Origin of the sequence: Gillisella terrae, from assembly GCF_004801395.1 — a bacterium.
Taxonomy (GTDB): Bacteria; Pseudomonadota; Alphaproteobacteria; order Rhizobiales; family Rhizobiaceae; genus Allorhizobium; species Allorhizobium terrae.
In genome coordinates, this window is sequence record NZ_SSOA01000007.1 from 113,417 (window position 1) to 171,087 (window position 57,671).

Annotated in this window: 53 protein-coding genes and 1 tRNA gene (2 of these 54 running past the window's edge); 42 read left to right on the forward strand and 12 right to left on the reverse strand. The window is 55.4% G+C overall.

The window, feature by feature from the left end; translation table 11 throughout:
- From E6C51_RS13960 to pncB, 4 genes are all read left to right on the forward strand, one after another.
- A protein-coding gene (locus tag E6C51_RS13960) for an ABC transporter permease (protein WP_407920814.1) crosses the window boundary here: on the forward strand, positions 1 to 892 show its 3' portion. 239 nt of this gene lie to the left of the window's left edge; the window shows 892 of its 1,131 coding nt (coding positions 240-1,131); its start codon lies off the left edge, out of view; it ends in the stop codon at positions 890 to 892.
- Positions 889 to 2,517 (forward strand): ABC transporter ATP-binding protein, encoded by a 1,629-nt coding sequence (locus E6C51_RS13965; protein ID WP_190236410.1) that lies wholly within the window; start codon positions 889 to 891, stop codon positions 2,515 to 2,517. Before E6C51_RS13960 ends, E6C51_RS13965 begins: the two co-directional genes overlap by 4 nt.
- Positions 2,518 to 2,542: 25 nt before the next feature.
- Positions 2,543 to 3,505, forward strand: coding sequence for a 2-hydroxyacid dehydrogenase (locus E6C51_RS13970; RefSeq protein ID WP_190236411.1), 963 nt, complete (start codon positions 2,543 to 2,545; stop codon positions 3,503 to 3,505).
- Between the two features lie 326 nt (positions 3,506 to 3,831).
- A complete protein-coding gene (pncB, locus tag E6C51_RS13975) occupies positions 3,832 to 5,136 on the forward strand; it encodes a nicotinate phosphoribosyltransferase (RefSeq protein ID WP_190236412.1) in 1,305 nt (434 codons plus the stop codon).
- Here pncB and E6C51_RS13980 read toward each other — a convergent pair.
- From E6C51_RS13980 to E6C51_RS13990, 3 genes are all read right to left on the reverse strand, one after another.
- Positions 5,126 to 5,524 (reverse strand): hypothetical protein, encoded by a 399-nt coding sequence (locus E6C51_RS13980; RefSeq protein WP_330999771.1) that lies wholly within the window; start codon positions 5,522 to 5,524, stop codon positions 5,126 to 5,128. The two genes, pncB and E6C51_RS13980, sit on opposite strands and share 11 nt — an antisense overlap.
- A 226-nt stretch (positions 5,525 to 5,750) precedes the next feature.
- Positions 5,751 to 6,833: an SRPBCC family protein gene (locus E6C51_RS13985; RefSeq protein ID WP_230987309.1), complete on the reverse strand. Its 1,083-nt coding sequence runs from the start codon at positions 6,831 to 6,833 to the stop codon at positions 5,751 to 5,753.
- Between the two features lie 374 nt (positions 6,834 to 7,207).
- Positions 7,208 to 7,297 (reverse strand) — tRNA-Ser (locus E6C51_RS13990).
- 198 nt (positions 7,298 to 7,495) lie between these two features.
- Here E6C51_RS13990 and E6C51_RS13995 point away from each other — a divergent pair.
- The 10 genes from E6C51_RS13995 to deoA all read left to right on the forward strand — a co-directional run bounded on the left by E6C51_RS13995 (position 7,496) and on the right by deoA (position 16,905).
- Positions 7,496 to 7,816, forward strand: coding sequence for a hypothetical protein (locus tag E6C51_RS13995; RefSeq protein WP_146932424.1), 321 nt, complete (start codon positions 7,496 to 7,498; stop codon positions 7,814 to 7,816).
- Positions 7,817 to 7,836: 20 nt separating this feature from the next.
- Positions 7,837 to 8,487, forward strand: a complete 651-nt coding sequence (gene msrA / locus E6C51_RS14000) for a peptide-methionine (S)-S-oxide reductase MsrA (protein WP_190236413.1) — start codon at positions 7,837 to 7,839, stop codon at positions 8,485 to 8,487.
- Positions 8,488 to 8,810: 323 nt separating this feature from the next.
- Positions 8,811 to 9,803, forward strand: a complete 993-nt coding sequence (locus tag E6C51_RS14005; protein ID WP_146932420.1) for a BMP family lipoprotein — start codon at positions 8,811 to 8,813, stop codon at positions 9,801 to 9,803.
- 167 nt (positions 9,804 to 9,970) lie between these two features.
- Positions 9,971 to 11,482 (forward strand): ABC transporter ATP-binding protein, encoded by a 1,512-nt coding sequence (locus tag E6C51_RS14010; protein WP_146932418.1) that lies wholly within the window; start codon positions 9,971 to 9,973, stop codon positions 11,480 to 11,482.
- Positions 11,483 to 11,489: 7 nt separating this feature from the next.
- Positions 11,490 to 12,587, forward strand: a complete 1,098-nt coding sequence (locus E6C51_RS14015; protein WP_146932416.1) for an ABC transporter permease — start codon at positions 11,490 to 11,492, stop codon at positions 12,585 to 12,587.
- Positions 12,588 to 12,600: 13 nt separating this feature from the next.
- Positions 12,601 to 13,572 carry an ABC transporter permease gene (locus tag E6C51_RS14020; RefSeq protein ID WP_190236414.1) on the forward strand — a complete coding sequence of 324 codons (972 nt, stop codon included), beginning with the start codon at positions 12,601 to 12,603 and terminating at the stop codon, positions 13,570 to 13,572.
- Between the two features lie 10 nt (positions 13,573 to 13,582).
- A complete protein-coding gene (locus E6C51_RS14025) occupies positions 13,583 to 13,975 on the forward strand; it encodes a cytidine deaminase (protein ID WP_190236459.1) in 393 nt (130 codons plus the stop codon).
- The gene (locus E6C51_RS14030; protein ID WP_190236415.1) at positions 13,972 to 14,766 is read left to right on the forward strand and encodes a purine-nucleoside phosphorylase; all 795 of its coding nucleotides are present in this window, start codon (positions 13,972 to 13,974) and stop codon (positions 14,764 to 14,766) included. The genes E6C51_RS14025 and E6C51_RS14030 overlap by 4 nt, the downstream gene beginning before the upstream one ends.
- Positions 14,767 to 14,822: 56 nt before the next feature.
- Positions 14,823 to 15,596, forward strand: coding sequence for a deoxyribose-phosphate aldolase (gene deoC, locus E6C51_RS14035; protein ID WP_190236416.1), 774 nt, complete (start codon positions 14,823 to 14,825; stop codon positions 15,594 to 15,596).
- Between the two features lies 1 nt (position 15,597).
- Positions 15,598 to 16,905 (forward strand): thymidine phosphorylase, encoded by a 1,308-nt coding sequence (deoA, locus tag E6C51_RS14040; RefSeq protein WP_190236417.1) that lies wholly within the window; start codon positions 15,598 to 15,600, stop codon positions 16,903 to 16,905.
- A gap of 24 nt (positions 16,906 to 16,929) precedes the next feature.
- Here deoA and phnF read toward each other — a convergent pair whose 3' ends face one another.
- The gene (gene phnF, locus E6C51_RS14045) at positions 16,930 to 17,697 is read right to left on the reverse strand and encodes a phosphonate metabolism transcriptional regulator PhnF (protein WP_146932406.1); all 768 of its coding nucleotides are present in this window, start codon (positions 17,695 to 17,697) and stop codon (positions 16,930 to 16,932) included.
- A 93-nt stretch (positions 17,698 to 17,790) separates the two neighbouring features.
- On the opposite strand from phnF, the gene phnG reads away from it, so the two are divergent.
- The 14 genes from phnG (at position 17,791) to phnN (ending at position 30,317) form a co-directional block, all read left to right on the forward strand.
- On the forward strand, positions 17,791 to 18,249 hold the full coding sequence (phnG, locus tag E6C51_RS14050) for a phosphonate C-P lyase system protein PhnG (RefSeq protein WP_190236460.1): 459 nt from the start codon (positions 17,791 to 17,793) through the stop codon (positions 18,247 to 18,249).
- Positions 18,249 to 18,857: a phosphonate C-P lyase system protein PhnH gene (gene phnH / locus E6C51_RS14055; protein ID WP_190236418.1), complete on the forward strand. Its 609-nt coding sequence runs from the start codon at positions 18,249 to 18,251 to the stop codon at positions 18,855 to 18,857. The genes phnG and phnH overlap by 1 nt, the downstream gene beginning before the upstream one ends.
- 3 nt (positions 18,858 to 18,860) lie before the next feature.
- A complete protein-coding gene (locus E6C51_RS14060) occupies positions 18,861 to 19,958 on the forward strand; it encodes a carbon-phosphorus lyase complex subunit PhnI (protein WP_190236419.1) in 1,098 nt (365 codons plus the stop codon).
- 175 nt (positions 19,959 to 20,133) lie between these two features.
- Positions 20,134 to 21,024, forward strand: a complete 891-nt coding sequence (locus tag E6C51_RS14065; protein WP_190236420.1) for an alpha-D-ribose 1-methylphosphonate 5-phosphate C-P-lyase PhnJ — start codon at positions 20,134 to 20,136, stop codon at positions 21,022 to 21,024.
- A 1-nt stretch (position 21,025) separates the two neighbouring features.
- Positions 21,026 to 21,802 (forward strand): phosphonate C-P lyase system protein PhnK, encoded by a 777-nt coding sequence (gene phnK, locus E6C51_RS14070; RefSeq protein ID WP_190236421.1) that lies wholly within the window; start codon positions 21,026 to 21,028, stop codon positions 21,800 to 21,802.
- 13 nt (positions 21,803 to 21,815) lie between these two features.
- On the forward strand, positions 21,816 to 22,523 hold the full coding sequence (gene phnL / locus E6C51_RS14075) for a phosphonate C-P lyase system protein PhnL (protein WP_190236422.1): 708 nt from the start codon (positions 21,816 to 21,818) through the stop codon (positions 22,521 to 22,523).
- Positions 22,520 to 23,137, forward strand: coding sequence for a DapH/DapD/GlmU-related protein (locus tag E6C51_RS14080; RefSeq protein ID WP_190236423.1), 618 nt, complete (start codon positions 22,520 to 22,522; stop codon positions 23,135 to 23,137). The genes phnL and E6C51_RS14080 overlap by 4 nt, the downstream gene beginning before the upstream one ends.
- Positions 23,138 to 23,239: 102 nt before the next feature.
- Positions 23,240 to 24,091, forward strand: coding sequence for a phosphonate ABC transporter ATP-binding protein (phnC, locus tag E6C51_RS14085; protein WP_190236424.1), 852 nt, complete (start codon positions 23,240 to 23,242; stop codon positions 24,089 to 24,091).
- 96 nt (positions 24,092 to 24,187) lie between these two features.
- Positions 24,188 to 25,096: a phosphonate ABC transporter substrate-binding protein gene (phnD, locus tag E6C51_RS14090; protein ID WP_146932390.1), complete on the forward strand. Its 909-nt coding sequence runs from the start codon at positions 24,188 to 24,190 to the stop codon at positions 25,094 to 25,096.
- Between the two features lie 82 nt (positions 25,097 to 25,178).
- Positions 25,179 to 26,141 (forward strand): phosphonate ABC transporter, permease protein PhnE, encoded by a 963-nt coding sequence (gene phnE / locus E6C51_RS14095; protein WP_190236425.1) that lies wholly within the window; start codon positions 25,179 to 25,181, stop codon positions 26,139 to 26,141.
- A gap of 3 nt (positions 26,142 to 26,144) precedes the next feature.
- A complete protein-coding gene (gene phnE / locus E6C51_RS14100; RefSeq protein WP_190236461.1) occupies positions 26,145 to 27,650 on the forward strand; it encodes a phosphonate ABC transporter, permease protein PhnE in 1,506 nt (501 codons plus the stop codon).
- A 231-nt stretch (positions 27,651 to 27,881) separates the two neighbouring features.
- A complete protein-coding gene (locus tag E6C51_RS14105; RefSeq protein WP_146932384.1) occupies positions 27,882 to 28,571 on the forward strand; it encodes a DUF1045 domain-containing protein in 690 nt (229 codons plus the stop codon).
- Between the two features lie 10 nt (positions 28,572 to 28,581).
- On the forward strand, positions 28,582 to 29,724 hold the full coding sequence (locus tag E6C51_RS14110; protein ID WP_190236426.1) for an alpha-D-ribose 1-methylphosphonate 5-triphosphate diphosphatase: 1,143 nt from the start codon (positions 28,582 to 28,584) through the stop codon (positions 29,722 to 29,724).
- A complete protein-coding gene (gene phnN / locus E6C51_RS14115) occupies positions 29,724 to 30,317 on the forward strand; it encodes a phosphonate metabolism protein/1,5-bisphosphokinase (PRPP-forming) PhnN (RefSeq protein ID WP_230987311.1) in 594 nt (197 codons plus the stop codon). Before E6C51_RS14110 ends, phnN begins: the two co-directional genes overlap by 1 nt.
- A 252-nt stretch (positions 30,318 to 30,569) precedes the next feature.
- Here the strand turns inward: phnN and E6C51_RS14120 are convergent, their stop codons facing one another.
- Positions 30,570 to 32,516 (reverse strand): methyl-accepting chemotaxis protein, encoded by a 1,947-nt coding sequence (locus E6C51_RS14120; protein ID WP_190236427.1) that lies wholly within the window; start codon positions 32,514 to 32,516, stop codon positions 30,570 to 30,572.
- A gap of 702 nt (positions 32,517 to 33,218) precedes the next feature.
- On the reverse strand, positions 33,219 to 34,055 hold the full coding sequence (locus tag E6C51_RS14125; RefSeq protein ID WP_190236428.1) for a tetratricopeptide repeat protein: 837 nt from the start codon (positions 34,053 to 34,055) through the stop codon (positions 33,219 to 33,221).
- 386 nt (positions 34,056 to 34,441) lie between these two features.
- On the opposite strand from E6C51_RS14125, the gene E6C51_RS14130 reads away from it, so the two are divergent.
- The 3 genes from E6C51_RS14130 (at position 34,442) to E6C51_RS14140 (ending at position 37,151) form a co-directional block, all read left to right on the forward strand.
- Positions 34,442 to 35,830 carry a leucyl aminopeptidase family protein gene (locus E6C51_RS14130; protein WP_190236429.1) on the forward strand — a complete coding sequence of 463 codons (1,389 nt, stop codon included), beginning with the start codon at positions 34,442 to 34,444 and terminating at the stop codon, positions 35,828 to 35,830.
- Between the two features lie 108 nt (positions 35,831 to 35,938).
- Positions 35,939 to 36,289 (forward strand): MarR family winged helix-turn-helix transcriptional regulator, encoded by a 351-nt coding sequence (locus tag E6C51_RS14135; protein ID WP_146932372.1) that lies wholly within the window; start codon positions 35,939 to 35,941, stop codon positions 36,287 to 36,289.
- Between the two features lies 1 nt (position 36,290).
- Positions 36,291 to 37,151, forward strand: coding sequence for a C40 family peptidase (locus E6C51_RS14140; RefSeq protein WP_190236430.1), 861 nt, complete (start codon positions 36,291 to 36,293; stop codon positions 37,149 to 37,151).
- An 18-nt stretch (positions 37,152 to 37,169) separates the two neighbouring features.
- Here E6C51_RS14140 and polA read toward each other — a convergent pair whose 3' ends face one another.
- Positions 37,170 to 40,151 (reverse strand): DNA polymerase I, encoded by a 2,982-nt coding sequence (gene polA, locus E6C51_RS14145; protein WP_190236463.1) that lies wholly within the window; start codon positions 40,149 to 40,151, stop codon positions 37,170 to 37,172.
- Positions 40,152 to 40,581: 430 nt separating this feature from the next.
- Between polA and E6C51_RS14150 the strand changes: the two genes are divergently transcribed.
- The 3 genes from E6C51_RS14150 to E6C51_RS14160 all read left to right on the forward strand — a co-directional run bounded on the left by E6C51_RS14150 (position 40,582) and on the right by E6C51_RS14160 (position 43,559).
- Entirely contained in the window at positions 40,582 to 41,034 is a 453-nt protein-coding gene (locus E6C51_RS14150) for a MarR family winged helix-turn-helix transcriptional regulator (RefSeq protein ID WP_146932366.1), read from the forward strand.
- Positions 41,035 to 41,111: 77 nt separating this feature from the next.
- Positions 41,112 to 42,500 (forward strand): M20/M25/M40 family metallo-hydrolase, encoded by a 1,389-nt coding sequence (locus E6C51_RS14155; RefSeq protein WP_190236431.1) that lies wholly within the window; start codon positions 41,112 to 41,114, stop codon positions 42,498 to 42,500.
- A 600-nt stretch (positions 42,501 to 43,100) separates the two neighbouring features.
- Positions 43,101 to 43,559, forward strand: coding sequence for a YbaK/EbsC family protein (locus tag E6C51_RS14160; RefSeq protein ID WP_190236432.1), 459 nt, complete (start codon positions 43,101 to 43,103; stop codon positions 43,557 to 43,559).
- Positions 43,560 to 43,614: 55 nt separating this feature from the next.
- On the opposite strand, the gene E6C51_RS14165 is transcribed toward E6C51_RS14160, so the two are convergent.
- Positions 43,615 to 43,938, reverse strand: a complete 324-nt coding sequence (locus tag E6C51_RS14165; RefSeq protein WP_146932358.1) for a hypothetical protein — start codon at positions 43,936 to 43,938, stop codon at positions 43,615 to 43,617.
- 217 nt (positions 43,939 to 44,155) lie between these two features.
- Between E6C51_RS14165 and E6C51_RS14170 the strand changes: the two genes are divergently transcribed.
- The 4 genes from E6C51_RS14170 (at position 44,156) to dnaJ (ending at position 50,570) form a co-directional block, all read left to right on the forward strand.
- A complete protein-coding gene (locus E6C51_RS14170; protein ID WP_190236433.1) occupies positions 44,156 to 46,744 on the forward strand; it encodes a transglycosylase domain-containing protein in 2,589 nt (862 codons plus the stop codon).
- Positions 46,745 to 47,054: 310 nt separating this feature from the next.
- Positions 47,055 to 48,965, forward strand: coding sequence for a molecular chaperone DnaK (dnaK, locus tag E6C51_RS14175; protein ID WP_190236434.1), 1,911 nt, complete (start codon positions 47,055 to 47,057; stop codon positions 48,963 to 48,965).
- On the forward strand, positions 48,965 to 49,426 hold the full coding sequence (locus E6C51_RS14180; protein ID WP_190236435.1) for a hypothetical protein: 462 nt from the start codon (positions 48,965 to 48,967) through the stop codon (positions 49,424 to 49,426). Before dnaK ends, E6C51_RS14180 begins: the two co-directional genes overlap by 1 nt.
- A 4-nt stretch (positions 49,427 to 49,430) precedes the next feature.
- Positions 49,431 to 50,570 (forward strand): molecular chaperone DnaJ, encoded by a 1,140-nt coding sequence (dnaJ, locus tag E6C51_RS14185; protein WP_146932350.1) that lies wholly within the window; start codon positions 49,431 to 49,433, stop codon positions 50,568 to 50,570.
- A gap of 43 nt (positions 50,571 to 50,613) precedes the next feature.
- On the opposite strand, the gene E6C51_RS14190 is transcribed toward dnaJ, so the two are convergent.
- Positions 50,614 to 50,823 carry a SlyX family protein gene (locus E6C51_RS14190; protein ID WP_186827686.1) on the reverse strand — a complete coding sequence of 70 codons (210 nt, stop codon included), beginning with the start codon at positions 50,821 to 50,823 and terminating at the stop codon, positions 50,614 to 50,616.
- Positions 50,824 to 51,089: 266 nt separating this feature from the next.
- Between E6C51_RS14190 and recF the strand changes: the two genes are divergently transcribed.
- Genes recF through E6C51_RS14205 form a run of 3 tightly spaced genes read left to right on the forward strand, consistent with a single transcriptional unit; the run spans position 51,090 to position 53,521 of the window.
- Complete coding sequence (gene recF / locus E6C51_RS14195; RefSeq protein WP_190236436.1) at positions 51,090 to 52,217, forward strand: DNA replication/repair protein RecF; 1,128 nt, start codon at positions 51,090 to 51,092, stop codon at positions 52,215 to 52,217.
- Positions 52,218 to 52,250: 33 nt separating this feature from the next.
- Positions 52,251 to 53,033, forward strand: a complete 783-nt coding sequence (locus tag E6C51_RS14200; protein ID WP_190236437.1) for a molybdopterin-synthase adenylyltransferase MoeB — start codon at positions 52,251 to 52,253, stop codon at positions 53,031 to 53,033.
- Positions 53,034 to 53,038: 5 nt separating this feature from the next.
- Positions 53,039 to 53,521: a GNAT family N-acetyltransferase gene (locus E6C51_RS14205; protein ID WP_190236438.1), complete on the forward strand. Its 483-nt coding sequence runs from the start codon at positions 53,039 to 53,041 to the stop codon at positions 53,519 to 53,521.
- Between the two features lie 29 nt (positions 53,522 to 53,550).
- On the opposite strand, the gene E6C51_RS14210 is transcribed toward E6C51_RS14205, so the two are convergent.
- A complete protein-coding gene (locus E6C51_RS14210) occupies positions 53,551 to 54,555 on the reverse strand; it encodes a 2-hydroxyacid dehydrogenase (RefSeq protein ID WP_146932339.1) in 1,005 nt (334 codons plus the stop codon).
- A 307-nt stretch (positions 54,556 to 54,862) separates the two neighbouring features.
- Between E6C51_RS14210 and E6C51_RS14215 the strand changes: the two genes are divergently transcribed.
- A complete protein-coding gene (locus E6C51_RS14215) occupies positions 54,863 to 55,402 on the forward strand; it encodes an SH3 domain-containing protein (protein ID WP_190236464.1) in 540 nt (179 codons plus the stop codon).
- Here the strand turns inward: E6C51_RS14215 and E6C51_RS14220 are convergent.
- Together E6C51_RS14220 and E6C51_RS14225 are read right to left on the reverse strand one after the other, a co-directional pair.
- The gene (locus E6C51_RS14220; RefSeq protein WP_146932337.1) at positions 55,395 to 56,387 is read right to left on the reverse strand and encodes an adenosine kinase; all 993 of its coding nucleotides are present in this window, start codon (positions 56,385 to 56,387) and stop codon (positions 55,395 to 55,397) included. The genes E6C51_RS14215 and E6C51_RS14220 overlap by 8 nt on opposite strands.
- A gap of 138 nt (positions 56,388 to 56,525) precedes the next feature.
- Positions 56,526 to 57,671, reverse strand: the 3' portion of a protein-coding gene (locus tag E6C51_RS14225) for a putative bifunctional diguanylate cyclase/phosphodiesterase (RefSeq protein ID WP_230987321.1). Its footprint extends 414 nt past the window's final position; 1,146 of the gene's 1,560 nt are visible here — the last part of the coding sequence; the start codon falls outside the window, past its right edge; it ends in the stop codon at positions 56,526 to 56,528.

Consider the following 57,671-nt stretch of genomic DNA (forward strand, 5'->3'; position numbering starts at 1 on the left):
CGGCTTTCTGGCGGTAACGGATTATCGCTCCAGCTTTGTCTCGGATGAGATCAACGCCCACGGCTGGATGATCTGGCCGCCTATTCGCTATTCCTACCGCACTGTCAATTCCGAAATCCCGCACTCCGCCCCCACCCGGCCATTTTGGCTGATGGACAAGCAAGAGCGCTGCTCGGCCTATCCCAAGGGCGTCGATGATCCCAATTGTATCATTGGCAATATGAACTGGCTGGGCACGGATGATCAGGCCCGCGATGTGGCCGCACGCATGATCTATGGTTTTCGCATTTCTGTGCTGTTTGGCCTGACACTGACGATTTTCTCCGCCATCATCGGTGTCTCTGCCGGTGCCGTACAGGGCTATTTCGGCGGCTGGACCGACCTTTTGATGCAGCGGTTCATCGAAATCTGGTCCTCGGTGCCGGTGCTCTACATTCTGCTGATCATTGCCTCCATTCTGCCACCCGGTTTCTTTGTCCTTCTGGGCATTATGCTGCTGTTTTCCTGGGTGCATTTTGTCGGCATTGTCCGGGCAGAATTCCTGCGGGCCAGAAACTTTGAATATGTCAACGCCGCCCGCGCTTTGGGCGTTGGCAACTGGACCATCATGTTCCGCCACCTTCTGCCCAATGCCATGGTGGCAACGCTGACGTTCTTGCCCTTCATTCTCTCCGGCTCGATCACCACGCTCACCTCGCTGGATTTTCTGGGCTTTGGTATGCCGCCGGGGTCTGCCTCGCTGGGCGAGTTGATTGCCCAAGGAAAGCGCAATTTGCAGGCCCCATGGCTGGGGTTAACCGCCTTCTTCACCATGGCGATCATGCTGTCCCTGCTGATTTTTGTCGGCGAAGCGGTGCGTGATGCCTTTGATCCGAGGAAGACATTTAAATGAGTACGCCGCTTCTCTCCGTCAAAGATCTCTCCGTCGTCTTCCACCAAGGGGGCAAGGAAAGCCTTGCCGTCAACCACGTCAGCTTTGACATCATGCCCGGAGAAATCGTGGCGCTGGTGGGTGAATCCGGCTCTGGCAAATCGGTGTCGGCATCGTCTATTTTGAGGCTGTTACCCTATCCGGCGGCCAGCCATCCGTCCGGCCAGATCCTGTTTGAAGGCCGCGATTTGATGGCTTTGAACGAGCGCGACCTCCGCGCAGTTCGCGGCAATGACATCACCATGATCTTTCAGGAGCCGATGACCTCGCTCAATCCGCTGCACAGCATTGAGCAGCAGATTGGCGAGATTCTGGCGCTACACCAAACCATCACCGGCGATGTTGCCCGGCAAAAAACGCTGGAGCTGCTGCGCCAAGTCGGCATCCGCGATCCAGAAAAGCGCCTTGCTGCCTATCCGCACGAACTCTCCGGCGGTCAGCGCCAGCGGGTGATGATTGCCATGGCCTTGGCCAATCGCCCGAAATTGCTGATTGCAGATGAGCCAACCACGGCGCTGGATGTGACCGTGCAGGCGCAAATTCTGGAGCTGCTGGCTGGATTGAAAAGCCAGCATGGCATGTCCATGCTGTTCATCACCCACGATCTGGGCATCGTGCGCAAATTTGCCGACCGCGTCTGCGTGATGACCAAAGGCGAGATTGTCGAGACTGGCCCGGTGTCCGAGATTTTCGAGCATCCGCAACACGCCTATACCAAAAAACTGCTGGCAGCCGAACCCAAGGGCGAACCGCCGAAAGCCGACACCTCCAAACCCGTGGTGATGCAGGGTCAGGATATTCGCGTGTGGTTTCCCATCAAGGCCGGATTTTTGCGCCGGGTGGTGGATCATGTCAAAGCGGTGGATGGCGTTGATCTCACGTTGCGGGCAGGCCAGACTCTGGGTGTGGTTGGCGAATCCGGCTCCGGCAAGACCACGCTTGGCTTGGCGCTGGCGCGGTTGATCTCCTCACAAGGCCGCATCAGCTTTATCGGCAACAACATAGACGGCTATTCCTTCAAGGCCATGCGCCCCTTGCGCGATCGTTTGCAGGTGGTGTTTCAAGACCCGTTCGGCTCGCTCAGCCCGCGCATGTCGATCAGCGATATTATCGCCGAGGGGCTGAAGGTGCATGAGCGCGGCCTCTCGGTAAAGCAGCGCGACGAGCGCGTTTGCTGGGCGCTGGAAGAGGTGGGGCTGGATGTGGCGACCCGCTGGCGTTACGCCCATGAATTTTCCGGCGGTCAGCGTCAGCGCATCGCCATTGCCCGTGCCATGGTGCTGAAACCGCGTTTTGTGATGCTGGACGAGCCAACGTCGGCGCTGGATATGAGCGTGCAGGCGCAGGTGGTGGACCTCTTGCGCGATCTCCAGACACGCCACGATCTGGCGTATCTGTTCATCAGCCACGACCTGAAGGTGGTAAAAGCGCTGGCCAACGACATCATTGTCATGCGCTCCGGAAAAGTTGTTGAGCAAGGCACTGCGGAAGAGGTTTTCCGCGCGCCAAAACAAGACTATACCAAAGCTCTCCTCGCCGCCGCCTTTGACCTGAAGGCCATGAATATCGGTGGCATCCGCCAGTAAAACCTTTTGTCTTCAAGGAATATCCATGTCTGCAAAGCCGTCCGTGGTAATTGACCTCAAGTTTTCGCGTGAAGCCATGGATCGGGCGCTGGCAAGCGCCTTTCAGGATCGAGAGGTGATCGATCTGGGCAATCCAGACCATGCCGACAAGGACATTTCTGAAGCGACTTACGCGATTTTGTGGAAGCCCGGCCCAACGCTGTTTCAAAAGGCAACCAGTCTGCAAGTGCTGTTTTCCGGCGGTGCAGGCGTGGATCATGTGCTGACCTTGCCCGGCCTGCCGAACCTTCCCATTGTGCGCTTTGTCGATCGCAGCCTCACCGACCGGATGAGCGAATGGGTGGTTCTGAACTGTCTCTATCACCTGCGGCGGATGCCGCAGTATCTCAAGCAGCAGCGCGAAAAGCTCTGGCATGAGATTGCCATGCAGCCCGAAGCGCGCGAGGTCACCGTGGGTGTCATGGGCCTCGGCGTGCTGGGGCTGGATGCGGTGCGCAAATTGAAGGTCATGGGCTTCAACGTTATCGGCTGGTCACGCCGCAAGAAGGAGATCGAGGGTATCGAGACCTTCGATGAGGACCATATCGATGATTTTCTGGCCCGCACCGATATGCTGGTTGGCCTTCTGCCGCTGACCAACGAAACCCGTGGCCTTTACGACAGCAGCCTGTTTGCCAAGCTGAAACAAGGCGGAGCACTGGGCAAGCCGGTGTTTCTCAATGCCGGGCGCGGCGGCAGTCAGGTCGAGACGGATGTGATTGCTGCCCTCGAAAAAGGCGTGCTGGGCGCGGCCTCGCTGGACGTGTTCGAGAAAGAGCCGCTGCTGATTGATAGCCCACTATGGACTATGGAAAATGTGGTCGTGACCCCACATGCCGCAGCAGAATCCGATGTTCGGGCGCTGTTTGCCCATGTGGAAGCGCAAATTGCCCGTTTTGAGGCCGGTAAGCCTTTAGAGCATGTGGTGGATCGCGCATCGGGCTATTAGAGTTTGTCAGGGAAAAGTGGAATCTGGTTTTCCCGAATAGGCAAACGAAAACAAGGGAATCGAGAGTCTGTCTGGTTCAATTTGAACCTGACAGAGTCTCGCGGATCAGGAATTTTGCAAACTTACTGGACAATCGCTGTCATTTTTTTGATAAGTTTGCTCAGAAAGTGGTCATTGGATTCGGTGGCGCTAGAGCATGTCGCCTGAAAGTGTGGGCGGCTCCAGGAAGAAGACATGCGAAAACAAAACTATAACCTGTCCGTGTTTCACGCAAAAGGTTATCGGTAGGACGGCTCTTTCGGGGTCGGGAAAGTGCGGCGGGACAGATGGCCAAGTCAGATATTGCAAGGCGCGTATATAATCACGCTTGGAAACTGGATCCTATTGTCCGCAGCCTGCTGGATACAGATTTTTACAAGCTCCTCATGCTGCAAATGATCTGGAAACTCTATCCAGATGTGAACGTGTCTTTCACCCTGATCAATCGTACCACCACCGTGCGGCTGGCTGATGAGATTGACGAGCAGGAATTGCGCACCCAGCTTGATCACGTGCGCACGCTCAGCCTCAGCAAAAAAGAATTGATCTGGCTGGCAGGTAATTCTTTCTATGGCCGCACGCAGATTTTCGAGCCGGAATTTCTGGCCTGGTTTTCCACCGTACGCCTGCCGCCCTACGAGCTGTCGAAGCGCGATGGCCAATATGAACTGACCTTCCATGGCCGCTGGCTGGAAACCACATTGTGGGAAATCCCGGCTCTGGCCATCATCAACGAGTTGCGCTCGCGCGCGGCCCTGAAATCCTTGGGTTATTTCTCACTGGATGTGGTCTATGCCCGCGCCAAAGCCAAGATGTGGGAAAAGGTCGAACGGCTGAAAGAACTCCCCGGCTTGCGCATTTCCGATTTCGGCACCCGCCGTCGCCACAGTTTTTTGTGGCAGCGCTGGTGCGTTGAAGCCTTGAAAGAAGGCATTGGCCCGGCTTTCACCGGCACCAGCAATGTGTTGCTGGCGATGGATTCCGATCTGGAAGCGGTGGGAACCAATGCCCATGAATTGCCGATGGTGGCAGCGGCGCTGGCCAAAAACGATGAGGAACTTGCGGCAGCACCCTATAAGGTCTTGCAGGATTGGAACAAGCTCTACAACGGCAACCTGTTGATTGTGTTGCCTGATGCCTTTGGCACGGCCGCTTTCCTGCGCAACGCGCCAGACTGGGTGGCCGATTGGACCGGTTTTCGCCCTGATAGCGCGCCGCCAATTGAAGGTGGCGAAAAAATCATTGCATGGTGGGAAAAAATGGGTCGCGATCCGCGCCAGAAACTGTTGATTTTCTCAGATGGTCTGGATGTTGAGGCGATCATTCAAACCTATCGCCATTTTGAAGGCCGCGTGCGGATGGGCTTTGGCTGGGGCACCAACCTGACCAATGATTTCATTGATTGCGCCCCCCATGAGATTGCAGGCCTAAAGCCGATTTCCATTGTCTGCAAAGTCATGGAAGCCAATGGCAGGCCCGCAGTCAAGCTCTCGGATAACCCGCTGAAGGCAACGGGCGAGCCATCAGAAGTGGAGCGCTATCTGAGATTCTTTGGCTCTGAAGATCGGGTGAATCAGGTGGTCAAGGTTTAGGGACAGTATCTTTGTGGCTCTCTATCCATTGCCCTAGCGCCTCAATGACCTTGAGCCGCAAGCTTGTTTTGCGCGCCATTGCCTTTAGCAACGTGCGATCATTGCGTCCAAATCCCATCTCTTGCATGACGTCGGATGGCGTCATGCCACGCGCTTTCATGATAGTTTCAATATCAAAAATCGTCTCGGGCAGCAGGTAGCGGCCATTGGCGATCAAAGCTCTGGCCGCAGGTTCGGCTGGAGGGGCGGAAACAGGCGATTCTTGTGTCAAAAGCCACTCGCCAAACGCGCGGCGCTCATTGTCTTGCGCCTTTTTCCATGCGTTTTTCATCTTTTGTAGCTGGCTTCGTTCTGGCCGTAGGCCAGCAATTTTCAGCGCAGGGCGCAACGAAGCAATCCTGCCAGCCACAAAATCACTATAGGTGCCAGGAAATTGGAGGCGAAGGCGCTCAAGATCTGCGGCCTTTTTCGCTTTATCTTTTTTGGACATCATCACCCGGTCAGTTTGCCGATCAGCATATTTTAAGATGCTTTATCCGCAATGGTCACCTTTCTCCATGCAAAAGCGCTCTTGCTGAGAACGAATACGGCATGCGGCATTTTCGCACGCCACTTTAACCGGCGACAAGGTGCGATGAGGCGCGTTGGGCTGTCTCTGATCTGTTCTTGATCACATTGAGCACGACACTATGGAAGTCTTTGAAAAAGATGCTGCCCCACCAGTCACAATAGACATTGATTGGGGTTCTAATTCGATAGCGGCTTGTGAGCGTAAGCTGGGTATTGCCATTGGCGAGCGGCTTGAGATGGTAGTCGCCGTTCGTGAGCTTGAGATATTGACTATCGACGTTGATATGACCTTCAATGGCAGCAGGAATTGAATCCGGTGAAAACCGAAAATCCCAAGAAAGAAAGCGATTGGTTTCCCAGCCAGTGATCACTTCTTCAAAGCGGATGTTTTTGCTCCATTTCAGGTGGCGCACAGCGTCAATGCCCGCGCCAGTCAACACGGCGTCTTGTGGCTGCGGTACGCCGAGCACACCATGGCTGAAGGTGAATTGCAGCTCGCTCGGATCGATATTGCGAATCTCGACTGTATTTCGCCAGACGATATCAACAGGTGCCGCGATCTCGATAACGGTGGTCACCTCAGCATTGTGATCGGGATAGATCAGGTGAGGCTCAATCGGCAGTCCGATGAAGGGGAGAAGAATGACCAAGGTGGCGCGTCTGGGAGAGCGGAATTTCCGAATGATGGCCAGCGTGAGCAATGATCCCAAACTCGATCCCGAGATAAAGAGTGGCAGGCCCATAACGACACAAATGATACTCTCTTTGAAAAAGATCACGGTCAAGACGAGACCAATGCCCACAACAAGCCAACCGAGCTTAACCTGCCGCCACCGAGTGCTTTCACCTCTTGGATCATGAATACTCGTGGCAAGGCTTGCGATCGCCATCGGCATCAAGACGAGCCCACCGATGAAGCGCATCGCCTTATTGTCCTCGGCACCGGAGCTCGACCAAAACAGACCATAAAGCAAAAGCGCATAAATCAACGCAACAATGACGGCAATGGAAAGACGTTCACCAAAAGATGGACGGACGGGCCTCTGTTTCATTGCATTCACGGCGCTGTACTCCAGGGTATACGTGTCACTGTCGTGGTCAGGAGAACGATTACCATGGACGACCAAGCGGTCGTCAATCTTTTACAGCGTCCTTTGCGCGCCAAATACGGCGCACAAAGGACGCTGTAACACATTTAAACTGCTGCATAATTTTCACCTTAAATCGATTCCGATTTAAGGAATTATGCAGTAAGATCGAATATTGTGCCACTCAATCGGCAAAGCCTACCCTTGCGGCGCGGAAATTTCTGTGATTACGGCCTTTACGTCCCAAAGCAAAAGATGCCTGGAAAACGCTAAGCGGCACACCAAACTCATACTTGATATCGGCAAGGCAAAGAGAGTGACATCGTGAATATCACGTTTAAAGCTCTGCGATCGAACTCACACGTTGTGTAAAGCACACGTCTCTTTAGATCGTAAGATGTTGTTGAAAAGAATGGCGGACAGGGAGGGATTCGAACCCTCGGTACGCTTTCACGCACACACGCGTTCCAGGCGTGCGCCTTAAACCACTCGGCCACCTGTCCGTCTTTTGAAGAGCGATGTTGCAAAGCAACTCGTCTGTTCGGGGCGGACATATATCAAGGATTTTCCTTTGATCAACCCATATCTGACAGTTTTTCGACATTCATACCGAAAACTTTTATCAAACTGTCATTTGTGCAGTTGGGCTGGCGGGTTTGATCCTGTAAAACAAGGGTGGAATGGCGCGTGAGGAAATTGCTATGATACGGTTTTTATGTCGTTTTTTCAGTTTTATTGCGCTGGTCATGGCAATTGGTGCCGCTGTCATGGATTCAATCGAATCGGTTGCCTCGTCCACTGTGATCACAACATCCTTTGAATCCTTGTGGGGCGATGTCGATGCTTCAGGTCTTGCTCTGGCGAAACAGTGGGTGGCGACCCATATAGGGGGGTGGGCGCTGCAATCGATGCAAAGCGCTGTTTTACGCCAGCCTGCATTTGCAATTTTTCTGGGGCTTGCCCTTGTGTTGTGGATGGCCGGATACAAGCGGCGCTCCTCTGCCGGACGATTTGCAGCCTGAGCGACGATAGGAGATCGATCATGTTTCTGAATGCGATGTTGAATAAGAAAACGGTCATGCCAACCGCTGAAACTGCTTTGCCCGGTCGGCAGACGCCTATTGTCGGGCCTTTGGCGCATTTTGTCTCGGGAAAGCCCCTGCAAGGGCCCTATCCAGATGGCTTCAAGACCGTTTACTTTGGTATGGGCTGCTTTTGGGGTGCTGAGCGACTGCTGTGGAACACGCCCGGTGTTTGGGTGACAGCTGCGGGCTACCAAGGTGGTTTTACGCCCAATCCAACCTATGAAGAAACCTGCACCGGCCAAACCGGCCATACGGAAGTGGTCAAGGTTGTGTATGATCCAATGAAAATCTCGCTTGAAGCCCTGCTCAAGATTTTCTTTGAGGCCCATGATCCCACGCAGGGCATGCGTCAGGGCAATGATATTGGCAGCACCTATCGCTCTGCAATTTATGTGGAAAGCGATGAGGATCTGGCCATCGCGCTTCAGGCCAAAGATGCCTTTCAATCCGCCTTGAACGCTGCGGGTCATCACGACGCTATCACCACGGAAATCGCCCCGGCGGGTGCGTTTTACTACGCTGAGGATTATCATCAGCAGTATTTGGCCAAAAATCCGCGGGGTTATTGTGGCTTGCGCGGCACAGGGGTGTCGTGCCCGATCGGATAGAGTCTCGGACCGAAAATCGGATTCGGCGCGATACTCTCGATTCTCGCTTTCGCAACGGCCCAAAACCGGTTCCCACTTTTCGGCCGATGCTTTAAAAAGCAGCAGGAAAGTTGATCTTTGTCGGGGATCTGTATGTTTTCCCGGCAAAATCAACTTTCATCCACTGATATTTACCAGTTGAAAAAAATCTGGTGAATTTTTTCAAAAGGCGTGCAAGGATAAAACCCAGCCAAACCTTAGAGGGGGCGGGCGCGCTTATCCTATGCCATAACAAGGGTGTGGAGCGGGCCTATAAGATCAATAGTAACCATCAGGGCTGCACAATGAAGAAATCCTTAATCACGTTGTTTGCCATGGCCGCCATGTCGGCATCGGCTCTTGCTGCCGATATCAAGCCTGCGCTTGTTTATGGCACGGGCGGCAAATTCGACAAATCCTTCAACGAAGCAGCTTTTCATGGCGCGGAAAAGTTTTCGAAGGAAACCGGCATCAAGTTCCGTGATTTCGAACCCACCAGCGACACCCAGGGCGAACAGGCCATTCGTAATTTTGCCTCCAAGGGCTTTAGCCCGGTTGTGGCCGTTTCCTTCGCCTGGAGCTCGGCGATGGAAAAGGTTGCGGGCGAATTTCCGGATACAAAATTCGTGATTGTTGACTCGGTTGTGGATAAGCCAAACGTTCGCTCTGTCGTTTTCAAGGAAGAAGAAGGTTCTTACCTCGTTGGTCTCTTGGCTGGCATGGCCTCCAAGACCGGCAAGGTCAGCTTCGTTGGCGGTATGGATATCCCGCTGATCCGCAAGTTTGAGTGCGGCTACGAGCAGGGTGCGCGCGCTGCCAACCCCAAGATCGAAGTGTTGCAGAACATGGTTGGCACCACTGGTGCTGCCTGGAACGACCCGGTTCGCGGTGGCGAATTGGCGAAAAACCAGATCGATCAGGGTTCTGACGTGATTTACGCAGCGGCTGGCGCATCTGGCATGGGCGTGTTGCAGACAGCCGCCGACAACAAGAAGTTCTCGATCGGCGTTGACTCCAACCAGAACCACCTGCACCCCGGCTCCGTTTTGACCTCCATGGTCAAGCGGGTTGATCTTGCTGTTTACAATGCCTATTCGGATGCCGAAAAGGGCAAGTTCACCCCTGGTCTTCAGACTTTGGGTGTGAAGGACGACGGTGTTGCAGCCGCAATCGATGACAACAACAAGGCTCTGATTACGCCTGAGATGAAAGCGGCTATTGATAAGGCCAAGGCTGAAATGATCGCTGGAACACTCAAAGTTCACGATTATATGTCTGACAATTCCTGCCCAAAGTGATTTAACATCCGGGCGCAAGCTGTTTTTGCAGCTTGCGCCCTTTTTATATCCAGAGCACCTCGGCCTGTTGAAGGGCAGATGCTTTTGATGTGTTTCTATTTCGCGGCTTTCAGATCAAGCGGGGGTGACGCTTGTTTGAGCCGCCGTAGCATTCGGAGCCTTAGGACGTGGGTCAAGCGCCAGCGATCGAACTGATCGGGATCGATAAGAAATTCGGTCCTGTTCATGCCAATAAGAATATCAACCTGACGGTTGCCAAGGGCTCTATCCACGGCATTATCGGTGAAAATGGTGCGGGAAAATCGACGCTGATGTCGATTCTCTACGGCTTTTATCAGGCCGACAGCGGCGAGATCAAAATCAGCGGCAAGACGGCCAATATCAAAGATAGCCAATCGGCCATTTCCGCAGGCATCGGCATGGTGCATCAGCATTTCATGCTGGTAGACAATTTCACAGTGTTGGAAAATGTCATGCTGGGAGCCGAAGGTGGCATGCTGATGGCCAAGGGCACGGCAGCGGCGCGTCAGTCTCTCAAGCAATTGGAAACTGATTACGGTCTGGATGTAGACCCCGATGCGGTGGTGGAAGAATTGCCGGTGGGCCGTCAGCAGCGCGTGGAAATTCTAAAAGCGCTTTATCGTGGTGCTGATATTCTCATTCTGGACGAGCCAACCGGTGTTTTGACACCGGCTGAGGCCGATCACCTGTTTCGCATCCTTGGTGTTTTGCGCGATCAGGGCAAAACCGTTATTTTGATCACCCACAAGCTGCGCGAAATCATGGCGATTACCGATACGGTATCGGTCATGCGCCGCGGTGAAATTGTTGCCACCCGCCGCACCAACAACACGACGGTTGAGGAATTGGCGGAGCTGATGGTGGGCCGCCGCGTTTTGTTGCAGGTTGATAAACAGCCCGCCAGCCCGCGCGATGTTTTATTGTCCGTGCGCAATTTGACGGTCAAGGACAGTCGTGGCGTGACCATGGTCGACAACGTGTCCTTCGAGGTGCGCGCTGGCGAAATCCTTGGTATTGCTGGTGTTGCTGGCAATGGTCAGAGCGAATTGCTGGAAGCCATTGCTGGTATTCGCAAGCCTGTGTCTGGCGAGATTTTCATCGAGGGCAAACCAGTGACCGGCTATGACCCGGCGCATCTGCGCAAGCTCGGCCTTGGTCATATCCCGGAAGATCGCCACCATATGGGGCTGGTTTTGCCGTTTGAGGAAAGCCTCAACTCGATCTTGGGCTATCACCGTGATAGCCGTTACGGCAAAGGTGTGTTTCTTGATCCCAAAGCTGTCCGCAAGGCGGCAGAGGTCGAGATTGCCAAATATGACATTCGCCCACCCAATCCTCGGCTGAAAACGGCCAATTTCTCTGGTGGCAACCAGCAGAAAGTTGTTGTGGCGCGCGAAATCGAGCGTGATCCCAAATTGTTGCTGATCGGCCAGCCCACCCGTGGTGTCGATATTGGCGCGATTGAGTTTATTCACCGCCGGATTATTGAGACACGCGATGCAGGCAAGGCGCTGCTGCTGGTGTCCGTTGAACTGGACGAAATTCGCGCGCTGTCCGACCGGATTCTGGTGATGTTTGCCGGAAAAGTCGTGGGTGAAAAGACGGCAGATGCCGATGAACAGACGCTGGGCCTGATGATGGCCGGCATTGCCGCTTGAGGTTTTGATGAGTACCGCTTCCATTCCATTGCCAAACTGGATCACCTATGGCCTTTTGCCACTGATCAACCTGCTGTTGGCGTTTTTAATCTCCGGTGTTGTTGTCTGGATTATTGGCGAAAACCCTTGGGAAGCCCTGGAGTTGATGCTGCAAGGGGCCTTGGGGCGCGGCGAGGGCATTGGCTTTACCCTCTATTATGCCACCAATTTTATTTTCACAGGTCTTTCTGTGGCCGTGGCCTATCATGCGGGCCTGTTCAATATCGGCTCTGAAGGTCAGGCCTATGTGGGTGGTCTTGGGGCGGCGCTGGTGGCGCTGGCGCTGGATCATTATTGTCCGTGGTATGTCACCATGCCGTTTGCCATCATCGGTGCGGCGCTGTTTGGTGCGGCCTGGGCGCTTATTCCGGCCTGGCTGCAAGCCAAGCGCGGCAGCCACGTGGTCATCACCACCATCATGTTCAACTTTATCGCTTCGGCGCTGATGGTCTATCTGCTGGTGCATGTGCTGATCGTGCCGGGCAAGATGGCCCCGGAAACCAGAATGTTTCTGGAAGGTGGTCAATTGCCCAAGCTGGATTGGCTGATGGCGCTGTTTGGCCTGAAGTTGGGGCCTGCACCTTTCAACGTGTCTTTCCTGATTGCACTGGTGATGTGCGCTCTGGTCTGGGTGCTGATCTGGCGCACCAAGCTGGGCTATGAAATGCGCACACTGGGCATCAGCCGCACGGCCGCAAGTTACGCTGGCATCTCCTACGTCAAGATTGTCATGATCACCATGCTGATCTCCGGTGGCTTGGCGGGCATGATGGCGCTCAACGTGGTCATGGGCTCGTCGCAGCGTTTGCAGGTGGAGTTTGTTGGTGGTGCGGGCTTTGTCGGTATTGCCGTGAGTCTGATGGGGCGCAGCCATCCGCTGGGGATCATCGTTGCCGGTATTTTGTTTGGTATCCTCTATCAGGGCGGCGCCGAACTGTCGTTTGATATGCCCAACATCACCCGTGATATGATTGTGGTCATTCAGGGTCTGGTGATCCTGTTTGCGGGCGCGTTGGAATTCATGTTCCGCCCGGCGCTGGTGCGCCTCTATCAGAAACTGTCCTAAAGGAGCGCTCGACATGGAAAATTTCGATATGTTCGTCAGCATTCTTGGCTCGACAGTGCGTCTCTCCATTCCTCTGATCTTTACCGCCCTTGCCGGGCTGTTTTCCGAGCGCGCCGGGATATTTGATATTGGTCTGGAGGGAAAAATGCTGGCAGGCGCGTTTGCGGCCGCCTGTGTTGCTTACCTCACCGGTTCCGCTTGGGCAGGTCTTGCCGGTGGCATTGGTGTTTCCATTGCCTTTTCCCTCATCCACGGCTTTGCCTCGATCACCAATCGCGGCAATCAGATTATTTCCGGTGTGGCGCTCAATTTTGTGGCGGCTGGCCTGACGGCAGTGCTGGGGCAGGCGTGGTTCAGTCAGGGTGGGCGTACTCCGCAACTGTCGTTTGATGCCCGCTTTATGCCGATTACGCTGCCTGGCGTGGACATGATGCGCAACGTGCCTATTCTTGGGCCGATCTATACGGATGTCATTTCGGGCAACAATGCCCTGACCTATCTGGCGTTTGCTGCCGTCCCCTTGAGCTGGTGGGTGCTATATCGCACCCGCTTTGGCCTTCGCCTGCGGGCTGTGGGTGAAAATCCCGGTGCGGTGGATACGGCTGGCATTTCGGTTTCATGGCTGCGTTACCGGGCGGTGATTGTGGCCGGTTTTCTCTGCGGTTTTTCCGGGGCCTATCTGGCCATTGCCCAATCGGCTGCCTTTATTCGTGATATGTCGGCGGGCAAGGGCTATATTGCGCTGGCGGCGCTGATTTTTGCCAAGTGGAAGCCGGTGCCGGTGTTGTTTGCCTGCCTGTTGTTTGGCTTTCTCGATGCGATGGCCAATTTCATGCAAGGAAAGTCGGTGCCGGGCATTGGCGAAGTGCCGGTGCAGATTTTCCAGGCACTTCCCTATATTCTTACCTGTATTCTGCTGGCCGGATTTATTGGCGTTGCCAATGCCCCGAAAGCCGGTGGCGTGCCCTATGTGAAGGAACGTTGATATGGCGCAGATCGCGCAGGATTTGTTCGAAGCGGCGCGTGATGCCATGCAGCATGCGCACGCGCCCTATTCCAAATTCCCGGTTGGGGCCGCCATTCGCGCTGAAGATGGCAAGATTTACACCGGGGCCAATATCGAAAACCTATCCTTTCCGCAGGGCTGGTGCGCTGAGCCAACCGCCATCGGCTGCATGGTCATGGGCGGGGCCAGGCAGATTGTCGAAATCGCCGTGATTGCTGAAAAGCTGGCCCTTTGCCCACCTTGCGGTGGCTGCCGCCAGAAAATCCGCGAATTTGCCTCCGTGGATACCAAAATCTACCTCTGCGATGAGGTGGGTGTGCAAAAAACCATGACCATGGATGAGCTTTTGCCGTTTAGCTTCCAGACGGATACACTCGGATGATCCCAGCCGCTGACCTGCTGATTGATCGGCTGAACGGGCTTTTGCCGCGCGTTGCCATTGTGCTTGGCTCGGGCCTCGGTGGTTTGGTGGACGAGGTTGAAGGTGCCATCCACGTTCCCTATAGCGATCTTCCGGGCTTTCCTGAGGGTGGGGTTTCTGGCCATGCCAAGCAATTGGTAGCCGGAAGTTTTGCGGGCATTCCGGTGATCATGCTGGCAGGCCGTGTGCATTATTATGAAAAAGGCGATGCCTCCGCCATGCGCCTGCCGCTTGAGGTGTTGGCGGCATTGGGCGTGACCACGCTGATCCTGACCAATGCAGCCGGTTCCCTGCGCGAGGATATGCCGCCGGGATCTGTGATGCAGATCACCGATCACATCAATTTTTCCGGCTTCAACCCGCTGATTGGCGAGCCAAGCGATGCGCGTTTTGTGGGCATGACCCAGGCTTATGACGCGGATTTGATGCAAGCCATGCGACAGGCTGCCATTGATGAAGACATTGCTTTGTCATCTGGTGTCTATATGTGGTTTTCGGGGCCAAGCTTTGAAACGCCTGCGGAAATTCGCATGGCGCGCACGCTGGGCGCTGATGCCGTTGGCATGTCCACAGTACCCGAAGTGATTTTAGCCCGGTTCCTGGGCTTGAAAGTCGCGGCAGCATCGGTGATTACCAATTTCGGTGCGGGAATGACCGGGGCAGAACTGAGCCATGAAGAAACCAAAGACATGGCACCGATTGGCGGTCAGCGGTTGGCCGCAATATTGAAGAGAATGCTCAAGCAATTTTAGGCCGCGGTGGTGTGCCTTACGATCAATTGCCTGATAGATCATTGGGAGTACAGACCATGGATACTCGTGAATTGCGCGTTTGCGCAGCCGTCGCCTTGTCGGTTCTGGATCTGACCAATCTGAAAGATGATTGCACAGCAAAAGATATTGATGATCTGTGCGCCAAGGCGTTCACAGGTTTTGGCAACACGGCAGCCATTTGCATCTGGCCGCGCTTTATTGCGCAAGCGCGCAACATTCTGGGCGCTGACAGTCTGGTCAAAATCGCAACCGTGGTCAATTTCCCCTCAGGCGATCTGGAGGTTGCCGAAGTGGTGGCGGAAACGCAAAAAGCCATTACGGACGGTGCCGATGAGATTGATCTGGTCATTCCCTATCGTAAACTGATCGGCGGTGATGAGGGTGCGGTGTCTGAGATGGTCCGCGCGGTTCGCGCCGTGATCAAAGCGCCGGTGATTTTGAAGGTCATTCTGGAAACCGGCGAGTTGAAGGATATGGCGCTGATCCGCACCGCGTCGTCGCTGGCCATTGCCGAAGGTGCCGATTTTATCAAGACATCGACCGGCAAAGTCGCGGTCAATGCCACGCTGGAAGCGGCAGACATCATGCTGCAAGCCATCCGCGATAGCGGCAAGAATGTTGGTTTCAAGCCAGCAGGCGGCATTTCCACCGTCAAGGATGCGCGGCTCTATTTCCGCCATGTCAACGCCATCATGGGCGAGGATTGGCTGATGCCATCGACCTTCCGCTTTGGTGCCTCTGGCCTGCTTAATGATATTCTCGCAGTGCTGAGTGGCGAAAAATCCTCCGAGCCGACAAGCGATTATTAAGATGACGCCTCTGGAGGTTATTCGCCGCAAACGCGATGGCATGGCGTTGAGCCCTGATGAGATCGCTCTTTTCATTCGGGCATTAAGCCGCGATGAACTGTCAGAGGGGCAGATTGCCGCCTTCGCCATGGCGGTGTTTTTGCGCGGCATGAATGAGGCGGAAACCGTGGCGCTGACACTTGCCATGCGCGATAGCGGCACGGTGCTGTCTTTTGCCAATGCGGGCCGTCCGATTTGCGATAAACATTCGACCGGTGGGGTTGGCGATAATGTGTCGCTGATGCTGGCTCCGATGATGGCGGCCTGCGGTTTGAGCGTGCCGATGATTTCGGGCCGTGGCCTTGGCCACACCGGCGGCACATTGGATAAGCTGGAATCCATCCCCGGCTATAATATTGCCCCCGATTCTGAGAGATTTCATCGCCTTGTCGATGAGGTGGGCTGCGCCATCATCGGCCAGACAGCCGATCTCGCCCCGGCAGACAAGCGGCTTTATGCCGTGCGCGATGTGACGGCAACGGTGGAATCAGTGCCGCTGATAACCGCTTCTATCCTGTCGAAAAAGCTGGCGGCTGGCCTTGGCAGTCTGGTGCTGGATGTCAAGCTGGGCAATGGTGCATTCATGACGGATGTGAGCGAGGCGCGCGCGCTTGCGAAATCGCTGGTGGCGGTTGCCAATGGCGCAGGCACCAAAACCTCTGCGCTTTTGACCGATATGAACGAGCCTCTGGCTGATGCCGCAGGCAATGCCGTGGAATTGCGCAATTGCATTGCCTTCCTGAAAGGCGAGAAGAGGGGAACCCGGCTTGAAGCCGTGACTGTGGCGCTGGGAGCAGAGATGCTTCTCAACGCTGGCGTGGAAAAGGACCATGGGCGGGCAGAGCAGCTCTGCCGCGACACCATTGCCTCAGGTCGCGCCTGCGATGTCTTTGCCCGCATGGTGCATGGTTTGGGCGGTCCTGTGGATCTGGTCGAGCGGGTTGATGATTATCTGCCAAAGGCAGCCATCGAATTGCCGGTGCTGGCGCAAGACAGTGGCTTTTTGAGCCATATCGCGACCCGCGATATCGGCATGGCTGTGATTGATCTGGGCGGCGGGCGCAGGCGCGCCACCGATCAGATCGACCATAGTGTCGGCTTTAGCGGGTTTTTGCCCTTGGGTACGGCGGTGAACAAAGGTGATGCGCTGGCGATGGTTCATGCCAGAGATGAGCAAAGCGCTGAAAAGGCCAAAGAGACAATTATAGCCAGCTATGTTGTTTCAATCGAAGCCCCGCAGCCCCGCCCTGTGGTGCTGGAGCGCCTTTGAAGGTCAGAGCCTTGATATAAAGCTTCACGTCTCGATGGTGAATTGCACGCGATCAGCTGGAAAGCGTGTGACGGCATATTGCACAGGTATCCCTTCGGGATCGGCGTTGAGGGCTTTGGTCACCAGCACAATGGCACCCGGCGAAAGGCCCAGTTCTTGCCGGTCACTGGGGTCGGCGTGGACGGCGCTCACTTCGGTCTTGATCCGCAGATAGTCGGCAAGGCCACAAGCAGCAAAGGCGGCGGTGACCGAGCCTGTTTTGCGATAGGCATCGTCTATTCCGGCAAAGCGCTTGGCTGGAAACCAGCTGGTTGCGCGTGAAACCGGCTGACCATCAGCTTTGCGCAGGCCCTCCATGCGGATCACTTTTTCTCCCGGCTTGAGTTTGAGGTGGGCGGCCAATTCCGCCGTGGCTGGCTCCTCGGCGCTTTCCAGCAGCAATCCCTCCAGAATACGGGCCTGATCGCCGATGCCCGGCGTAAACCGCGTGCGCTTGGAGATCGGGAAGGTGATGCGGTCGCGGCGCTCAATCAGCGTGCCGCGTCCCTGCACGGCGCGTACAATGCCTTCTTGCGCGAGAGCGGCCAAGGCACTGCGCACCGTATGGCGATTAACCTCAAATTCTGCCGCCAGCACCGCCTCCGGCGGCACCATGCCGGTGGCATCATAAAGGCCATCACTGATCGCGACACGAATCCGATCGGCAATCTGCCGCCAAAGCGCCACCCCCGTTTGTCGCTGGATGGCCTGCTTCGGGCTTGTCTGGTGGGGCAGGCTTTTTGATCCGGTCATGTCACACGCTTGTCATTGCAGTTGGTTATCTATACTCTCAATTTGTATGGTTGTCTATATTAATAGACATATGGAGCGACATTTATGGTTGGCATGGCGAACAATGCAGCGCCAGATCAAGCGGCCCGCAAACGGGCCGTTGACCTTCTGGCTCAATCGACACTGGAGGAGTTGCGCGCCCTTTGGCACACGCTACCGGAAAAGCCCGAAGCCGAATTTTTACGCGGTCCAGAAACGGGACTGGTGATGGTGCGTGGCCGCATTGGCGGCGGCGGGGCCGCTTTTAATCTCGGAGAGGTCACAGTCACCCGCGCCACCTGCCGTCTGAAATCCGGCACCATTGGGCATGCCCACGCGCTGGGGACGCTGAAAGAAAAGGCAAAGCTGTCTGCCATTTTCGATGCGCTTTGGCAGCAGGGCGATCGCCGTCCGCAGATCGAAGTGCTTCTGACGAAGATCGAAAGTCGGATGATTGCTGCTGATGAGGTACGGGCGCGCGAAGTGGCGGCCACCAAGGTCGATTTCTTCACGATGGTACGGGGAGAGGATTGATGTCGATGAATCATGCGAGCCTGCTGGGCGGCTTTGCCGATCCGGTGTTTGATACGCAAGCCGTGTTTCGCGCCGTCATGGATGCCATGGCACGGCCGGGTCTTTTGCAAACCATGGATCGCCCGCTCGCGCCGCCTGCTCCTTTTGGTGAGGCGCAAGGCGCCATTGCCTTGACGCTTTGCGATCACGATGTTGGCGTCTGGCTGAGTACCGGCCTTGCCAAATCCCCCGTTGGAGCATGGATTGGTTTTCACACCGGTGCGCGTCTTGTGGAAGAAAAGAGCGCGTGTCAGTTCGCCTTTCTGGAGGCGGGAACCACGCGCCTGACCTTTAATGCCTTTGCGCTGGGCAGTCAGGATTATCCAGACCGATCAACAACATTGGTGCTGGAACTGCCATCTTTGACCGGTGGGCCGGAGCTTGTTTTGCGCGGTCCCGGCATCAAGGAGCAGGTGGTGATTGCGCCCTGCGGTCTTCCCGAGAGCTTCTTGCTGCAATGGCAGGAAAACCATCAACAATTTCCCCGCGGTATCGATCTGATTTTGACGTCTGGCCGTGATCTCATCGGCCTGCCGCGCAGCTGCACTATTTCGCTTAAGGAGTCCTGAGCCATGTATGTTGCTGTAAAAGGTGGCGAGAGCGCCATTGCCAATGCGCATCAATTGCTGGCCGATCGCCGTCGCGGCGATCGGTCCGTCGCCGCGCTCACCGTCGAGCAAATTCTGTCGCAGCTGTCTTTGGCTGTGGCGCGTGTGATGGCGGAAGCCTCGCTCTATGATGAAAAGCTGGCCGCCCTTGCCATCAAACAGGCGCGCGGCGATATGATTGAGGCGATTTTTTTGCTGCGTGCCTATCGCACCACGTTGCCGCGTCTGGGGCTGTCAAACCCGATTGAAACGGGTGCCATGCAGGTGGAGCGGCGCATTTCCGCCACCTACAAAGATTTGCCCGGAGGTCAGCTTCTGGGGCCGACGTTTGATTATACCCATCGTTTGCTGGATCCATCGCTGTTGGAAGACGAGGCCGTGGAAGCGCCTGCCCAAAAAATCGGTGATCGTGAACCTGCCATGCGGGTTTCAGAAATTCTCGCTGAAGAAGGGTTGATTGAACCGGATGGTGATTTACCGGAAGAACACATTGCCGGTGACATCACCCGCGAGCCTACCAATTTCCCCATGCCGCGCGATTTGCGTCTGCAATCGCTGGCGCGCGGCGATGAAGGTTTTTTGCTGGCACTCGCCTATTCCACCCAGCGCGGCTATGGCCGCAGCCATCCCTTTGCCGGTGAAATTCGCATCGGTGAGGTGGAGGTTGAGCTGGATGTGCCAGAACTCGGCTTTGCTGTTTCTCTTGGCCGTATTCGGGTCACCGAATGCCAGATGATCAATCAGTTCAAAGGCTCAACGTCGGTGCCGCCGCAATTCACGCGTGGTTACGGTCTGGTGTTTGGCCAAAGCGAGCGCAAGGCAATGGCCATGGCGCTGGTGGATCGCTCACTTCGTGCAGGCGAACTTGGCGAGGACGTAACGGCACCGGCGCAGGACGAGGAGTTTGTCATTTCCCATTGTGACAATGTGCAGGCTACGGGCTTTGTGGAGCATTTGAAACTGCCCCATTACGTGGATTTTCAGGCTGAACTGGATCTGGTGCGCCGTATGCGCAAGGAACATGATCAGGCAAAGCAAGGTGTTTGTGAGGCCGCAGAATGATCAGGGGTCGTAGAGCCCGCCTGCGGCGATTATCGGATGGGCTCTCAATCGTGGCCCGCATACCACAGGGCGCAAAGCGTCGACATGCCGAGCATAAGGGCAATGAAAATAGCGAACATCATTTCGATTTCCATGTGTCTTCTCCCTTTTTTTGTTTGCCAGAGGGTAACGCAAAATGATTACGGAAGTTCCAAGATCTGCTGATTTAGCAAAATATAATTTTGCTTATCTGGACGAACAAACCAAGCGGATGATCCGCCGCGCTATCCTCAAAGCCATCGCCATTCCGGGCTATCAGGTGCCTTTTGCCAGCCGCGAAATGCCCATGCCTTACGGCTGGGGCACCGGCGGCGTACAGGTGACAGCCGCCATTTTAGGCCCCGATGACGTGCTCAAGGTGATCGATCAGGGCGCAGACGACACCACCAATGCCGTCTCGATCCGCGCCTTTTTCCAAAAGGTCGCACAGGTGGCGGTGACCACCCACACCAAGGATGCCACCATCATTCAGACGCGCCACCGCATCCCGGAAGAAACATTGCGCGAGGGTCAGGTGCTGGTCTATCAGGTGCCAATTCCGGAGCCTTTGCGGTTTCTGGAGCCACGCGAGACTGAGACCCGGCAGATGCATGCATTGGCAGAATATGGCCTGATGCATGTGAAACTCTATGAGGACATTGCCCGCAATGGCCGCATTGCCACAACTTATGCCTATCCAGTGAAAGTGGCGGGCCGCTATGTGATGGACCCATCACCAACGCCGAAGTTTGACAATCCGAAAATGCATATGTCCGAGGCCTTGCAGCTGTTTGGCGCGGGCCGCGAAAAACGCATTTATGCGGTGCCGCCTTACACGCACGTGGTCAGCCTCGATTTTGAGGATCATCCGTTTGAGGTGCAGCGTTTTGACAAGCCTTGCGCGCTGTGTGGTGCCCACAATGTCTATCTGGATGAGGTGATCCTCGACGACAAGGGCGGGCGGATGTTTGTCTGCTCCGACACCGATCATTGCGAGGATCGGCGCGCCAACGGCCATCGTGGCGCAATGCTGGCCGAGGAGGTGTGATATGAGCGACCAACCCCTTTTGAAAGTCCGTGACCTGTCCAAATATTATGGCCGCCGTATCGGTTGCTCGCAGGTTTCGTTTGATCTGTGGCCGGGCGAAGTGCTGGCCATTGTGGGAGAGTCGGGTTCCGGCAAAACCACGTTGTTGTCGTGCCTGTCCACCCGGTTGATGCCAACCACCGGCAGCGTCGAATATCATATGCGCGATGGCCAATACCGCGATCTTTATCATATGAGTGAGGCCGAGCGTCGATTTTTGATGCGCACCGATTGGGGTTTCGTGCATCAAAACCCGGCCGATGGCCTGCGCATGACGGTCTCTGCCGGGGCCAATGTTGGCGAGCGCTTGATGGCGATCGGGGATCGTCATTATGGCCGCATCCGTCAAACGGCCACCGATTGGCTGGAGCGGGTGGAAATTGCCGCAGATCGCATTGATGACCAGCCGCGCGCCTTTTCCGGCGGCATGCGCCAGCGGCTGCAAATTGCCCGCAATCTCGTCACCAGCCCCCGGCTTGTGTTCATGGACGAGCCAACTGGTGGTCTGGATGTGTCAGTGCAGGCACGATTGCTCGATCTGGTGCGCGGGCTGGTGGCCGATCTTGGCTTGTCGGCCATTGTCGTCACCCATGATCTGGCGGTGGCCCGGCTGCTGTCGCATCGCATGATGGTGATGAAAGATGGTCAGGTGATCGAGCACGGCCTGACGGACCGGGTGCTGGATGATCCGCAGCAGCCCTACACTCAGCTGCTTGTGTCTTCAATCCTGCAAGTTTGAACGGATAAACACCATGCCTACACCTCTTATTGTCTCGGACGTTTGCAAAAGCTTCACCATGCATCTGCGTGACGGGTTGGTTTTGCCGGTGGTGCGCAATGTCAATTTCTCGGTGGCCAGTGGCACCTGTAGCGTGCTGGGCGGACCCTCCGGCGTGGGGAAAAGCTCGATCCTGAAAATGCTCTACGGCAATTACGCTGTCGATAGTGGTCAGATTCTGGTCAAGCATAACGGCGCGATTGTTGATCTGGCCACCGCTGAGCCGCGCACCATTCTCGAGATCCGCCGCGATACCATGGGCTATGTCAGCCAGTTTCTGCGCACCGTGCCGCGTGTGTCGGCTCTTGATGTGGTGGCAGAACCGCTGACCATGCGCGGCGTTGGGCAAAGCGAAGCGCTTGAGCGTGCCCGCGATCTGCTGGCGCGTCTCAACCTGCCCAAAGACCTGTGGCAATTGCCACCGGCCACCTTTTCCGGCGGCGAGCAGCAGCGTGTCAATATCGCTCGTGGCTTCATCACCGATCACGCCATTCTTCTGCTGGATGAGCCAACCGCCTCGCTTGATGCGCAAAACCGCGCCGTGGTGGTGGAGTTGATCCGCCAGAAGAAGGCGGATGGTGTCGCCATGCTGGGCATTTTCCATGATGAGGACGTGCGGGCGCTGGTGGCCGATACGATTTTGGATGTTTCGCAATTCTCACCAAGGACGATGGCCGCATGACCCGCAAGCTTGGACTGACACCCTATATTCATGAAACCGCCTCGGTGAACAATTCCACCCTTGGCCGCTATACCGAAGTGTCGGAGCGCTGCCGCCTCGATGAGGTCGAGATGGGCGATTACTCCTATGTCATGCAGGATGGGGCCATCTGGTGCGCAACCATTGGCAAATTTGCCAATATCGCTGCAAGTGTGCGCATCAATGCCACCAATCATCCAACCTGGCGGGCAACGCTCCATCATTTCACCTATCGCGCTGCCGATTATTTTGATGGTGCAGATATGGAAGAGGATTTCTTTGCCTGGCGGCGCGAAAACCGCGTGGTGATTGGCCATGATGTCTGGATTGGCCATGGGGCAACAATTCTGCCCGGTGTCACCATTGGCAATGGCGCGGTGATTGGGGCCGGTGCCGTGGTTTCCAAATCGGTGGAGCCTTACACCATCGTGGGTGGTGTGCCCTCTAAGCCCATTAAACCGCGCTTTGCGCCAGAGATTGCCCAAGGCATGGAAGCCTTGGCGTGGTGGGATTGGTCGCATGAGCAACTGTTTAAAGCGCTTAGTGATTTTCGCACACTGTCAGGCGAAGATTTTCTCAAGAAGTACCAAGAATAGAGCCGATTAAATTTAACAAAACTGTCACGGAACTGACATTCGCTTTTCATTCACACATCGTAATGCTCACCCCAATTGTAAAACCATGTCGGATGATGCGAAATGAATTTCGAGCTCACTCAGGTAACGCGGCGGTTTGGAGAGAAAACCGCAGTTGACAGCGTTACTTTGTCTATCCCGCATGGTCAGATGGTTGGCGTTATTGGTCGCTCCGGGGCTGGTAAATCCACTTTGCTTCGCATGATCAATCGTTTGGCAGACCCAACATCCGGCTCTATCCGCTTTGGCGAACTTGAAGTGTCAAATTTGCGGGGCGCGGCCTTGCGCCATTGGCAGCGCGATTGTGCCATGATCTTTCAGCAGTTCAATCTGGTTCCGCGCCTTGATGTTTTGACCAATGTCATGTTGGGGCGGCTTAACCATCGCTCCACCCTTATGAGTGTTTTGAGCATTTTTACCCGCGAAGAGCGGATTATGGCAATCGCGGCGCTCGAGCGTCTGGGGATTGAGCAAACGGCGATGCAGGCAGCGGGCACGCTCTCAGGCGGTCAGCAGCAGCGTGTGGCCATTGCCCGCGCCCTGATGCAGGCTCCGAAAATGCTGTTGGCCGATGAGCCGATTGCCTCGCTGGATCCGCTGAACGCCAAGATCGTGATGGATTCCTTGCGCGACATCAATGAGCGTGAAGGCATTACCGTGATCACCAACCTGCATACGCTGGATACGGCCAGAGCCTATTGCGAGCGCATCATTGGCATGTCCGGTGGTCGTGTTGTGTTTGACGGCGGTCCGCAAGACCTGAACGCCGATGCCGTGAAGGCGATTTACGGAGCCGGTCATGACGGCAACGAGATCGATGAAAGCATGACCTCAACAGCCATTCGGGCACCTGTCGCCAAAATCGCCACGGACGCTTCCCTGTCCCCCACCGCCATGGTGGCGACGGCACACTGAGCCTCGCTCAGCCCCAAGGTTCGCCCGCCCGCGTCAAAGGCTTAATTTTCTAAACAGACGTGACCGGTTTTAAACCGGAAAATCAGGAGAGAGACCATGTTGAAGAAGATCCTGCTTGCCTCCGTGACGCTGTTGTCGCTGTCGGGCATGGCTGCCGCTGAAAACCTCAAGGAATTCCGCGTTGGCATTCTCGGCGGTGAAAACGAAGCCGATCGTCTGCGCAACTATCAGTGCCTGGCGGATGACCTCAAGAAGGAATTCGGCTTCGAGAAGGTGTCGATGTTTCCGGCCTCAGATTATGATGGCGTGATTCAGGGCCTGCTCGGCGGCACGCTGGATTTTGCCGAGCTTGGTGCGTCCGGCTATGCCAAAGCCTATCTGGCCAATCCAAAGGCGGTTGAGCCGATCCTGACCACGGTGCAGACCGATGGCTCCATGGGCTATTACTCCATCATGGTGGCCCGCAAGGATAGTGGCATGACCAAGGTCACCGACATCAAGGGCAAAAAGCTCGGCTTTGCCGATCCAGACAGCACCTCTGGCTATCTGATCCCAACGGTTACCCTGCCAGAAGCGCTCGGTGGCGTCCCGGTGAAGTCTTATGTTGCCTCCACCGGCTTTGGCGGCGGCCATGAAAATCTCGTTCTCGAAGTGCTGAAGGGCACTTTTGATGCTGGCACCACATACGGTTCTGGCGTTGGTGATTTCAAGGATGGCTACACATCCGGCAACCTGCGCAAGATGGTCGACAAGGGTGTACTCAACATGGCCGATCTGGTTGAATTGTGGAAGTCGCCGCTGATCCCGAATGGCCCGCTGGTGATCCGCTCTTCCATCAGCCCTGAGATGAAGGCCAAGGTAACAGCCTTCTTCAAGGCCTTGCCAAAGACCGATGCTGCTTGCTTCTCCGCCATCGAAGGCGGCGATTACAAGGGCTATGCGGACGTTAACGTCGATTTCTACAAGCCTGTGATTGATGCGCGCAAGGCCACAATCGGCGGCTGATCGCCTCTCGCAAACACCTTGGCCGCCGGTGGGGATCGTGACCGGCGGCTCTTTTTTTCCAACGGATGCCAAAGAAGAGTCGATGAGCCCATCTGCGAAACTGCCTGTGCTGAGTGACCGTGCCGCCCAGATTGAGCAGCACTGGAATGGGCTGGCCAAAACCCGGCGGCTCTACACGCTGATCGGGGTTTTGGTGCTGCTCTTTGCCCTGTCTGGCTCGCTCTGGTTTGCCAACGAGACCAATTCGGGCAAATTCTTCAACCGTTTGCCGCATGTGCTGGATTTTACCGAAACGCTGATTCCACGTGACGGCATGGAGGTCTGGCGGGCAATGTTTGATCTGCCATCGCCCTATGACGATGGCAGTTTAAAGTATAACTATAATGAAGGTCGGCTTTACATCACGCATGACCTCTATATTCCGAAATATTTCTACAAAATGCTGGAGACGCTGAATATTGCCATCGTCTCGACCCTGTTGGGTGGCCTGTTTGGCTTTTGTTTCTGCTTCATGGCGGCGCGCAACATGATGCCCAGTCGATGGATTCGCTGGCCGGTGCGCCGGTTGATGGAACTGCTGCGGGCTTTTCCCGAAGTGGTCATTGCTGGTTTTTGCCTTGCCATTCTCTCGATTGGACCCATTCCGGCGATGATTGCCGTGTCGGTTCACACCATTGGAGCACTTGGCAAGCTGTTTTTCGAAGTGGTTGAAAATGCCGATATGAAGCCAGACGAAGGGCTTCGGGCCGTGGGCGGGAGCTGGCTGGAGCGGGTGCGGTTTGGCATTGTGCCGCAGGTCATGCCCAATTTTATCAGCTATGGATTGATGCGGCTGGAAATCAATGTGCGGGCCTCCACCATTATTGGTGCGGTGGGCGGTGGCGGCATTGGTGAGCCATTGCGCTTGTCGATCAGTCAGGGCCATGCCGCCAAAACCATCGCCATCATCATTCTGCTGTTGTCCACCGTGATTGCTGTTGATCAGTTTTCGGCCTGGCTGCGGCGCAAGCTTGTTGGTGAGCAAGCTTTTCACGCTGTCGCCTGAGGAATAATTGCCATGACCGTGTTTGACGCAAGCGAGATGGACCGTATCGCCGCCCGGCATCCCGAAATCTTTGGTCGCAGCCTGTGGCAGCGTTATCGATTGCCGTTCGTGGTGGGTGCGGTTATTCTCTATCTGGTGTTTTGCTGGTGGTTTTTTGCGGTTGGCAAGGTGATCTCGACGGCCAACTGGGGCATTGCTGGTAATTATGTTGCCGATTGGGTGTCCTATGAAATTCGCCCCGAGATCAATATTGACGCCGACGGGGCGATGAGCATCACTTATTCGCGTTTTGATCCCATTGGTCCAAATCCCAATCCCGATTGGCTGACGACCAAAAAAGAGATGATGACCCGCACCGAGCAGGCCCCCGCCACCGCCGCTCCGCCACCGGCTGCCAAAAGCTCGGCCTTCAACTTCATGAGTGCGGCCCCGAAAACGGCAGAGGTTGAAGCCCAAGTCGCCCCCGTGACGCGCCGCGAAGAGGTGATCACCGACGCATTCGTGCGCCTTGGCGCGCAGGCAACGGTTGATGTAACACCGTCTCAGGTGGTGCTGGTACGTGGCTCTGAAAAAGTCGCACTCACGCTGGATCGCAAAGCCGATGCGGTTTTCGCCAATGGCCCACTGCCACAGTGGGTCGAGCAGCGCGAGCGTGGCGGGCGGGTGATGGCCTATTTTGGCATGCACGGCTGGGCCGATATCAGCTCGGACCGTGTGCGGGTGCGCAACCGCTTCTTTGGCTGGGCCAATTTCTTCTTCGATACCAATTCGGCATTTTTTGGCAAATCGGCAGGCGAAGTCTTTGGCCTGGTGACCACAGGTGCCCGGCTTGACCCCAGCCAGTCTAATTTGGCTTTGGCCTGGAATGATATTCTTTACAATCCGTCTTGGCAGCATCTGGATGTATGGACCAAGCTTGCGCAAACGCTGGTGATGGCCTTTGTTGGCACTCTGTTTGCCACCATCTTGTCCTTTCCATTGTCCTTTATTGCCGCACGCAATATCACCCGCAACCGACCGCTCAATCAGATCACCAAGCGTTTCTTCGACTTTTTACGCTCGGTGGATATGCTGATCTGGGCGCTGTTTTTCACCCGCGCTTTTGGCCCCGGACCTTTGGCTGGCATCTCGGCCATCTTTTTCACCGACACCGGCACCTTGGGAAAACTCTATTCCGAAGCGTTGGAAAACATCGACGACAAGCAGCGCGAGGGGATCAAATCCGTCGGCGCATCCGCTTTGAATGTGCAGCGTTTTGGCGTGTTGCCACAGGTGCTGCCGGTGTTTGTATCGCAGGCTTTGTATTTTTGGGAATCCAACACTCGCTCGGCCACCATTATTGGCGCGGTTGGGGCAGGGGGCATTGGCCTGAAACTGTGGGAAGCCATGCGCACCAATCAGAACTGGGAAAATGTCTGCTATATGGTGCTGCTGATCCTGCTGGTGGTGTTTTTGTTTGACGGCATTTCCAACATGATCCGCTCAAAACTGATGGGTGCCAATCGATAAATCCAGAGTTTGTCAGGGAAAAGTGGATCCCGGTTTTCCAGAAAAGACAAACGAATACAAAAGGATATAGAGTCTGTCTGGTTCAATATGAATCCGACAGACTCTCAATGATGATGTCATCAATATTTCACGGCATTTGTCTAGTGAAACAGCCTTGATTTGTCATCTCTGAGGGGGGCATTGTGAAAGCCTCCTTTTATCGATTCCCACTCAGTTTCGGGATATTTTATCGTGCGTTACGCCATCTATTTCACGCCGCCTCAGGGGCATGCATTTACTGTTACCGCCAGCCGCTGGCTGGGCCGGGATGCCTTCTCCAACGCGAGCATTGAGCAGGCTCCGGTTGCCGGGTTTTCTCCCGATGAGATCAAAGACCTGACCGCAGACCCACGCCGTTACGGCTTTCACGCCACGTTGAAAGCGCCGTTCAGCCTGAAAGACGGTGAGACGCAAGACAGCCTGATGGAAGGCTTTGAGCAATTTTGCGCCAACACCAAGACCTTTGATATTCCAAAGGTGATCGTGGACCAGCTTGGACCGTTTTTTGCCGTGGTGCCAGATCAGGTCCATCCAGCCTTGCAGGATTTTACCGCCTCTGTTGTGCAGTATTTTGAGCGGTTTCGCGCCCCTCTGTCTGATGCGGATATGGCACGGCGCAAGCCGGAAAAGCTGTCCGAGCGCCAGCGGCAATTGTTGGAGCAATGGGGCTATCCGTATGTGATGGAAGAGTTTCGCTTTCATATGACCCTGACGGGGCCGGTGGATGCTGAACAAAGCCCCGCTATGCGGGATGCACTTGAAAAGACCTTTGCAGAATTTACCCACGGCGCGCTGCCCGTGTCCGGCCTTGGCCTGTTTGTTGAGGAAAGCCGGGGCGCGCCCTTTACTGTGTTGAAATGGTTGCCGCTCAAAGCGGCATAAAGGATGTCCGATGTCGAATGAAACCGTATTGTCCAATGCCACCGTGGTGCTCGAAGATCGGCTTTTGCCCAACAGCACTGTTGTGGTGCGCGATGGGCTGATTGTCGATATTGCTGAAGGGGTGAGCCGGGTTGGCGAGGACTTTGGCGGAGATTACCTTCTCCCCGGCTTGGTTGAGCTGCACACCGACCATCTCGAAACCCATTATTCGCCACGCCCCGGTGTGCGCTGGAACAAGACGGCAGCCATTCAGGCCCACGATGCTCAAATCGTCACGTCCGGCATCACTACGGTGTTTGATTGTCTGCGCATGGGCTCGGACGCGGATGACGGCTTTGAAGACGGCGAGATGCGTGAAATGGCCGATGCCATTCAGGCGGCCGAAAAAGAGGATCGTTTGCGGGCCGAACACCTCATTCATCTGCGTTGCGAAGTGGCATCTCAAAATGTGTTACAACATTTTGAGGATTTTCGCGAAGATCCACATGTGCGGCTGGTGTCGCTGATGGACCATTCACCGGGTCAGCGCCAGTTTCAGACCATGGATCAATACACGCTTTATTACAAAACCAAGCGTGGTCTGACCGATGAGCAATTTGCCCGGTTTGTCGAAAACCGCCTGGCAGCCTCCAGCCGTTATTCTGCTAAACATCGCGATGCTTTGGCGGAAATCTGTGCCGCCCGCGGCATTACTGTGGCAAGCCATGATGATGCAACGCTTGCGCATGTGGAGGAAGCCAAGGGCCATGGCGTGAAGCTGGCCGAGTTTCCCACCAGCATGGATGCTGCCACCGCATCCCATAAGGCTGGCATGAGCGTGCTGATGGGGGCACCCAATGTGGTGCGCGGTGGCTCCCACTCTGGCAATATCGCTGCCACTGATCTGGCCGAGCATGGGGTTCTGGATGTGCTGTCATCCGATTATATTCCGCTCAGCCTGCTGCACGCGCCTTTTGTGCTGGCCGATCGGTTTGAGCATATTAGCCTGCCGCAAGCCTTGAGCATGGTCACATCCACACCTGCCCGCACCGTGAGCCTCGATGATCGGGGTCGGATTGCCACAGGCTTGCGGGCCGATCTGGTGCGGGTGCGTCGTGATCATGGTGTGCCGGTTGTGCGTGCTGTCTGGCGGCAGGGCAGAAGGGTGGCGTGATGGCGGACCCACAGGACGGAGCAGGGCTTAAAGGCCGAATGATTGTTGTGGTTGGCCCCAGTGGTGCAGGCAAGGACAGTCTGATTGCCTATGCCCGACAGCATCTTGCTGAAAACCCAAATGTGCATTTTGTCCGGCGGGTCATCACCCGACCGGCCAACGCAGGCGGCGAAGATCACAGTGCGGCCACACCGTCAGAATTTGACGATCTGAAAGCCGCAGGGCGTTTTGCCGTAGACTGGGATGCGCACGGCTTGAGCTATGGTATTCCGCAGGATGTCTGTGATTGGCTGTCGCGAGGCGGTGTGGTGATTGCAAACGGCTCGCGCTCGGTTTTGCCGTGTTTTCAACGGGCATTTGCGCAGATGACGGTTGTGAACGTAACGGCGAGCACAGACGTGCTGGCCGACCGGCTCGAAGCCCGCGGGCGGGAAAACCGGGACGAAATCCTGCGCAGACTTGCGCGAAGTTCTCTTGAGATTGTCGGCGATTATCATGTGGTCACACTCGATAATTCTGGACGCTTGGCCGACGCCGGAGAGCGGTTTCTGAACGTGATCAACGATTGTCTGCCAAAGGCTTGCTCTCGCTAATTCCTTAAATCGGATTGGATTTGAGGAAAAAAATATGCAGCAGATTAAAAGTGTTACCGCGTCCTGCTGAAAGCAAAAGCCGGAGAGGGTCTCTTTCCGGCTTCGCGATGACGGCTTATACCAAGGCGAAGATGCGAGAGCATCCTCTCCTTGAAGACATTGCAAATATCTCAAATGCATCAGATGCTTGAGATATTTGCAGAAGGAATACCAAAGTCATTTTCAATGACTCTTGATATTATGGCTGAATTCTCAGAATTCCTCCCATGACGCATTGGTCGCTGCGGCAGTGGATGGCGCTGCTTTGCCCGAAAACGCACTGGCAATCTTGCGACCCAATGCCCGGGCAGGCGAGATCACGGCGGTGTCAGCGCTTTGTGCGGGGCGGACCGCTGCGGGTGTGTGCTGACCACCGGACAGCTTGAACTGCGACAAAAGCACGTTCATAGATGCGACTTCTCGAGCCAGACTGTGGCTTGCCGCCGTGGATTCTTCCACCATGGCAGCATTCTTTTGCGTGTCCTGGTCCATTTGATTGACGGCTGTGTTGATCTGCTGCAAGCCGCTGGATTGTTCGTGTGCGGCGTCCACAATCGCACTGACGTGGCGATTGATTTCTTGCACTTCCGACACGATGGTTTCCAGTGCTTTGCCGGTTTCTCCCACAAGCTGAACGCCGGACGTGACTTGCGCATTGGACGTGTGGATCAAGGCCTTGATGTCTTTGGCGGCGTTGGCAGAGCGCTGTGCAAGCTCGCGCACTTCTTGCGCCACAACCGCAAAACCCTTGCCCGCTTCGCCCGCACGCGCCGCTTCAACACCGGCATTCAGTGCCAGAAGGTTGGTCTGGAAAGCGATTTCGTCAATCACGGTAATGATATTGGAAATCTCGCTCGACGACTTTTCAATCTGTTCCATGGCAACGACGGCCCGACGCACCACCTCGCCGGATTGTTCAGCCCCAGCCTTGGTGCGTGCCACCAGCGCGCCAGCCTCCTGCGCACGGTTGGTGCTGTCTTTGACGGTGGTGGTAATTTCTTCCAAGGCAGCTGCGGTTTCTTCCACCGAGGCGGCCTGCTGCTCCGTGCGCTTTGCCAGATCATCGGCGGCAGATTTGATCTCATTGGCCCCTGCATCAATGGCGCGGGCATTTTGCAAAACACCCGTCAGTGCCTGTTGCAGCTTGTCTGCGGAGGCATTGAAATTAGCGCGCACAATGTCGAGATTGGCGGTAAATGTCTGATCAATCCGATAGGATATATCGCCATCGGCCAGATGAGACAGGCCACTGGCAAGATGATCGACCGCAAACTGAATGTCGGCCGCTTCTTTTGCCTTTTGCTGCTCACGCTCAAGACGTTCTTTTTCAGACAGGCTGCGATTGGCTTCGGTTTCCCGTTCCAGCCGCACGCGCTCAATCGCATTGTCTCGGAACACCGAAACAGTTTGTGCCATCTGTCCAACTTCGTCTTTTCGATCAAGGCCCTGAATGCCTTCTTCGGTTTGTCCGTTTGCTAGCGTTATCATCCGGGCGGCAAGCACGTTGATCGGTCCTGTGATACCGCGCGATGCGATGTAGAGTGCCGCAGCAATACCGGCGGAGAATAAAATCCCCAGAGACAGCAATGCATTGAAGATGGTGCTGTTGGTATTTTCGGTGATATCGTCGCTGTTTTTCAAAAGCGACTTGGCTCTGTCATCATTCCAGGTGCGTAAATCTGTGCGCCACTTTCCGATCATTGGATCGGCCTTAGCCATGGTGGCCTTGCTCTGTTCGAGATCGCCACTCGTTGCGGCATTCATGGCTTTATCGGTCAATGCAAAGATTGCGTTGGCCTGGCTTGTGAAACGATCAATATCGCCAGCATTTTCGGGTGTCAGAACCTTGGCCTTTTCAAGCCGGTCTATCAACGTCTTTTTGCTGTTCTGGTAATCCTGAATGACCTGCTTGGCCTCATCTGAACCCTTGTCGTAGGTCATTGCCTGATAGACGTCGTAGCCGACCGTCATCAAGGATGTGACCGAGCGAGCGATCTGGTTTGCAGCCACGGTATCTGTCGAAATAAAGTCGGAATAGGTGCTGTCTGCTGCGCTATAGCTCTTTGCGACGTAGGCAACACCGCCTGCACCGATCAGGCAGATGGGAATGATCACCGAGAGAATTTTGAGCTTAATGCTCGAATTGTTCAAGAAAGACATCGCTTCTCGCTTTGTGTTTGTTTGAAAATTGGGATTTTTTCACTCTAAAGTAGAATTATTCATCTCGAGCGAGTGAGCAGAGTCCTTCATGGACAATGTATTTCTAATTTATTAGATCTAGGGCGGCTTATTTAATATACAATAAAAAAAATGCTTTTAAATTTGATTTCCGTCAATTTTTTCGGCCTTATATATTATACACCGTATAAAAGATGCTGGACCGGCACTGCCTTGTCTCCACTGCCCACACCTCTGCTTCATAATTTTCGCCTCAAATCGGAATCGATTTGAGGCGAAAATTATGCAGCAGATTAAAAGTGTTACGGCTTCCTTTGCGCGCCATATATGGCGAGAGGCGCTGTAATCAACAGGCCGATCGCGATGACAGCAGTAGAAATGTCAGAATTGATGTGAGGTTGATTGCCGTGCTGCAATCTTGCACAAAGTTTCATTGTCGCTGAACATCACAGATCATTGCCCCGGATGGTTTTGGGGCTGATCATTCCAACGGGCATGGCTTTTGTTTCTCTGAGGACAGGCGCCAGCCCCGGATTTTTGTGGTAACAGTTTTGTGCGCCATATTTGGCGAGAGGCGCTGTAAAGCCTGTCACATTGAAGGGGATTCACTGTGACAGGCTTTCATCTCTTGTCGTGTCGCATGTCCGTTGGCGTTTTATTGATGACGATAAAACGCGACAGGCTTCAGGCCTTGCCACCGTCCTTGGCGGCCAACTGCTTCCAGGCGTTCTGCTGGCTGAGCATGGTGCGCAGATAGGCCACGTTGGCCTCAGCCTGCTGGGGCGACAATTCCTGTCGGGCAATCTTGTCTGCTTCGTCAAACCGGCCTTGGAGACCCACCACCAGCGCCAGATTTTGGCGCACCCGGCTGTCGGCTGTGGGCTGCTGGGCCGCGGTGCGCAAATAGGTTTCCGCTGTTTTCAAATCGCCACTCAGCACGTAGGACATGCCCATGTTGGACAGCACGGATGGTTCATTTGGCTGGATTTGCAGGGCTTGCTGATAGGAGGTGCGGGCGTCTTGCGCGCGCCCAAGCTGGTCAAAGACCGCACCTTGGGCAGAATAGAGACGCCAGTCTGGCCTGTCTGGTGTTTGCGCACGGGTCAGCGTCACGAGCGCCTGTTCCAATTGGCCTGCGGCAGCCTGCGCCTTGCCGTAAGCGCCCAGAACCTGGCGGTTGGTGGGGTTGGCAATGGCGACTTGCTGCATCACGGCCAGAGCTTGAGGCGCACGTCCGCTTGCTTGCAACAGATTGGCATAGGCTATGCCGATTTGCGGGTTCTGCGGTGTTTTGGCGTAGGCCCGCCCCATGGAGTCCGTAGCGGTGGCAACCTCACCGGGGCTCATTTGATCGACTGGCTTTGTCAGGGTCGGAATAGAGCCTGTGCTCATCCTGTCAGGCGAGGTGGTTGTTGCGCAACCGGCAAGGCTGAGCGCTAGCAGCGTGACCGTCAGCGCCACAACGCGCTGTGCCAAAGCGGGCTGAAATTGACCCTTTGAGGATGTTTGCCGGACGGTCATGCTTCTACCCTTGCGACTTTCGTGTCTGTCAGGTTCAGTCCGAGCCAGACAGACCCCAAGCTTCTTTTATCGTTCGTCTCGTCAGGAAAACCGGATTGCACTTTTCCCTGACGAACTCTAAATCCGCGCCCGGAACAGCGTTTGATTCGACGTGAAACGAACAGCTATCCCCTTCCTCTGCGTGTGTTTTCTTTTTCAAAAGAAGCTGAAGTGCCCCGGATTGAAGTCTCTAACACGCTCTATTGGTTGCATAATTCCTTAACCTGCATGTGATCTAACCTGAGATAGCGGTTTTCGGCGCAACGCAATGCTGACTTCAGTAATAATCTGTTAAGGCTAACAGAGTGTTAATTTGCGTTCGCCACGGTAGAGAGCAAAAGGCAATTATGACACCCTATCAATATATTGAACGCCCCACTCCATTTTTGACCAAAGGCGGCAAGACGCTGCCCATATTTGCTGTGACGCCTGCCCATATTGAGACAGGCACGATTGACCCCATTGCCCTCGATTGGGCCAAGAAGGCAGGCTATAAGGCCGAATCTGGCTCTGTTTTGCTGATTCCAACCAGTGATGGTCATTTGGGAGGCGCTTTGTTCGGTCTGGGAAGTCAGCCTGCCGAAAATCCATTTCTGACCGGCAAGCTGGCGCGCGCGTTGCCCGCCGGTGACTGGCACATTGAAACGGCCCCTCTGACCGCCAATCGGTTGACTTTGGGTTATGGTTTGGGAAGCTATCGTTTTGATCGCTACAAGACCGAGCGGGCCGACACACCCCGATTGATGATTCCGCAAGATGCGGATGCGGCCGACATCCATCGCCAGTTGGCAGGCGTGTTTCTGGCTCGCGATCTTATCAACACACCCACCAATGACATGGGCCCGATTGAGCTGGAAAAGGCATTTCGTGCCCTGGCCGATCACTACAAGGCAGAGGTCAGCGTCATTACCGGTGACAATTTGCTGACCCATAATTTCCCGCTTGTTCATACGGTTGGCCGCGCAAGCAGCGAGGCACCCCGCTTGCTGGAAATGCGCTGGGGCAAGAAGGGCCACAAGAAGATCACGCTGGTTGGCAAGGGCGTATGCTTTGACACAGGCGGTCTCGACATCAAGCCAGCCTCTTCGATGTTGTTGATGAAAAAGGACATGGGCGGGGCTGCCAATGTGTTGGGCCTTGCGCTGATGATCATGGATGCCAAGCTGAAGGTTGATCTGCGCGTGATTGTGCCTGCGGTGGAAAATTCCATAGCTGGCAATGCATTTCGTCCGGGCGATGTTTACACCAGCCGCAAGGGTCTCACGGTACAGATCGACAATACTGATGCCGAAGGCCGGTTGATTTTGGCCGATGCCTTGGCCTATGCCGATGAAGATCAGCCCGATCTGTTGATTGACATGGCAACCCTGACGGGGGCCGCCCGCGTCGCCCTTGGTCCTGATGTGCCTGCCTTTTTCACCAATGACGACAATCTGGCCTATGATCTTTCAGAAGCGAGCCTCGAGGTGGATGATCCCATGTGGCGTATGCCGCTGTTTGCCGGCTATGAGAAATTGGTGCGCTCACAGGTGGCAGATTTGACCAATGCGCCTGCTGGCGGCATGGCAGGGGCGATTACGGCGGCGCTCTTCCTCAAACGTTTTGTGACCAACACCGCCTCATGGGCACATTTTGATATCTACGGCTGGGCACCGCAAGAGCGCCCTCATAGCCCCGTCGGCGGCGAAGCGCAGGTTATCCGTGCGCTCTATCGCCATATCGCTGCGATGAAGTGATTGTCTGCGGCACTTTGATGCTCTGTCAAAAATCAGCCGGGCCTGCTTGCAGCGCCCGGCTTTTTTGTGGAATATGAAACGGCAGCGAAACGAAACTGGAGCGGATCGATGAGTATTGAACTGACCGCGACAGCTGCTCTGGGGCTTTGGCATCATGTGACATTGGCGCAGGTGCAAGACGACGGACCTGACCTGACCTTGCGCCAATTGACCATTCTCTTACATATCTATCTGGTGCCGCCGCCGCACACGGTGCGCGGGCTTGCGGCAACCTTGAATGTGACAAAGCCCGTGATTACCCGCGCGCTCGACACCATGGGCGACATGGGGTTGGTTGAGCGGATGCGTGATGATCTGGATCGCCGCAATGTGATTATCAAACGCACGGTCGCGGGCGCTTTGTACCTGGAAAAACTCGGTGACCTGATTATGGATCGGGCGCGTATATTAAGGACCTGACATGACCCTGGATCGTCGATTGCACGCCTATAGACCTGATCTGGCTGATGAAGCGCTGCGCGGACAGGTGGAAGCCGAGCGCTTTGTCAGCGGCACTCCGGCCCGTATTGCTTTGGCTGTTGCCGATCTGCGGCCAAGCCCAAATCTGGCCTGCGGGCTGGATACGCAATTGCTATTGGGGGAGGATGTTCTGGTGTTTGAACGCGCCGACGGCTGGGCCTGGGTCAAGGCCGTGCGCGATGGCTATGTTGGTTACCTGCCGGAAACATCGCTCACCGTGATTGAGACGCCCGCGACCCATTGGGTCACAGCACCCCGCAGCTTTTTGTATAATGGTCCCGATCTGCGCTTTCCCAATGCCCATGCCATTTCCATGGGCAGTCGGATGACTGTGACGGGCGAGGCTGAAACCCGTGGCACGCGCTATTTTCTGCTGAATGACGGGCGCTCTGTGATTGCCAATCATTGCGCCTCGATTGGCACACCTGCTGGTGTCGATTATGTCGCGGTTGCGGCGCGCTTTCTGGAAACGCCCTATCTTTGGGCCGGGCGTTCCGGCATGGGCATTGATTGCTCAGGCCTTGTCCAGCTTGCCATGCACATGATGGGGCTTGAAGCACCCCGCGATTCCGACATGCAGGCAAACGGCTTTGGCAGTCCAATCACCCGCGAAGAGTTGCGACGCGGTGATTTGGTGTTCTGGAAAGGCCATGTCGGCATCATGGAAGACGAAAAAACCCTTCTGCACGCCAATGGCCATACGATGAGCGTGGCGCGCGAAGATTTGAATGCCGCCATTGAGCGGATTGGCTGGCTCTATGAGCAGCCAACCGGCTATCGCCGTCCTGATCGCATTGCGTAAGGCTGGCGGGGGAGGCGCTTAATGCGCCTCATCCCAATTGTGGGCGGCTCTTGCCTCGACTTTCAGCGGCACCCGCATGGACACCGCAGGCATGGCCGCATTTTCCATGGTCGAGATAATCACCGGCATGGCGGCATCAATCGCCTCATCTTCGACTTCGAAAATCAATTCGTCGTGCACCTGCAACAGCATGCGGGTCTTTTCGCCAAGGCCTGCTTTTGCCAAGGCGGGTTCAATTTGCACCATGGCGCGGCGGATAATGTCGGCGGCAGCGCCCTGGATAGGGGCGTTGATGGCGGCCCGCTCATTGAACGCCCGCATGGAGGCGTTGGAGGATTTGATCTCGGGATAATGGGCGCGCCTGCCAAAGATGGTTTCGACGTAGCCATGCTCGCGGGCAAATTCCTTGGTGCTTTCCATATAATCCTTGATGCCCGGAAAGCGCTCAAAGTATTTTTTGATGTAGTCGCTGGCTTCCGAGCGCTCAATGCTGAGCTGATTGGCCAGACCAAAGGCCGAAATGCCGTAGATAATACCGAAATTGATCGCCTTGGCGCGACGACGCACCTCGGAAGGCATGCCCTCAATCGGCACACCAAACATCTCAGATGCCGTCATGGCGTGAATATCCACCCCATCGGCAAAGGCTTGGCGCAGTTGCGGAATCTCGGCCACATGGGCCAAAACCCGCAGCTCAATCTGGCTATAGTCTGCCGACAGCAGCTTATGGCCGGGCGTGGAAATAAACGCGGTGCGGATCTTGCGGCCTTCGGCATTGCGCACCGGAATATTTTGCAGGTTCGGCTCTGACGATGAAAGACGACCTGTGGTGGTGGCTGCCATGGAATAGCTGGTGTGCACCCGCTTGGTTTCAGGGTGCACATAGCCGGGCAGGGCGTCGGTATAGGTGGATTTCAGCTTGGTCAGCTGACGCCAATCAACAATCTTGCGTGGCAGCGGTTCGCCTTGGGCGGCCAGATCTTCCAGCACCTGCGCGGACGTTGACCATTGCCCCGTCTTGGTTTTGGAACCACCGGGCAGGCCCATTTTACCAAACAGAATATCGCCAAGCTGTTTGGGCGAACCAATATTAAAGCGCTCACCGGCCAGCTCATAAATCTCATCTTCGAAGGCTGCGGCCTTTTGCGCCAGCTCGCCAGAAAGGCGCGACAGAATTTGCTTATCAATGGTAATGCCGCGCTCTTCCATCATCGCCAGCACCGGAACGAGAGGCCGCTCCAGCCGCTCATAAACGCGGGTGAGGCCTGCTGCCACCAGACGGGGTTTCAGCACCAGCCATAGGCGCAATGTCACATCGGCATCTTCGGCGGCATAGGCGGTGGCTTTTTCAATGTCGACGCGATCAAAGGTGACCAGTGATTTGCCGCTGCCCGCCACATCCTTATAGGGAATCGGTGTGTGCCCCAGCCAGCGCTCCGACAGGCTGTCCATGCCGTGATTGCCATTGCCAGCCTCCAGCACATAGGAGATCAGCATGGTGTCATCAAAACCGGCAATGGTAATGCCGTGGCGTTTCATCACCAGATAATCATATTTCAGGTTCTGCGCGATTTTGAGGACGGACGTGTCTTCCAGAAGGTCTTTCAGCGCCTCCAGCGCCGCACCCATGGGAATTTGTCCATCAACCAGCTTCAACCCATCACTGAACAGGTCATCAGCCCCCGCCTTATGGCCGAGCGGCACATAGGCGGCGCGGATGGCGGTGGAATCCGGCGAGGCGCTATTGTCCTGCAGGGCCAGTGAAACCCCCACCAGCTCGGCCTGCATGGGGTCCAGTGACGTGGTTTCTGTATCAAACGCCACAAGCCCGCAGTCTTTGGCCGCCGCAATCCACTGTTTCAATGTGTCGAGATCGCGGATGGTAACATATCTGCTGCGATCAATCTCTTGGCCCTTGAAGACGGCTTCGCGGCTGGTGACGAGATCGGCAGGTGTGGCACCTTGACCTGTCTCGGCACTTTTTTGCGTTTTTTCGGTCTTTTCTGCGGGCTTGTCGTCAGCTGTTTCGGCCTTTTGATCAAGATCGGGGCCGCGGGCCGTATCGCCCCACTCGACCGTAATCGATGAAGGCTCAATGGCGCTGGCATCGCAATCACAGGCGTCGGCTACCCGCTTGGTCAGGGAGGTAAATTGCATGGCCTTGAGGAAGGAGATCAGCTTTGGCCCATTTTGCTGTTCCAAAACCAGCGCATCCAGCTCCAGCTCCAGCGGCACATCGGTGCGCAATGTCACCAATTGGCGCGACAGCTTGACGGCTTCAACACCGGCCAGAATATTTTCACGGCGCTTGTTTTGTTTGATCTCGCCTGCGCGGGCCATCAGCGTATCGAGGTCGCCATATTCTTCCAGCAATTGCGCCGCTGTTTTGGGGCCAATGCCGGGAATGCCGGGAATGTTATCGGTGCTATCGCCGGTCAGTGATTGCAGATCAATCATCTTTTCTGGCGGCACACCCCATTTCTCAATCACATCGGGAATGCCGATCTGCTTGTCCTTCATGGCATCATACATATGCACATTGGGGGTTACCAACTGCATCAAATCCTTGTCGGAGGAGACAATGGTGACATCAGCGCCCAAGGCTTCTGCCTTGCGGGCATAGGTGGCAATAATGTCGTCGGCCTCAAAGCCCTCGGTTTCAATACAGGGCAGATTGAAGGCGCGGGTGGCCTGACGGATCAGGCCAAATTGCGGTATCAACTCTTCCGGCGGGGCCGAGCGGTTGGCCTTATAGTCGGGATAAATATCTTTTCGGAAGGTTTTCGACGAATAGTCGAAAATCACCGCCAGATGGGTGGGCGTTACGCCCACCGATGTGTCGCGCGCTTCGGTCAGAAGCTTCCACATCATGTTGCAAAAGCCCGAGACGGCACCAACCGGCAGGCCGTCGGATTTGCGGGTGAGCGCTGGAAGCGCATGGAAGGCCCGGAAGATAAAACCAGAGCCGTCGACTAGGAAAAGATGATCGCCGTTTTTCATGGCAAATGGATAGCGCGCCGCGCACAAAAGGTCCATGCCATTGCATCATTGTTTAAACCGGAATCGGCGGGATGCCTTTAAGCACACCGCGCCTGAGACCACGTGGAAGGCAGTGCGGGCAAGAAATGCCGGAAAACCGATCATCACGAAAAGCTTACCGCATTGTAATCTTGTTACCCTTGAAATGACACAATTGGCGGCGCATTTAGTCTTCACCGACGCACGATAAAAAGCGTCGCGGTCTGAAAGCCGGCTCGTCCCCCGCCGCTTCAGGCTTCCAGAACAAAGGCCTTATCCCCCCTCTCCGGGCCTTTGTTCTAAATTTTGAAAGAGTCGTTACAGTATCCCCCCATGCTGTGGCGACTTTTTCATTTATAGCCTGGTCGAAAGCCAAGTTGCTTCCCTTTCAAATCCAGCTTATCATTTGATTATGGGGTTTCATCGTGAGCAGTCACCAAGCTATCTTGTGAGCCAACTCGCCAAAGAATTTGCCAGGGCTTTGCAAAGTCAGGCATTGCAGCTGGGTTTTTCCGCAGGTCAATTTCCCATTCTTGTCGAGCTGTGGGAAGGTGATGGCCTCACCCAGAAACAATTGCTGGAGCGGGTGGATATTGAGCAGGCCACCATGGCCAATACGCTGTCGCGCATGGAGCGTGATGGTTTGATTGAGCGCAAACCGCACCCCACAGATCGACGCGCCCAATTGATTTATCTGACCGATAAGGCGCGCGAGATCAAAGACGGGGCCATTTCTGCCGTTTGTGCGGCTGATAACGTTCTTTTGAACGGCCTCAAACGGTTTGAAAAAGAGCTGTTGCTGGAATTCATGCGCCATGCGCTGGACAATGCCCGGGACGCCAACAAATCTGACCCTGATCACTGATTTTTTGATCTCCTCCCTCGAAACAGCGGGCGGGGTGGTCTATCAATGCACTAACTTGAACAGTGCAGGATAGTTCCATGACCGATATCGCCCCCGTTTTGGCAAATGCCGATGAGGCTTTGCCGCAAAGCCTTGAGCGGCTTTTTGATCTTGTGCGCATTCCTTCGATCTCAACCGACCCGGCTTACAAAGCCGATTGCCGTAAAGCGGCTGAGTGGTTGACCAAGGAGTTGAACGCGCTTGGCTTCAACGCCTCAGTGCGTGATACCGCCGGTCATCCCATGGTGGTTGGTCATCATGATGGTGCAGCCGAAAATGCGCCGCATGTGCTGTTCTATGGTCATTATGATGTGCAGCCGGTGGACCCTCTCAACCTTTGGGAAAATGATCCGTTTGAACCGGCCATCAAGGAAATCGCACCGGGTCGTAAGGTGATCACCGGTCGTGGCACGGCTGATGACAAAGGCCAATTGATGACCTTTGTGGAAGCCTGCCGCGCCTATAAGGCTGTGCATGGCGGTCTGCCGATCAAGGTCACCATTTTGTTCGAGGGTGAAGAAGAATCCGGCTCGCCATCGCTGAAGCCATTTCTGGAAGCCAACGCAGCTGAATTGAAATGCGATTTCGCTTTGGTCTGCGATACCGGCATGTGGGATAAGGACACACCCGCCATTGCCGCCGCACTGCGCGGTCTGGTGGGTGAAGAAATTGTCGTGACAGCCGCTGACCGCGATCTGCACTCCGGCCTGTTTGGTGGCGCTGCTGCCAACCCGATCCATGTCCTCACCAAAGTGCTGGCCGATCTGCATGACGAAACCGGCCGCATCACCATTGATGATTTTTATGAGGGCGTGGAAGAAACGCCAGCCAATATCAAGGCGTCCTGGGACAAGCTGGGCCGCACGGCGGACACGTTCCTGAAAGATGTTGGCCTTTCCATTCCATCGGGTGAGCAGGGCCGCAGCGTGCTGGAGCTGACCTGGGCGCGGCCCACGGCGGAAGTCAACGGTATTATCGGCGGCTACACCGGCGAAGGCTTCAAGACCGTGATTGCCTCCAAGGCCTCGGCCAAAGTGTCGTTCCGTCTGGTCGGCGATCAGAACCCGGATAAAATCCGCGAAAACTTCCGCGCCTTTGTCCGTGCCCGCATTCCGGCTGATTGCTCGGTGGAGTTCCATGAGCATGGTGCATCGCCTGCTATTCAACTGCCTTATGATTCGGCCTTTCTGACCAAGGCCAAGACGGCCCTGTCGGATGAATGGCCAAAGCCTGCCGAAGTGATTGGCATGGGCGGCTCTATTCCGATTGTCGGTGATTTCCAGACGTTTTTGGGCATGGATTCGCTGCTGGTCGGCTTTGGTCTGGTCGATGACCGCATTCACTCGCCCAATGAAAAATATGAGCTGACCTCTTTCCACAAGGGCATCCGCTCGTGGATCAGGATTATCGACGCTTTGGCGAAGTGATTTGAAAGCGGCCCCGCGCTGTGATGGTGCAGAATGTACGACGCAAAAAGAAGGGCCCCTCCCCACAAGGGGGAGGGAGCACCTCGAGTGCATCGTTCAGCTTGTGCTTTTGAATGATTTTTGGTGAGAACTCTTGCGCTGGCACGGGATGCAACAGACTCCCTTCCCCTTGTGGGGAGGGTTGGGGAGGGGTTCTTAAAGCTCAGGACTCTTGGCGTCCTGTCCTGTGATAATGGAGCCGGGCATTTTTGCACCATGGCCCCAAAAAGCAAAAAGGCCGGGGATTTAACCCGACCTTTCCCACTCGCTCATCTCGTTGCCAGTACATCCGTGGTCAACGAAGCGCGAGGCTTCAGCTAGTGACGGTTAAAGGCCTTAGCCTTATCTTCCGTATGTCTAAACTATCGCGCCAAATGCTTAATTCTTGGTTAATCCAAAATAAACATCGTCGACGACACAAACATTTTGGAAAGTCCGCGTCAGTAACTGCACTGTAAATGGTGTCTCTCGTTTCCGTTTCAAGGGCGGGACGAAAATTTCTGACGGATTGGCGTCAATCTGGCCTTGCGCAGACGCGTAAAGCGATTCCATACTTCTCGTATGAGCCTTATATCCGTCAAAGATTTCTTCGCGGCCCATGCGCCGGATATTCATGTGATCGAAACCGAGCAAAGCTCGGCAACCGTGCCCTTGGCCGCCGAGGCCCATGGGGTGGAACCAGATCAGATTGCCAAAACCCTATGTTTGCGGGCCGGGGATCTGACCATGCTGGTGGTGGCCGCCGGAATGCGGCGGTTGGACAATAAAAAGTTTAAAGAGCGTTTTGGCAACAAGCCCCGCATGTTGGGTGCCGAAGAGGTCGAGGCGCTGACCAGCCATCCGGTGGGTGGGGTTTGCCCGTTTGGCGTGGCAACGCCGCTACCGATCTTTTGCGATGTGTCTTTGAAAGATTATGATGTTGTGGTGCCTGCCGCAGGGGCCACCAATTCAGCGGTGCGCATCGCGCCTCAGCGCATGGTCGAGTTGACCGAGGCGCAATGGATTGATGTTTTTCAATAAAAAAAGGGCAGCGCTTCATGCGCCACCCTTTTGTCTTGCTTAAAATTTCGCCCTATCAATACCAGCGGCGACGGGGTTCCTCAGCGGTCTGGCTGCCCAGCAGATAGCCCAGCACGCCGCCAACCAGGGCCATGCCCAGAAGGGCGGTTGATGTCGCTGTTGGGTGCTCACGCACAATCCCCGCAACAGATGCCGCTTCATTGCGGGCGTAGCGAGTAGCACCATCAACCTTGCGGGCGGCACCATTGAAGGCAGAGGAGGCAGTGTCGCGGACCTGATCTGCAACAGAATAACCTTGCGATGTCAAACTGTCCTTCAGATTGGCAATTTGATCTTGCAATGCGCGCATTTCTTCTTGCATACGTGTATTATCAGCCATCGGGTAACTCCCTGTTTGTTTCGCATCAATAACGCTGATGCAGGGGTTTTGTTCCGCTTTTATGAGGAAATGAACATTTACAGGGCTTTCCTTCTTACAGTTGCCGCAATGGGTGTGCAGCAGGAGCATGGTCTTCCATCGCGGACCAAGACATTATAAGTAGATTTTTCCGGCAAAGGTTCTCACCGCCCGTTTTCAGGAAAACGGCCAGCGCGTAATGGCAGGTATGAAGAAATCACGTAACCGTATCGAACCCTCCTTTGGTGCGCCAGAGGATGATGACAGTGATGACGACATCCGGGTCGATAGCAGTGATCGCGTGATTGGTGGACGATCGAAGGCTCCATCCAGGAAGAAATCAAAAAAAGATGAGCCCCTTGAGGGCGAAGTTTTGTCGCGCAGGGCGCGCTGGCGCGAGCGCGAGCGCTCCACCGGGCTGTTTGGCTGGATTCGCCGCCTGTTTTATTGGTGCATTGTTCTCGGCATCTGGGGCACCATTGGTGTCGTTGGCATGGTGATCTATTTTGCCTCGCAAATGCCCAGTGCCAGCACATGGCAGGTGCCCGCGCGTGCACCCAATATCAAGATTGTCGCAACCGATGGCACCTTGATTGCCAACCGTGGCGTGACGGGTGGCGAAGCCTTGCCGCTGGATGAAATGTCGCCCTATATGCCAGAAGCCATTGTGGCGATTGAGGACAAGCGGTTCTACAGCCATTTTGGTGTCGATTTTATCGGCATTGGCCGCGCCTTTGTGACCAATATTCTGTTGGGCCATCGGGCGCAGGGTGCCTCGACCATTACCCAGCAATTGGCCAGAAACCTGTTTTTGTCGCCAAAGAAAACCTTTGAGCGCAAGGTGCAGGAAGTGCTGCTGTCGCTGTGGCTGGAGCAGAAATACACCAAAGACCAGATTTTGGCGATGTATCTCAATCGCGTCTATTTTGGCGATAACGCCTATGGGGTTGAGGCCGCATCACGGCGCTATTTCAACAAATCGGCGCGCGACATCAATCTGGGGGAAGCAGCGCTTCTGGCCGGGCTGGTGCAGGCACCATCGCGGCTTTCGCCGGTCAACAATCCAAAGCCTGCCGAGGACCGCGCCAAGATCGTTTTGGGGGCCATGCGCGAGCAGGGCTATATCACCGATAGCGATTTCAATCGCGCCATGAAGCAGACGCCGGACCATGCCAAGCGCCAGACCGATGGATCGGGCCAATATGTGGCCGATATGGTGGCTGGCCAGTTGAAGGGGCTGATTGGCGACGTCAAGCAGGACATTGTGGTGACAACCACCATTGATCCGGCACTGGAGAGCGCCGCGCAGACGGCCATTGCCACCACGCTGGACAAGGATGGCAAGAAATTCAATGCAACGCAGGCGGCGCTTGTTGCTGTCGATGGCAATGGCGCGGTGCGCGCCCTTGTTGGCGGGCGTGACTATGCCACCAGCCAGTATAATCGTGCGGTGACGGCAAAACGTCAGCCGGGTTCATCCTTCAAACCCTTTGTCTACGCAACGGCAATGGAAATGGGCGATACACCCGAAACGGTGATGAATGATGGTCCTGTGAAAATCGGCAATTGGACGCCGGAAAATTACGAGCAGAAATACAATGGCCCTGTCACATTGGCTTATGCTTTGGCCAATTCGCTCAACACCATTGCTGCGCAACTGGTGATGAAGGTGGGGCCGGATCAGGTCATCAAGATGGCGCACCGGCTTGGCATTGAATCAGATTTGCAAAACAATGCCTCTATTGCGCTTGGAACGTCTGAAGTGTCGCTGCTGGAGCTGACCTCGGCGTATGCGCCGTTCATGAATGGCGGTTTCAAGGCAACCTCGCATGTGATCAGCCAGATTACCGACACAGACGGAAAGGTTCTCTACACCGCCGATTATGGTGAGCCGCCGCGGGTTCTCAGCCAAAAGGTTGTGACTGAAATGACTCAGATGATGGAAGGCGTCATTACCAACGGCACGGGCAAGGCTGCGCGTTTGAAAAACTGGCAGGCAGCTGGCAAGACCGGCACCACGCAATCCTATCGCGACGCCTTGTTTGTTGGATTTACCAGCAATCTCACAACCGGTGTATGGTTTGGCAATGATGACGGCACACCGATGAAACGGGTGACCGGCGGTGGCCTGCCCGCCAAAACCTGGAAGGATTTCATGACGGCAGCCCAAAAAGGTCTGACGCCAGTGCCGTTGTTTGGCGATCCAACCCCGCAAACCGATCAGGAACCATCACTGACGTCGATGATCCGGCAGGTTTTGTCTGGCACGCCGTCGACGCCGGAAAATGAATATCCGCCGGCACCACAGCCGGTGAACCCGCTGCCGCCCGGCTCTCCGCAGCCAGCCAATCCGGCTTTAAATCAGGACATGAACCAGCCGCAGGCCGCTTATCCGCCCGCAAACTATCCAAATGCTGCTCAGCCCAATATCCGCCAGCCGATCCCGCCGCAGCCACCGCAACAGGGTGTGCCGCCGCGACAGCAAGGCCAATATGGGCAGGGACGTTATGAGCCAGAAAACAGACAAGACGTCGATCCCTATAATGATCCCTATAGTGATCCGGGAAATGGCCGCCCGGAAGGTCCGCTGGTGTTGGAAGGCCGTGTGCCGCCGGGGCAGGAACCGCAAGGCTATCCGCCGGTGCAAAACGGCTATCCGCCGGTGCAAAACGACTATCCGGGTGGAAATGCCGGTGCAACGCCGCCCGCCGATGTGGGCGGACGTCAGCGCACGCAGGGCAGCAGAGGGGATAACACCACTTTGCTCGACGTTCTGATGGGGCGTTAGCAAAGAGGGGATAAACGGATACAGGTGTCGCCCGCCTGATTCTGGGTAAGCTTGCCACAAGGTGAAGAGATAAAACAAATAGGACACGCGGGTTAATGTGCCTCTTGCGCATGCTCACCTCAGTATTCTGAAAAAAATGGGAGATGTTTGCAGGCCTCCATCAATTTGGTGCCTTGCAGTCGCAAATTCCGCTTCTTATATAGCCCGCATAAGGCAGCGCAGCTGCGCATTCCCGTAGACCATGCACGTCGAGGGGTTGTCACTGAATGCCTGTTGGGGTTCTGACAGCCTGCTTCAAGGAGAGAATAAAATGGCTAAAGTAATCGGTATTGACCTTGGCACGACCAATTCCTGCGTGGCCGTCATGGACGGCAAGGATTCCAAGGTAATTGAAAATTCCGAAGGCGCTCGCACAACGCCTTCCATGGTGGCTTTCTCGGATGATGGCGAGCGCCTTGTTGGCCAGCCCGCCAAGCGCCAGGCTGTCACCAACCCAACCAACACGCTGTTTGCGGTCAAGCGTCTGATCGGCCGCCGTTTTGAAGATCCGACCGTTGAAAAGGACAAGGGCCTTGTTCCGTTCGGCATTATCAAGGGCGACAATGGCGACGCATGGGTTCAGGCCAATGACAAGGGTTACTCGCCAGCTCAGATCTCTGCGATGATCCTGCAGAAGATGAAGGAAACGGCAGAAGCCTATCTCGGCGAAAAGGTCGAAAAGGCCGTTATCACCGTTCCCGCTTACTTCAATGACGCCCAGCGTCAGGCCACCAAGGATGCAGGCCGCATCGCCGGTCTGGAAGTGCTGCGCATCATCAACGAGCCAACCGCTGCTGCTCTCGCTTACGGCCTTGATAAGACCGAAGGCAAGACCATCGCTGTTTACGACCTTGGTGGTGGTACCTTCGATATTTCCGTTCTGGAAATCGGCGATGGCGTGTTTGAAGTGAAGTCCACCAACGGTGACACCTTCCTCGGTGGTGAAGACTTCGACATGCGTCTGGTTGAATATCTGGCAGCAGAATTCAAGAAGGAGCAGGGCATTGAGCTGAAAAACGACAAGCTCGCTCTGCAGCGCCTGAAGGAAGCCGCTGAAAAGGCCAAGATCGAACTGTCGTCTTCGCAGCAGACCGAAATCAACCTGCCGTTCATCACGGCTGACGCTTCCGGTCCAAAGCATTTGACCATGAAGCTGACCCGCGCCAAGTTTGAAAACCTGGTGGACGATCTGGTTCAGCGCACTGTTGCACCGTGCAAGGCAGCTCTCAAGGATGCTGGCGTCACGGCTGCTGACATTGATGAAGTTGTTCTGGTTGGCGGCATGAGCCGCATGCCGAAGGTGCAGGAAGTTGTGAAGCAGCTGTTCGGCAAGGAACCACACAAGGGTGTGAACCCGGACGAAGTGGTGGCCATGGGTGCAGCTATTCAGGCTGGCGTGTTGCAGGGCGACGTCAAAGACGTTCTGCTGCTCGACGTAACCCCGCTGTCGCTCGGCATTGAAACCCTCGGCGGTGTCTTCACCCGTCTGATCGACCGTAACACGACGATCCCGACCAAGAAGAGCCAGGTGTTCTCGACCGCTGACGACAATCAGCAGGCTGTGACCATCCGCGTGTCTCAGGGCGAGCGCGAAATGGCAGCTGACAACAAGCTGCTCGGTCAGTTCGACCTCGTTGGCCTGCCACCAGCGCCCCGCGGCGTTCCACAGATCGAAGTGACCTTCGATATCGACGCCAACGGTATTGTGCAGGTTTCCGCCAAGGACAAGGGCACCGGCAAGGAACAGCAGATCCGCATTCAGGCCTCTGGCGGTCTGTCGGATGCTGACATCGAGAAGATGGTCAAGGATGCTGAAGCCAATGCTGAAGCCGACAAGAACCGTCGCGCCGTTGTTGAAGCCAAGAACCAGGCTGAAAGCCTGATCCACTCCACTGAGAAGTCGGTGAAGGATTATGGCGACAAGGTATCGAGCGATGACCGCAAAGCGATCGAAGATGCGATTGCCAGCCTGAAGGAAGCCGTTGAAGCCTCTGAGCCAAATGCTGAAGACATTCAGGCTAAAACCCAGACCCTCATGGAAGTGTCCATGAAGCTGGGTCAGGCGATTTACGAATCGCAGCAGGCTGAAGGCGGCGCAGAAGGTGCGGCCTCCCACGATGACGGCATTGTTGATGCCGACTACGAAGAAGTGAAGGATGATAGCACGAAGAAGTCGGCTTAATGCGGTCTTCGTCGCGACAAAATCTCCTCAGATGGCTGGCCTTCGGGCCAGCCGCATTTGCTTTGGCTGGCAGCCTGACCGCCCATGCGGCATCGAGCAGCGATCTGCATGCGCGCATCAGCAATGCCGAAAAAGCAATGATCAAAGCAATTTCAGCGCATGATACGGCGCTTTTGCGCCGAACCGTTGGCAGTCTTGGACCGTTGATAGAGGATGCGCTGAAGCGCAAGAAAGCAGGCGGACAGATTTCGTCTTGCGATCTGGCGGCTCATTCTCTTGGCTTTGCGGGCACCTCTCTTTCAGAGGCCATCGCGCAGCGCGGCAAAGAGAGGCAGCTGTTGATGGGAGATGCGCGGCAAGCGGCTGCTGATTTTGACAGGGACATGTCTGCCTGTGATGTACAGGCCGGGCAAAAGACAGGCAACCACGCAGGCGTGGCTAAGGCTTTGAGAGCTTTGTAAGATCATGGCAAAAGCAGATTTTTACGAGACACTTGGCGTGTCAAAAACCGCAGACGAAAAAGAGCTGAAAAGCGCTTTTCGCAAACTGGCGATGAAGTACCACCCGGATAAAAATCCGGGCGATGCCGAGTCGGAAAAGAAATTTAAAGAGATCAACGAGGCCTATGAAACGCTGAAAGACCCCCAGAAGCGGGCGGCCTATGATCGTTTCGGCCATGCTGCCTTTGAACAGGGCGGTATGGGCGGCGGTGGCGGCATGGGCGGCGGTTTCGGCGGCGGCGGCTTCTCCGATATTTTCGAAGATATCTTTGGCGAAATGATGGGTGGTGGCCGCGGTGGCCGTCAGCGCTCGACCGGTGGTCGTGAGCGGGGCGCAGACCTGCGCTACAACATGGAAATTTCGCTGGAAGAAGCCTTTACCGGCAAGACGGCGCAAATCCGGGTTCCAACCTCGATCACCTGTGATGTGTGCTCCGGCTCCGGTGCCAAACCCGGCACCAAGCCAACCACTTGCGGCACCTGCCAGGGTTCTGGCCGGGTAAGGGCAAGCCAGGGCTTCTTCTCGGTGGAGCGCACCTGCCCGACCTGTCATGGTCGCGGCCAGACGATCAGCGATCCATGCACCAAGTGCCATGGGCAGGGCCGCACCACGGAAGAGCGTCAGCTCTCGGTGAGCATTCCAGCCGGTATTGAAGATGGCACCCGTATTCGCCTGCAAGGCGAGGGCGAGGCAGGCTTGCGCGGTGGTCCGTCAGGCGACCTTTACATGTTCCTGTCGGTCAAGCCGCATCAGTTCTTCCAGCGCGAGGGGGCGGATCTCTATTGCTCCGTGCCGATTTCCATGACCACGGCAGCATTGGGCGGTACATTTGATGTCACCACGCTGGACGGTTCGAAATCGCGCGTCAGCGTGCCGGAAGGCACCCAATCAGGCAAACAGTTCCGCTTGAAGGGCAAGGGCATGCCGGTGCTGCGCTCGGCGCAGATGGGTGATCTCTATATCCAGATCCAGATCGAGACGCCGCAAAAACTCACCAAGCGCCAGCGTGAGCTGTTGCAGGAGTTTGAGCAGATCTCGTCCAAGGAAAACAATCCAGAATCCACCGGCTTCTTTGCCCGGATGAAAGAGTTTTTCGAAGGCTGATTGAAAAAGGCCGGTGCTTTGCGGCATCGGCCTTTTTACGCACTCAATAATGCGGCGGTTTGGTAATCGGCACGGCCTCGTGTGTTTGTTCCTCGAGATTGAGAAAACGCTCGGTTAGCCGGTCCAGCTTGGCGCGCACCTGTTCGACCACTTTCCATTGTTCGGCCAATTGATCGGAAAGCTCTTCAATGGTCTTGGCCTGATAGGCCACAGTCTCTTCCAGCCGGATAAGACGGTCTTCCGCGTCAGCCATCATTTGCTCCTGTCTTGATAGGGAGTGTGCATTTTACAGCGCCGTGTGCCATATATGGTGCTACTGCGTAATTCCTTAAATCGGAATCGATTTAAGGAATTACGCAGTAGATTTAAAGTTTTACAGCGTCCTTTGTGCGCCATATTTGGCGCGCGGCGCTGTAGCTGCTGTAATATAACCTGCAACGGCAATTGTCTTTCGTGTGAGCACGGTTTGCTTATAACACGCAATTGGCAATAATATATGATCGCATCACATGGATTGGCATGGCGCAGAAAACGTTCATCACCCGGCTGAAACTGACAGACTTTCGCAATTATGCGCAAGCCTCCCTGTCGCTGGATGGTCGCCATGTGGTTTTGACCGGCAATAATGGCTCCGGCAAGACCAATCTGATGGAGGCGGTGTCCTTTTTGTCGCCGGGCAGGGGATTGCGCCGCGCAACCCTGCCAGAGGTGGCGCGGGTCGGCTCTTTTGGTAGTTTTTCCATTTTTGCAAGCCTCGAAGGCATGGCTGGCGATGTCGATGTGGGGACCGGTACCGAGGTGCAGGACGAAACCACCGTGCGGCGTCTGCGCCTGAACGGCGCTCCCAGCCGCTCGGTGGATGAGTTGACAGACCATGTAAGGATGCTGTGGCTGACACCGGCCATGGATGGGCTGTTTACCGGTTCATCCTCTGAGCGTCGCCGGTTTCTGGATCGGCTGGTGCTCTCCATTGATCCGGCCCATGGCCGCCGCGCCAGCGATTTTGAGCGTGCCATGCGCAGTCGCAATCGCTTGCTAGGGGAGGGCCGGTTTGATCCAAGCTGGCTTTCCGGTCTTGAGCAACAGATGGCGGCGCTGGGCATTGCCATGGCCTTGGCGCGCCATGAAATGATGCGGCTGTTATCATCTCTGATTGATCAGCGACGTGACGATGTGCCTTTTCCCGTCGCTGATCTGGCCTTGTCCGGTTTTCTGGATGATGTTGGCATGGAGACCCCAGCCATTGATCTGGAGGATCTCTATCGAGAGCGGCTGGCGATGCAGCGCGGACGCGATGCCAGTGCTGGTCGCACGCTGGAAGGGCCGCACCGCAGTGATTTGCTGGTGCGCCACCGCGATAAAGACATGGAGGCGGCCCGCTGTTCGACCGGCGAGCAAAAGGCGTTGCTCGTTGGTCTGATTCTGGCCCATGCCGAACTGGTGGCCACCATGACCGGTTTTGCGCCGATTTTGTTGTTGGATGAAATTGCTGCCCATCTGGATGAGGGGCGACGGGCCGCGTTGTTTGACCGTATTGACGCGCTCGGTGGACAGGCGTTTATGACAGGCACGGATGTGCAGATGTTTTCAAGCCTTGGTCAACGCGCGCAATATATTGGCGTGGATGACGGCAAGCTTTTACCCTGAACCGGCAAGGCCTGAAATGGTAAGGAGAGAGAGATGGACCAAAACCCGACACTGCCGCTCTCAATGGAAGAAATTCAACGCTATCAACGCCATATTCTTTTACCGGAAGTTGGCGGGGTCGGGCAGCAAAAGCTGAAAGCCGCCAAGGTGTTGGTGATCGGAGCCGGAGGGTTAGGTGCGCCGGTGTTGCAATATCTGGCTGCCGCTGGTGTTGGCACGCTTGGCATTGCCGATGATGATCACGTGTCTCTGTCCAATCTGCAACGGCAGGTGATTCACGATACCGGCACTATTCATGCGCAAAAAACCGAAAGTGCGGCCCAGTCTATCGCCCGGTTGAACCCGCATGTGCGGGTGATGCGCTTTGAGGAGCGCTTTGACGCGATTTTTGCTGCAACCCATCTGCGCGGATTTGATCTGTTGATCGACGGCTCCGATAATTTTGATACGCGCTATGGCGCAGCCGACGCCGCAGAGAGCCACCAGCGTCCTTTGGTGACGGGGGCTGTTGGCCGATTTGAAGGTTCGCTCACGGTGCTTAAGCCCTATGAAGCCGGTGCGGATGGGGTGCTTTATCCACGCTACCGCGACCTGTTTCCTGAAAAGCCGCCCGCGGGGCTTATTCCCAATTGTGCCGAAACCGGAATTATCGGGGCCTTGACCGGCGTGATTGGCACGTTGATGGCCATGGAAGCGATAAAACTTATTGTTGGCATTGGTGAACCGTTAGTAGGACGTCTGCTAATGTACAACAGCTTGTCCGCCCGCTTCGATACGATAAACTATCGTCGGCGTGACCAAAACAGGAAAGGCTGATCCGCGTGGTAGACATTGTTCAGATCGACGAGAGCTTTGAAAACTGGGAAGGACTTCTGGCCCTGGTGCAGGAAGCCTTTGATTATATGCATACGCGGATTGATCCGCCATCATCGGCCATCAAGCTGACGGCGGACACGTTAAAATCAAAGGCCCATGAGGAAATCGGCTATGCCGCCATGATCGATGGCAAGCTCGTCGGCTGTCTTTTCTGCCGCCAGGATGCCGAGGATATACTCTATGTCGGCAAGGTGGCTGTGTTGCCCAATCTGCAAGGCCAAGGCATTGGCCGGGCCATGTTGAAGGCGGCTGAAGGTGTTGCCCATGCCTGCGGCGTTGAAAAGCTAAGGCTAGAGACCCGCATTGAGCTGGACAATAACCACATGCGGTTTGAAAAATGGGGTTTTCATAAGGTGGCGGAAAAAAGTCATCCTGGTTTTGATCGGGTTACCTATATCCAGATGGAAAAACCCATCCGTCCTGTTTGACCGATGATAGCAGATTGGGTGGATGGGGACTAATCCCGTCCGGGAAGCACTCTGTTTGGTGGGCGATGCCCATCAAAATAGGTGCGGATATTAATAATCACCTTCTCGCCCATGTCGATGCGGCCTTCAATGGTGGCAGAGCCCATATGGGGCAAAAGCACCACCTTGCCCTGTTCGGCCAGCTTGATCAGCTTCGGATTGACCGCAGGTTCGTTTTCATAAACATCCAGACCTGCCCCGGCAATTTTGCCCTCGCGGATATTTTGAATAAGGGCGGCCTCATCGATGATCCCGCCGCGCGAGGTGTTGACGATATAGCTCGTGGGCTGCATCAAAGCTAAGCGTCGCGCCGACAGCAGATGATAGGTTGCTGGTGTTGACGGGCAATTGACGGACACAATATCCACCCGCGCCAGCATCTGGTCGAGACTGTCCCAGTAGGTAGCCTCAAGCTCGTTTTCTGTCTGCGGGTTGGCGCGTTTTCTGTTGTGATAATGGATCGACAGGCCGAAAGCCTTGGCGCGGCGCGCCACCGCTGTGCCAATCCGGCCCATGCCGACAATGCCAATCCGCTTGCCCCAAATGCGCCGCCCGAGCATCCAGGTGGGCGACCAGCCGGCCCAGTCGGTCGATGGATCAGTCAGAATGCGCGATCCTTCCGCCAGCCGCCTTGGCACGGCCAGAATAAGCGCCATTGTCATATCGGCAGTGTCTTCGGTCAAAACATTCGGCGTATTGGTGACAGTAATGCCCTTGCGGGCGGCTGCATCCACATCAATATGATCTGTTCCGTTGGAAAAGCTGGCGATCAGCTTCAATTGAGGCCCGGCCGCCTCGATCAGCTCTGCATCAATCACATCCGTCACTGTCGGCACCAGAACATCGCAGGTGGTGACGGCTTCGAGCAATTGCTCACGCGTCCGCGGGGTGTCGTCAATGTTCAGTTGCGCATCGAAAAGTTCCCGCATGCGCGTTTCCACAGCGTCCGGTAGCTTGCGCGTGATATAAACCGTGGTTTTTTTTCTGTGGGTCATGAAGACTTTCGATGCCTTGTAAAGATGTTCTTAACCAAGATAATGAGATGATTTACCTCAAAGCTACGCTCAATGTCGCTGATATTTGGCAAAGTTTGGTGCCGCAAACTGTGGTATGTTCATGTTTAACCTGCTGTATGTTTGCGCGAACCAAAAGCCGTTTCGCCAATTATGCCGCAAGATTGAATTTCTATCAAACCTGTCTGCGAAGACAAACACATCTTGTTGTTCAAAAGAATATCGACATGTGACGGAACCGGCGGTGGGGGCTTTTGGTTTCGTGATAGATATAGACCAGTGGAAAGCCATGCCCAAAGGGTTAAAACGCTCCTGTTGCACGTTGTTCGCCGCCGCCTTTCTTTTGGCCGGTGCGGTTGATGCCATGGCGCAAGGTCCGTCCAAGGGACCAAGCGGCCTGCCGCTGCCGCGTTTTGTCAGCCTCAAATCCGGACGGGTAAATTTGCGCATTGGCCCCAGTACCGATTATGCCGTATCATGGATGTATACGCGCAGCGGCCTGCCGGTTGAAATCACGCAGGAATACGACAATTGGCGTAAAATTCGTGATGCAGAGGGCACTGAAGGGTGGGTCAACCAAACCTTGCTATCGGGCGAGCGCACAGCTCTTGCCGCCCCATGGATGAAGGGCAAAGGCAATGACATCTATGTCAATATGCGGCAAGACGCCCAGACCAATTCGAGCATTGTTGCCAAGCTTCAGCCCGGCGTGCTGGCCAAGGTGCTGGAATGCTCGGGAACCTGGTGCCGTATAGAAGTGGACGGCACCAAGGGATGGGTGACCCAGACCGAAATCTGGGGCGCTTATCCGGGAGAGGCTTTTAAATAAGGCCTGCTTCGATTGCGGCATCTTTCAAAGAGCCCAAGGGACGCGGGCCAATTTGCTGGATAACAATGCCAGCGGCCAGGCAGCCCAGCTTGCCACAGTCTTCCAGAGAGCGGCCCTGAGTGTAGCCGTAGAGAAAGCCCGAAGCAAAAAGATCACCAGCGCCGGTGGTATCGACCAGTTCGCCAATGGTGGTGGCTGCTACATGGATGCGCTCGTCTCCACGCACAATCATGGCACCATCTTCGCTCATGGTAACGGCGGCCAGCTTGCAATCCTTGGAGATCAGATCCAATGCCTGCGCAAAATCCTCTGTCTCATAGAGTGCCAGCGCTTCCTGACGATTGGCAAAGACAATATCGACGGTACCGGAGCGCATCAAATCCAGAAATTCCGAGCGGTAGCGGTGAACGCAAAAACTGTCTGAAAGCGTCATCGACACTTCGCGACCATTATCATGCGCAATTTTGGCGCAATCGAGAATAGCCTGCTTGGCGCGTGGCGGATCCCACAGATAGCCCTCGAAATAGGTCACTTTCGATTCGGCCACCACCTGCGCTTCAACATCTTCAGGTCCAAATTCAACACAGGCACCAAGATAGGTGTTCATCGAGCGCTCGCCGTCTTCGGTGACAAAAATCATCGAGCGGGCGGTTGGTGGCTCCTGGCCCTTGGACAGGGTTTGATAATGAACGCCCTGTGCCTGCATGTCATGGGCAAAAATCTCACCCAACTGGTCATCGGCGACCTTGCCGAAATAGGCCGTTTTGCCGCCCAGATTGGCAACACCTGCCGCCGTATTGCCCGCGCTGCCGCCAGAGGCTTCGATGGCCGGACCCATCAGGTCATAGAGCTTGACCGCGCGCTCGGCATCAATCAGGTTCATCGCGCCCTTGATAATGCCGTTGTCGTCCAGAAATTTGTCGTCACAGCGGGAGATGATATCAACGATCGCGTTGCCAATGGTGAGAACATCGAATTGCGTCATAAGAAGCCGGTTCCTCGGTTTAAAATCCGCTTCTGTCATAGACGAATTTCAGTTTCAGGGAAGTAAAAATGGTTTCCAGCGCGTCTTTCCGCGCATTTCCATTCTCGCTTCATTGAGGACGATGAAACGCAACATACCTCAGGCAACAAACGAGCGCAGGATCGGGCAATCCTCGTCACGAAGCAGCAGAGCCAGAGCCTGATCAGCCGGAAGTCCTTTGCCGAAGAGATAGCCCTGACCAAAATCGCAGCCCAGATCCGTGAGGAACGCCAGCTGGCCGCGATCCTCAATTCCTTCTGCGGTGGTGGCCAGGCCCAGTCCCTGACTAAGCCCCATAATACCGCGGACAATGTCTGCGTATTTGCTATCGCGTTCGGAATTGATGATGAAACTGCGGTCAATCTTGATCTTGTCGAACTGGAACTGTGACAGTTGCGACAGGTTGGAATAGCCGGTACCAAAATCGTCAAGCGCCAGCCTGATGCCCGCTTCGCGCAGATCCCGTAGGATGCTGGCGGCGGCGGCCACATCGTGAATAATCGCGGTCTCGGTGATTTCAATTTCCAGCCGCTGCGGCGGATAGCCGGTCTCATTCAGAATAGACATGATGCGCAGCCCAAGCTGACGATCAGAGAATTGCGTGGGTGAAATGTTGAACGCCAGCCTGACAGAATCGGGCCAATGCAAAGCATCAAGGCAAGCCTGCCGCAACAGGCTCTCGGAAAGGGGCACAATCAGCCCGGCGCTTTCCGCAAACTCAATGAAATCGCTGGGCGCGACATATTGGGAAGGGCCGGTTTTCCAACGGGCGAGTGCTTCAAATCCGTGCACCTTGCCGGTCTTCAAATCAATCACCGGCTGATAATAGGGTACAATGGATTGTTCGCGGATGGCCGTTTTCAGTGCCATCTCCACTTCGGCGCGACGCACCACGCGGTCCTCCATAATCCGCTCATAGGCTGCAACATTGTTGTGGCCAGCCTTTTTGGCCGCATACATGGCAACATCGGCGCAGTGAACGGCATCGTTGAAGTCAGCGCTGTTTTCCGGGTAGAGCGCAAAACCAATACTGGCTCCAACCTCGGAGGTCATACCGCCCACATCATAAGGTGCTGACAATGTCTGACCGATAAGGTGGCCGAGATTGAGACAATCCATAGCGTCCTGACGATGGCTGACCACCAAAAACTCATCGCCGCCGAGGCGAAAAATCCCCGCATCGGGCAAAAGGGTCTGCAATCTTTTTGCCACGGCGCGCAGCAAAATATCTCCGCCTTGCGGGCC

Coding starts and splice junctions, on each gene's coding strand:
- E6C51_RS14190 (WP_186827686.1), bottom strand. CDS start 50,823: ATGGCTGACGCGGAAGACCGTCTTATCCGGCTGGAAGAGACTGTGGCC.
- phnN (WP_230987311.1), top strand. CDS start 29,724: ATGGCGGACCCACAGGACGGAGCAGGGCTTAAAGGCCGAATGATTGTT.
- phnD (WP_146932390.1), top strand. CDS start 24,188: ATGTTGAAGAAGATCCTGCTTGCCTCCGTGACGCTGTTGTCGCTGTCG.
- E6C51_RS14165 (WP_146932358.1), bottom strand. CDS start 43,938: ATGGCTGATAATACACGTATGCAAGAAGAAATGCGCGCATTGCAAGAT.
- phnH (WP_190236418.1), top strand. CDS start 18,249: ATGTCGATGAATCATGCGAGCCTGCTGGGCGGCTTTGCCGATCCGGTG.
- E6C51_RS14135 (WP_146932372.1), top strand. CDS start 35,939: ATGAGTATTGAACTGACCGCGACAGCTGCTCTGGGGCTTTGGCATCAT.
- E6C51_RS14080 (WP_190236423.1), top strand. CDS start 22,520: ATGACCCGCAAGCTTGGACTGACACCCTATATTCATGAAACCGCCTCG.
- E6C51_RS13965 (WP_190236410.1), top strand. CDS start 889: ATGAGTACGCCGCTTCTCTCCGTCAAAGATCTCTCCGTCGTCTTCCAC.
- E6C51_RS14060 (WP_190236419.1), top strand. CDS start 18,861: ATGTATGTTGCTGTAAAAGGTGGCGAGAGCGCCATTGCCAATGCGCAT.
- E6C51_RS14020 (WP_190236414.1), top strand. CDS start 12,601: ATGGAAAATTTCGATATGTTCGTCAGCATTCTTGGCTCGACAGTGCGT.
- E6C51_RS14015 (WP_146932416.1), top strand. CDS start 11,490: ATGAGTACCGCTTCCATTCCATTGCCAAACTGGATCACCTATGGCCTT.
- recF (WP_190236436.1), top strand. CDS start 51,090: ATGGCGCAGAAAACGTTCATCACCCGGCTGAAACTGACAGACTTTCGC.
- deoC (WP_190236416.1), top strand. CDS start 14,823: ATGGATACTCGTGAATTGCGCGTTTGCGCAGCCGTCGCCTTGTCGGTT.
- E6C51_RS14120 (WP_190236427.1), bottom strand. CDS start 32,516: ATGTCTTTCTTGAACAATTCGAGCATTAAGCTCAAAATTCTCTCGGTG.
- dnaJ (WP_146932350.1), top strand. CDS start 49,431: ATGGCAAAAGCAGATTTTTACGAGACACTTGGCGTGTCAAAAACCGCA.
- dnaK (WP_190236434.1), top strand. CDS start 47,055: ATGGCTAAAGTAATCGGTATTGACCTTGGCACGACCAATTCCTGCGTG.
- E6C51_RS14140 (WP_190236430.1), top strand. CDS start 36,291: ATGACCCTGGATCGTCGATTGCACGCCTATAGACCTGATCTGGCTGAT.
- E6C51_RS14150 (WP_146932366.1), top strand. CDS start 40,582: ATGGGGTTTCATCGTGAGCAGTCACCAAGCTATCTTGTGAGCCAACTC.
- E6C51_RS14155 (WP_190236431.1), top strand. CDS start 41,112: ATGACCGATATCGCCCCCGTTTTGGCAAATGCCGATGAGGCTTTGCCG.
- polA (WP_190236463.1), bottom strand. CDS start 40,151: ATGAAAAACGGCGATCATCTTTTCCTAGTCGACGGCTCTGGTTTTATC.
- phnC (WP_190236424.1), top strand. CDS start 23,240: ATGAATTTCGAGCTCACTCAGGTAACGCGGCGGTTTGGAGAGAAAACC.
- E6C51_RS14110 (WP_190236426.1), top strand. CDS start 28,582: ATGTCGAATGAAACCGTATTGTCCAATGCCACCGTGGTGCTCGAAGAT.
- phnF (WP_146932406.1), bottom strand. CDS start 17,697: ATGACCGGATCAAAAAGCCTGCCCCACCAGACAAGCCCGAAGCAGGCC.
- E6C51_RS13995 (WP_146932424.1), top strand. CDS start 7,496: ATGATACGGTTTTTATGTCGTTTTTTCAGTTTTATTGCGCTGGTCATG.
- pncB (WP_190236412.1), top strand. CDS start 3,832: ATGGCCAAGTCAGATATTGCAAGGCGCGTATATAATCACGCTTGGAAA.
- E6C51_RS14215 (WP_190236464.1), top strand. CDS start 54,863: ATGCCCAAAGGGTTAAAACGCTCCTGTTGCACGTTGTTCGCCGCCGCC.
- E6C51_RS14125 (WP_190236428.1), bottom strand. CDS start 34,055: ATGACCGTCCGGCAAACATCCTCAAAGGGTCAATTTCAGCCCGCTTTG.
- phnG (WP_190236460.1), top strand. CDS start 17,791: ATGGCGAACAATGCAGCGCCAGATCAAGCGGCCCGCAAACGGGCCGTT.
- phnL (WP_190236422.1), top strand. CDS start 21,816: ATGCCTACACCTCTTATTGTCTCGGACGTTTGCAAAAGCTTCACCATG.
- phnE (WP_190236425.1), top strand. CDS start 25,179: ATGAGCCCATCTGCGAAACTGCCTGTGCTGAGTGACCGTGCCGCCCAG.
- E6C51_RS14065 (WP_190236420.1), top strand. CDS start 20,134: ATGATTACGGAAGTTCCAAGATCTGCTGATTTAGCAAAATATAATTTT.
- E6C51_RS14180 (WP_190236435.1), top strand. CDS start 48,965: ATGCGGTCTTCGTCGCGACAAAATCTCCTCAGATGGCTGGCCTTCGGG.
- msrA (WP_190236413.1), top strand. CDS start 7,837: ATGTTTCTGAATGCGATGTTGAATAAGAAAACGGTCATGCCAACCGCT.
- E6C51_RS14210 (WP_146932339.1), bottom strand. CDS start 54,555: ATGACCCACAGAAAAAAAACCACGGTTTATATCACGCGCAAGCTACCG.
- E6C51_RS14220 (WP_146932337.1), bottom strand. CDS start 56,387: ATGACGCAATTCGATGTTCTCACCATTGGCAACGCGATCGTTGATATC.
- E6C51_RS14130 (WP_190236429.1), top strand. CDS start 34,442: ATGACACCCTATCAATATATTGAACGCCCCACTCCATTTTTGACCAAA.
- E6C51_RS14160 (WP_190236432.1), top strand. CDS start 43,101: ATGAGCCTTATATCCGTCAAAGATTTCTTCGCGGCCCATGCGCCGGAT.
- E6C51_RS13970 (WP_190236411.1), top strand. CDS start 2,543: ATGTCTGCAAAGCCGTCCGTGGTAATTGACCTCAAGTTTTCGCGTGAA.
- phnK (WP_190236421.1), top strand. CDS start 21,026: ATGAGCGACCAACCCCTTTTGAAAGTCCGTGACCTGTCCAAATATTAT.
- deoA (WP_190236417.1), top strand. CDS start 15,598: ATGACGCCTCTGGAGGTTATTCGCCGCAAACGCGATGGCATGGCGTTG.
- E6C51_RS14030 (WP_190236415.1), top strand. CDS start 13,972: ATGATCCCAGCCGCTGACCTGCTGATTGATCGGCTGAACGGGCTTTTG.
- E6C51_RS14005 (WP_146932420.1), top strand. CDS start 8,811: ATGAAGAAATCCTTAATCACGTTGTTTGCCATGGCCGCCATGTCGGCA.
- E6C51_RS14170 (WP_190236433.1), top strand. CDS start 44,156: ATGGCAGGTATGAAGAAATCACGTAACCGTATCGAACCCTCCTTTGGT.
- E6C51_RS14200 (WP_190236437.1), top strand. CDS start 52,251: ATGGACCAAAACCCGACACTGCCGCTCTCAATGGAAGAAATTCAACGC.